The 57,671-nt window shown below is 36.9% G+C and carries 50 protein-coding genes and 1 pseudogene (2 of these 51 only partly in view); 45 read left to right on the forward strand and 6 right to left on the reverse strand.

Annotated features, from left to right (window positions below; translation table 11 throughout):
• From ACYQ0N_RS12705 to ACYQ0N_RS12720, 4 genes are all read left to right on the forward strand, one after another.
• Window positions 1-3,441: the 3' portion of a Tle-like phospholipase domain-containing protein gene (locus ACYQ0N_RS12705; RefSeq protein ID WP_460162892.1), read on the forward strand. The gene continues 312 nt to the left of window position 1, outside the view; the window shows 3,441 of its 3,753 coding nt (coding positions 313-3,753); the start codon falls outside the window, past its left edge; it ends in the stop codon at window positions 3,439-3,441.
• A gap of 71 nt (window positions 3,442-3,512) precedes the next feature.
• On the forward strand, window positions 3,513-5,642 hold the full coding sequence (locus ACYQ0N_RS12710; RefSeq protein WP_460161987.1) for a type I secretion system permease/ATPase: 2,130 nt from the start codon (window positions 3,513-3,515) through the stop codon (window positions 5,640-5,642).
• Window positions 5,635-6,876, forward strand: a complete 1,242-nt coding sequence (locus ACYQ0N_RS12715) for an HlyD family efflux transporter periplasmic adaptor subunit (protein ID WP_460162893.1) — start codon at window positions 5,635-5,637, stop codon at window positions 6,874-6,876. Before ACYQ0N_RS12710 ends, ACYQ0N_RS12715 begins: the two co-directional genes overlap by 8 nt.
• An 833-nt stretch (window positions 6,877-7,709) precedes the next feature.
• Window positions 7,710-7,847 carry a hypothetical protein gene (locus ACYQ0N_RS12720; RefSeq protein ID WP_177531628.1) on the forward strand — a complete coding sequence of 46 codons (138 nt, stop codon included), beginning with the start codon at window positions 7,710-7,712 and terminating at the stop codon, window positions 7,845-7,847.
• Window positions 7,848-7,938: 91 nt separating this feature from the next.
• Here the strand turns inward: ACYQ0N_RS12720 and ACYQ0N_RS12725 are convergent, their stop codons facing one another.
• Window positions 7,939-9,138, reverse strand: a complete 1,200-nt coding sequence (locus ACYQ0N_RS12725) for an IS110 family RNA-guided transposase (RefSeq protein WP_460162679.1) — start codon at window positions 9,136-9,138, stop codon at window positions 7,939-7,941.
• Window positions 9,139-9,422: 284 nt separating this feature from the next.
• On the opposite strand from ACYQ0N_RS12725, the gene ACYQ0N_RS12730 reads away from it, so the two are divergent.
• The 20 genes and pseudogenes from ACYQ0N_RS12730 to ACYQ0N_RS12825 all read left to right on the forward strand — a co-directional run bounded on the left by ACYQ0N_RS12730 (window position 9,423) and on the right by ACYQ0N_RS12825 (window position 26,296).
• Window positions 9,423-9,770 carry a type II toxin-antitoxin system PemK/MazF family toxin gene (locus ACYQ0N_RS12730; RefSeq protein WP_124100731.1) on the forward strand — a complete coding sequence of 116 codons (348 nt, stop codon included), beginning with the start codon at window positions 9,423-9,425 and terminating at the stop codon, window positions 9,768-9,770.
• The gene (locus ACYQ0N_RS12735; protein ID WP_460162894.1) at window positions 9,763-9,924 is read left to right on the forward strand and encodes a hypothetical protein; all 162 of its coding nucleotides are present in this window, start codon (window positions 9,763-9,765) and stop codon (window positions 9,922-9,924) included. The genes ACYQ0N_RS12730 and ACYQ0N_RS12735 overlap by 8 nt, the downstream gene beginning before the upstream one ends.
• Window positions 9,925-10,002: 78 nt before the next feature.
• Window positions 10,003-10,227, forward strand: a complete 225-nt coding sequence (locus ACYQ0N_RS12740) for a hypothetical protein (protein ID WP_460162895.1) — start codon at window positions 10,003-10,005, stop codon at window positions 10,225-10,227.
• A 449-nt stretch (window positions 10,228-10,676) separates the two neighbouring features.
• Window positions 10,677-11,762, forward strand: a complete 1,086-nt coding sequence (locus tag ACYQ0N_RS12745; protein WP_460162896.1) for a tyrosine-type recombinase/integrase — start codon at window positions 10,677-10,679, stop codon at window positions 11,760-11,762.
• 173 nt (window positions 11,763-11,935) lie between these two features.
• The gene (locus ACYQ0N_RS12750; RefSeq protein ID WP_460162897.1) at window positions 11,936-14,533 is read left to right on the forward strand and encodes an ATP-binding protein; all 2,598 of its coding nucleotides are present in this window, start codon (window positions 11,936-11,938) and stop codon (window positions 14,531-14,533) included.
• Entirely contained in the window at window positions 14,520-15,005 is a 486-nt protein-coding gene (locus tag ACYQ0N_RS12755; protein WP_460162898.1) for a hypothetical protein, read from the forward strand. The genes ACYQ0N_RS12750 and ACYQ0N_RS12755 overlap by 14 nt, the downstream gene beginning before the upstream one ends.
• A gap of 75 nt (window positions 15,006-15,080) precedes the next feature.
• Window positions 15,081-15,623, forward strand: a complete 543-nt coding sequence (locus tag ACYQ0N_RS12760) for a toxin glutamine deamidase domain-containing protein (RefSeq protein ID WP_460162899.1) — start codon at window positions 15,081-15,083, stop codon at window positions 15,621-15,623.
• On the forward strand, window positions 15,607-15,864 hold the full coding sequence (locus tag ACYQ0N_RS12765) for a hypothetical protein (protein WP_460162900.1): 258 nt from the start codon (window positions 15,607-15,609) through the stop codon (window positions 15,862-15,864). The genes ACYQ0N_RS12760 and ACYQ0N_RS12765 overlap by 17 nt, the downstream gene beginning before the upstream one ends.
• Before the next feature lie 145 nt (window positions 15,865-16,009).
• Complete coding sequence (locus ACYQ0N_RS12770) at window positions 16,010-16,306, forward strand: hypothetical protein (RefSeq protein ID WP_460162901.1); 297 nt, start codon at window positions 16,010-16,012, stop codon at window positions 16,304-16,306.
• A gap of 15 nt (window positions 16,307-16,321) precedes the next feature.
• Window positions 16,322-17,755, forward strand: coding sequence for a hypothetical protein (locus ACYQ0N_RS12775; protein WP_460162902.1), 1,434 nt, complete (start codon window positions 16,322-16,324; stop codon window positions 17,753-17,755).
• 55 nt (window positions 17,756-17,810) lie between these two features.
• Window positions 17,811-18,032, forward strand: coding sequence for an SEL1-like repeat protein (locus tag ACYQ0N_RS12780; protein ID WP_460162903.1), 222 nt, complete (start codon window positions 17,811-17,813; stop codon window positions 18,030-18,032).
• Between the two features lie 116 nt (window positions 18,033-18,148).
• Window positions 18,149-18,412 carry a hypothetical protein gene (locus ACYQ0N_RS12785; RefSeq protein WP_460162904.1) on the forward strand — a complete coding sequence of 88 codons (264 nt, stop codon included), beginning with the start codon at window positions 18,149-18,151 and terminating at the stop codon, window positions 18,410-18,412.
• A 980-nt stretch (window positions 18,413-19,392) separates the two neighbouring features.
• The gene (locus ACYQ0N_RS12790) at window positions 19,393-20,988 is read left to right on the forward strand and encodes a recombinase family protein (RefSeq protein ID WP_460162905.1); all 1,596 of its coding nucleotides are present in this window, start codon (window positions 19,393-19,395) and stop codon (window positions 20,986-20,988) included.
• 37 nt (window positions 20,989-21,025) lie between these two features.
• Window positions 21,026-21,325, forward strand: a pseudogene (locus tag ACYQ0N_RS12795) (recombinase family protein); the annotation flags it as partial.
• Window positions 21,326-21,346: 21 nt separating this feature from the next.
• Window positions 21,347-22,375 (forward strand): recombinase family protein, encoded by a 1,029-nt coding sequence (locus ACYQ0N_RS12800; protein ID WP_460162940.1) that lies wholly within the window; start codon window positions 21,347-21,349, stop codon window positions 22,373-22,375.
• A 55-nt stretch (window positions 22,376-22,430) separates the two neighbouring features.
• Window positions 22,431-22,706 carry a type II toxin-antitoxin system Phd/YefM family antitoxin gene (locus ACYQ0N_RS12805; protein WP_460162203.1) on the forward strand — a complete coding sequence of 92 codons (276 nt, stop codon included), beginning with the start codon at window positions 22,431-22,433 and terminating at the stop codon, window positions 22,704-22,706.
• The gene (locus ACYQ0N_RS12810; protein WP_460162202.1) at window positions 22,706-23,014 is read left to right on the forward strand and encodes a type II toxin-antitoxin system RelE/ParE family toxin; all 309 of its coding nucleotides are present in this window, start codon (window positions 22,706-22,708) and stop codon (window positions 23,012-23,014) included. Before ACYQ0N_RS12805 ends, ACYQ0N_RS12810 begins: the two co-directional genes overlap by 1 nt.
• Before the next feature lie 104 nt (window positions 23,015-23,118).
• Window positions 23,119-25,611: a recombinase family protein gene (locus tag ACYQ0N_RS12815; protein WP_460162906.1), complete on the forward strand. Its 2,493-nt coding sequence runs from the start codon at window positions 23,119-23,121 to the stop codon at window positions 25,609-25,611.
• A 65-nt stretch (window positions 25,612-25,676) separates the two neighbouring features.
• Complete coding sequence (locus ACYQ0N_RS12820) at window positions 25,677-25,919, forward strand: type II toxin-antitoxin system Phd/YefM family antitoxin (RefSeq protein ID WP_124100736.1); 243 nt, start codon at window positions 25,677-25,679, stop codon at window positions 25,917-25,919.
• Window positions 25,916-26,296 (forward strand): type II toxin-antitoxin system death-on-curing family toxin, encoded by a 381-nt coding sequence (locus tag ACYQ0N_RS12825; RefSeq protein ID WP_177531636.1) that lies wholly within the window; start codon window positions 25,916-25,918, stop codon window positions 26,294-26,296. Before ACYQ0N_RS12820 ends, ACYQ0N_RS12825 begins: the two co-directional genes overlap by 4 nt.
• A 172-nt stretch (window positions 26,297-26,468) precedes the next feature.
• On the opposite strand, the gene ACYQ0N_RS12830 is transcribed toward ACYQ0N_RS12825, so the two are convergent.
• Entirely contained in the window at window positions 26,469-27,383 is a 915-nt protein-coding gene (locus ACYQ0N_RS12830) for a tyrosine-type recombinase/integrase (RefSeq protein WP_460162907.1), read from the reverse strand.
• A gap of 399 nt (window positions 27,384-27,782) precedes the next feature.
• On the opposite strand from ACYQ0N_RS12830, the gene ACYQ0N_RS12835 reads away from it, so the two are divergent.
• The 4 genes from ACYQ0N_RS12835 (at window position 27,783) to ACYQ0N_RS12850 (ending at window position 32,043) form a co-directional block, all read left to right on the forward strand.
• On the forward strand, window positions 27,783-28,556 hold the full coding sequence (locus ACYQ0N_RS12835; protein WP_460162908.1) for a glycoside hydrolase family 5 protein: 774 nt from the start codon (window positions 27,783-27,785) through the stop codon (window positions 28,554-28,556).
• A 240-nt stretch (window positions 28,557-28,796) separates the two neighbouring features.
• Window positions 28,797-29,423: a leucine-rich repeat protein gene (locus ACYQ0N_RS12840; protein WP_460162909.1), complete on the forward strand. Its 627-nt coding sequence runs from the start codon at window positions 28,797-28,799 to the stop codon at window positions 29,421-29,423.
• A 159-nt stretch (window positions 29,424-29,582) separates the two neighbouring features.
• The gene (locus tag ACYQ0N_RS12845; protein ID WP_460162910.1) at window positions 29,583-31,013 is read left to right on the forward strand and encodes a hypothetical protein; all 1,431 of its coding nucleotides are present in this window, start codon (window positions 29,583-29,585) and stop codon (window positions 31,011-31,013) included.
• A gap of 220 nt (window positions 31,014-31,233) precedes the next feature.
• Entirely contained in the window at window positions 31,234-32,043 is an 810-nt protein-coding gene (locus ACYQ0N_RS12850; RefSeq protein WP_460162911.1) for an Rpn family recombination-promoting nuclease/putative transposase, read from the forward strand.
• 306 nt (window positions 32,044-32,349) lie between these two features.
• On the opposite strand, the gene ACYQ0N_RS12855 is transcribed toward ACYQ0N_RS12850, so the two are convergent.
• Both ACYQ0N_RS12855 and ACYQ0N_RS12860 read right to left on the reverse strand, forming a co-directional pair.
• Window positions 32,350-32,847 (reverse strand): tyrosine-type recombinase/integrase, encoded by a 498-nt coding sequence (locus ACYQ0N_RS12855; protein ID WP_460162194.1) that lies wholly within the window; start codon window positions 32,845-32,847, stop codon window positions 32,350-32,352.
• Window positions 32,778-33,266: a site-specific integrase gene (locus tag ACYQ0N_RS12860; protein ID WP_460162193.1), complete on the reverse strand. Its 489-nt coding sequence runs from the start codon at window positions 33,264-33,266 to the stop codon at window positions 32,778-32,780. The genes ACYQ0N_RS12855 and ACYQ0N_RS12860 overlap by 70 nt, the downstream gene beginning before the upstream one ends.
• Window positions 33,267-33,450: 184 nt before the next feature.
• Here ACYQ0N_RS12860 and ACYQ0N_RS12865 point away from each other — a divergent pair, with 184 nt between their 5' ends.
• Complete coding sequence (locus tag ACYQ0N_RS12865) at window positions 33,451-34,443, forward strand: D-alanine--D-alanine ligase family protein (RefSeq protein ID WP_177858767.1); 993 nt, start codon at window positions 33,451-33,453, stop codon at window positions 34,441-34,443.
• Here ACYQ0N_RS12865 and ACYQ0N_RS12870 read toward each other — a convergent pair.
• On the reverse strand, window positions 34,357-36,681 hold the full coding sequence (locus ACYQ0N_RS12870) for a hypothetical protein (protein WP_177858765.1): 2,325 nt from the start codon (window positions 36,679-36,681) through the stop codon (window positions 34,357-34,359). The genes ACYQ0N_RS12865 and ACYQ0N_RS12870 overlap by 87 nt on opposite strands.
• 300 nt (window positions 36,682-36,981) lie before the next feature.
• Between ACYQ0N_RS12870 and ACYQ0N_RS12875 the strand changes: the two genes are divergently transcribed.
• The 5 genes from ACYQ0N_RS12875 (at window position 36,982) to ACYQ0N_RS12895 (ending at window position 41,178) form a co-directional block, all read left to right on the forward strand.
• Window positions 36,982-37,473 carry a TIR domain-containing protein gene (locus tag ACYQ0N_RS12875; protein ID WP_460162912.1) on the forward strand — a complete coding sequence of 164 codons (492 nt, stop codon included), beginning with the start codon at window positions 36,982-36,984 and terminating at the stop codon, window positions 37,471-37,473.
• A 131-nt stretch (window positions 37,474-37,604) separates the two neighbouring features.
• Window positions 37,605-39,449: a TIR domain-containing protein gene (locus ACYQ0N_RS12880; RefSeq protein ID WP_460162913.1), complete on the forward strand. Its 1,845-nt coding sequence runs from the start codon at window positions 37,605-37,607 to the stop codon at window positions 39,447-39,449.
• A 1-nt stretch (window position 39,450) separates the two neighbouring features.
• The gene (locus ACYQ0N_RS12885) at window positions 39,451-39,981 is read left to right on the forward strand and encodes a TIR domain-containing protein (RefSeq protein ID WP_460162914.1); all 531 of its coding nucleotides are present in this window, start codon (window positions 39,451-39,453) and stop codon (window positions 39,979-39,981) included.
• 74 nt (window positions 39,982-40,055) lie between these two features.
• Window positions 40,056-40,463 carry a hypothetical protein gene (locus ACYQ0N_RS12890; RefSeq protein WP_460162915.1) on the forward strand — a complete coding sequence of 136 codons (408 nt, stop codon included), beginning with the start codon at window positions 40,056-40,058 and terminating at the stop codon, window positions 40,461-40,463.
• A gap of 13 nt (window positions 40,464-40,476) precedes the next feature.
• Window positions 40,477-41,178: a TIR domain-containing protein gene (locus tag ACYQ0N_RS12895; protein WP_460162916.1), complete on the forward strand. Its 702-nt coding sequence runs from the start codon at window positions 40,477-40,479 to the stop codon at window positions 41,176-41,178.
• Window positions 41,179-41,787: 609 nt separating this feature from the next.
• On the opposite strand, the gene ACYQ0N_RS12900 is transcribed toward ACYQ0N_RS12895, so the two are convergent.
• Entirely contained in the window at window positions 41,788-41,997 is a 210-nt protein-coding gene (locus ACYQ0N_RS12900; RefSeq protein ID WP_460162941.1) for an ISAs1 family transposase, read from the reverse strand.
• A 554-nt stretch (window positions 41,998-42,551) separates the two neighbouring features.
• Here ACYQ0N_RS12900 and ACYQ0N_RS12905 point away from each other — a divergent pair.
• The 11 genes from ACYQ0N_RS12905 to ACYQ0N_RS12955 form a co-directional block, all read left to right on the forward strand.
• Window positions 42,552-42,779, forward strand: coding sequence for a phosphopantetheine-binding protein (locus ACYQ0N_RS12905; RefSeq protein WP_177531922.1), 228 nt, complete (start codon window positions 42,552-42,554; stop codon window positions 42,777-42,779).
• 56 nt (window positions 42,780-42,835) lie between these two features.
• Window positions 42,836-43,924 carry a saccharopine dehydrogenase NADP-binding domain-containing protein gene (locus ACYQ0N_RS12910; protein WP_460162917.1) on the forward strand — a complete coding sequence of 363 codons (1,089 nt, stop codon included), beginning with the start codon at window positions 42,836-42,838 and terminating at the stop codon, window positions 43,922-43,924.
• 381 nt (window positions 43,925-44,305) lie between these two features.
• Window positions 44,306-45,046, forward strand: coding sequence for a thioesterase II family protein (locus tag ACYQ0N_RS12915; RefSeq protein WP_460162918.1), 741 nt, complete (start codon window positions 44,306-44,308; stop codon window positions 45,044-45,046).
• Entirely contained in the window at window positions 45,043-45,792 is a 750-nt protein-coding gene (locus ACYQ0N_RS12920) for a thioesterase II family protein (protein WP_460162919.1), read from the forward strand. Before ACYQ0N_RS12915 ends, ACYQ0N_RS12920 begins: the two co-directional genes overlap by 4 nt.
• Before the next feature lie 26 nt (window positions 45,793-45,818).
• Window positions 45,819-48,986, forward strand: a complete 3,168-nt coding sequence (locus ACYQ0N_RS12925; protein ID WP_460162920.1) for an amino acid adenylation domain-containing protein — start codon at window positions 45,819-45,821, stop codon at window positions 48,984-48,986.
• Between the two features lie 2 nt (window positions 48,987-48,988).
• Window positions 48,989-52,333: a non-ribosomal peptide synthetase gene (locus ACYQ0N_RS12930; protein ID WP_460162921.1), complete on the forward strand. Its 3,345-nt coding sequence runs from the start codon at window positions 48,989-48,991 to the stop codon at window positions 52,331-52,333.
• A 35-nt stretch (window positions 52,334-52,368) separates the two neighbouring features.
• Entirely contained in the window at window positions 52,369-53,058 is a 690-nt protein-coding gene (locus ACYQ0N_RS12935; RefSeq protein WP_460162922.1) for a thioesterase II family protein, read from the forward strand.
• Between the two features lie 8 nt (window positions 53,059-53,066).
• Window positions 53,067-53,813, forward strand: coding sequence for a thioesterase II family protein (locus ACYQ0N_RS12940; RefSeq protein ID WP_177531929.1), 747 nt, complete (start codon window positions 53,067-53,069; stop codon window positions 53,811-53,813).
• A 99-nt stretch (window positions 53,814-53,912) separates the two neighbouring features.
• Window positions 53,913-54,611 carry an ABC transporter ATP-binding protein gene (locus ACYQ0N_RS12945; RefSeq protein ID WP_460162923.1) on the forward strand — a complete coding sequence of 233 codons (699 nt, stop codon included), beginning with the start codon at window positions 53,913-53,915 and terminating at the stop codon, window positions 54,609-54,611.
• Window position 54,612: 1 nt separating this feature from the next.
• The gene (locus ACYQ0N_RS12950; protein ID WP_460162924.1) at window positions 54,613-56,841 is read left to right on the forward strand and encodes an FtsX-like permease family protein; all 2,229 of its coding nucleotides are present in this window, start codon (window positions 54,613-54,615) and stop codon (window positions 56,839-56,841) included.
• A gap of 15 nt (window positions 56,842-56,856) precedes the next feature.
• Window positions 56,857-57,671, forward strand: the 5' portion of a protein-coding gene (locus ACYQ0N_RS12955; RefSeq protein WP_460162925.1) for a phosphopantetheine-binding protein. 613 nt of this gene lie beyond the right edge of the window; the window shows 815 of its 1,428 coding nt (coding positions 1-815); the start codon lies at window positions 56,857-56,859; its stop codon lies beyond the right edge, outside the window.

The following is a 57,671-nucleotide window of genomic DNA, read 5'->3' on the forward strand; positions in this document are numbered from 1 at the left end:
CTTTGCTTTACAGACGGTACGCCTGATACGAGAGAAGCGATAATCGCATTTAAGGGAACAACCGGAGGAGACGAATGGAGCGATAACGTTGAAGGAGCTATACTTCGCGATACGCCCGACCAGATTGAAGCTCTTGAATTTGTACAAGGCTTACCATATGCCGATATAACATTAACGGGTCATTCAAAAGGCGGGAATAAAGCTAATTATATAACAATATTGTGCGATAAGGTAACACGCTGTGTTGGCTTTGATCCTCAGGGATTTTCACAGCTCTTTTTAAATGATCCGAAATACAGTAAACGAATTGAGGAAAGAGCGAGCCTTATAAAGAATTATTCCTTGTCTACTGATTTTGTACATATATTGCTTTATGAATTGCCCGGAGCAAAGCAGATATTTTGTAAAGGCTTTGGTGTAGATAGTACAGGACAGCATCATAGTCCCAATTCATTCTTTTATACAGATTACTATGGAAATCTTGTTTTGGATGGAATATTTGAATTCCCTATGTTTGTTGAAAGTGTTGAATCTGAATCAGTAGCGCTGCTTCGGGGATATGTTCGCTATTTGCTTGAAACAGGAAGTGAAAAAGAAGTAAAAGAAATGGTTGATTATATATCCGGAATAATGTATAGGAAAGATAAAGGCAGTTCAGAAATGATTGACTTTGCTTTTAGCGATTACGATAGATTGTCAACGATTGTCGGCGGCTTATTAAGCTATGTTGATAAAAACGATATAAGCGACAGAGATATTGAAAATCTTGTGATTACATTATTTGGCAGCGATGTTGTTGGAAAAATTGTAAGTCTTGCTGTTAATCAGGGAATAGACGATGATGACAGCGACCCTATTTTTACAAACTTAGCTTGGTTTTTAGCGGATAAATTATTATCATTAAAAGATATAGATTTAAGCGATATAATAAACCGTTCTGATTTTAATAAATTATGGGGCTTAATTAATGTGAAATTCAAGGATTTCAATAAACGTAATGACATGGAGCCTCCTAAGATAATACAAATTTTGAATGATGTAGAAATGTATATATACAAAGAATTATTATCCGGAGAATATGATTTAATTGACGGTACTCCCGGTAATGATCATTTGCGAAGCGGTTCTGGAAATGCCATGATTTTTGGTTTTTCAGGTGATGATACCTTAGAAGGCTCTTTTGGTGATGATATAATTTTAGGCGGCTTAGATAATGACCGTTTGTATGGTGGGAGCGGCAGCGATTTAATTTATGATATGTATGGAAATAATCTGATGTGGGGAGAGGATGGAAATGATATAATATACGCTGGTGATGGAATAGATCATTTATATGGTGGTATAGGAGACGATTATCTTTTCGGCGGCGATGGAGACGATATACTTAATGGAGAAGAAGATAACGACAACCTCTATGGAGAAGAAGGAAACGATGAGCTTCATGGAGGAGGAGGAGATGATGATTTATTCGGCGGAGATGGCGATGACATTCTTTTCGGCGATGACGGAAATGATTATTTAGAAGGCGGCAACGGTAATAATACCATGTATGGAGGCATAGGAAACGATACCTTTGTAGGCGGAGAAGATATTGATAAGATGTACGGCGGTTTGAATAACGATACATTCTACGGAGGAAACGGCCCTAACTATATGTACGGCGGTGAAGGCGACGATAACTTTACCGGCGGCGAAGGCTACGACTTCATAGAGGGCGGTAACGGCAGCGATACTATGAACGGCGGAAATGGATTCAATGAAATGTTCGGTCAGGACGGGATTGATTACATTTACGGCGGTAATGATAACGACTATATCGACGGCGGCGAATGCGACGATCATCTCTATGGCGGAAACGGAGAAAATGAAATATACGGAGGAGCCGGAAACGACACTATCTATGACGGAAACGACGGAAGCCATATTTACGGCGGTAAAGATAATGATAAAATATTTGCCGGCGGCGGAAATGATGTGATTGATCCCGGAGAGGGCGACGATTACATTCAGGACGATCACGGCGACGATACGATTATTTTCAAGGCAGGTTATGGTACAGATACTATTTCCGACGCTGCGGGAAATAATACAATACAACTTTCGGGGCTTTCAATGTCAGACGCGGTTATGTCAAGAATAAACGGAAGCGACCTTATGATTTCATTCGGCGCAGATAATATCATTATAAAGCAGTACTTTGACGGAGCAGGCTTCCAGAATTTCAATATCAACGGTACGATGATAAATGACTTGATAACAACACTGCACGGCTCTGACAGTAACGACTGGATGTCCGCTTGGAGCGATAATGGAGTTACAATAAAGGGTGAAGGCGGTAATGATACTATTAACGGAGGAAACGGCGATGATACCCTCGACGGAGGAACAGGAAACGACTGGCTGTACGGAGGAAACGGAAACGATACATATATCTTCGGCAAAGGCTACGGAAACGACACAATCGAGGATTGGGGCGGAAGCAGCCTTGTAAAGTTTACAGATATTAATATTGATGAAGTTTCTATTTCCAAATTGAACGATTCGACGCTGGTTCTTACAATTGACAGCACAGGCGATACATTGGCTGTAAATGGATACAAGTGGAATCAAGGCGGTTATATATTTGAATTTGCCGACGGAACAACAGACAGCATAAATAAGGATACATGGAAATGGGAAAGTGGTTTCGGCAGCACGGCAGGAGAAGCTACTCAGCCTGAACAAAATATCATTAACGGTACTGCCGGCAGCGACAATCTTTATGGTACTGACAGTAATGACATCCTCGACGGCGGTGAAGGCAACGATACTCTTTGCGGTGGAAATGGTGAAGATACATATATTTTTGCTAAGGGATACGGCAATGATACCGTTAATGAATGGAGCAGCGATCATAGTGTTATTCAGCTCAAAGGTATTAATTCAGATGAAGTGACAATAACTGACCAATGGGGTTCAAATTTAATTCTTTCTATTAACGGAACAGAAGATACGCTAACAATTAATAACTTCAAATGGGGTCAGTCAAGCTATACCTTTGAATTTGCAGACGGAGCAGTAGGAACAGTAAATAAGGATACATGGGAGCTTGAGCTTAGTCAGCCTGCGAGCAATGATGCAATTGTTCAGGAAACCTCTGAGGAAGAAATTATACAGGCGAGTGCAGATTTGCTCAGCGATATGTACGCTGACGACAACGTTACTTCTGAATTACTCACAGAAACAAGCGGCGCCGTTCTGATTGATTCATCAAGCGCTGTTTCAGAGGCAAAGGAAACAGAGGAAACCGCAGATCAGACGGATATACAGGTAATGATACTGACCGAAAATATGTCCGCTTTCGGTACGGAGAACAACGTTTCTGACTGCATGAGCATTAGCGATCCGATGCAGGATACGTCAGCTTTGAATCAACTGCTTGTCGGTACGCAGGCAGAGTAATATAAATTCTGATTAAAAGTGCGGCAGTAAAAAAAGCTGCCGCATAATTTATGTAAAAAGGAAGTCGAAGCATGGAGAAAAAACAAGACAGCGGACTTAGCTGCTTTATGATAGTTATGAAGTTTCACGGTATACCTATCACAAAAGAGCAGGCTGAAACGCTATCAGTTCTTGATCCCGAACAGAAAACCGGAGAAATAGAAATAATAGAATCCGCAAAGAAATTGAAAATGCGGGCAAAGCTTTGTAAGCTGAATTTAAAAAAGCTGAAGGACGTAAAGGCGCCGATTATTGCAAAGAATAAAAATGACGAATTTTTCATCATAGCTAAGTCCAAAGAAGATAAATATATGATTCTCTTTGCGGATAAAACACAACCTGAAATCAAAAGCCGTGAAGAACTTGAAGAAATTTGGGATGGCACAGCGATCCTTATTACCAAAAAAGGAATAATGGACAGAGAAGCGGTATTCAGCTTCAAGTGGTTTATACCCACGATACTGAAATTCAAAAAGGAATTTATACAGGTACTGATAGCCGTATTTACAGTACAGATTTTAGGAATCCTTACTCCCGTTATGACTCAGGTCGTTGTGGATAAGGTTTTAGTCCATAGAAGTATGTCGACGCTTAACGTGCTTGCAATCGGCATCGCAATTGTATACATATACGAGCTGATTCTGTCCCTTGCCAAAAACTATGTGTTTACCCATACGACAAACAGAATAGACGTAATGCTCAGCTTCAAGCTGTTTCGGCATTTGTTCGCACTTCCCTTGAAATACTTTGAATCAAGACGAGTCGGCGAAACGGTGGCGAGAGTAAGAGAGCTTGACAGTATCAGAAATTTTCTGACAGGCACTCCGCTTTCCTCAATGATAGATTTTATTTTCATAATCGTATACATAGTAGTATTGTTTTTCTACAGCAAAATGCTGACAGTTATCGTCCTCTGCTCTATACCCGTTTACGCAGTACTTTCGGCTATAGTTACTCCCCTTTTCAAAAAAAGACTGGACGAAAAGTTTGAAACGGGAGCGAACACTCAGTCCTTTTTGGTTGAATCCATAACGGGAGTGCAGACCGTAAAATCCTATGCCTTAGAGCCAAAGTTCGAGAAAAAATGGGGCGATTTGCAATCCGATTACGTAAAGGCAAGCTACAAAACCTCTATGGTTTCCGCAACCGCCGGAACGACCGGACAGTTTATTCAGAAGGTATTCGACCTGTTGATTCTGTTTTTCGGCGCAAAAGCGGTAATGGACGGTAATTTTACAGTGGGGCAGCTTGTGGCGTTTCGAATGCTTTCCGGCAGAGTAAGCGGTCCTGTTTTAAGACTGGTACAGCTTTGGCAGGAATATCAGCAGGCGTCGCTTTCAGTAAAAAGAATCGGCGATATTTTTAATACAGCCCCTGAACCGATTCTAAACGCAAATCAGACTGCTATGCCCGGCGTTCAGGGTAAAATTATATTCGATCAGGTGCATTTCAGATACAATCCGCAGGGCGGAGAGGTTATCAAGGGAATGAGCTTTGAAATAGAGCCTGACACCATTGTAGGAGTTGTAGGCAGAAGCGGTTCGGGAAAGAGCACCATTTCAAAGCTGATTCAAAGACTTTATTTGCCGGAGGGCGGTAAAATATCCATAGACGGTATGGATATTTCACTTGTGAATCCCGCAATGCTCAGAAAGCAGATCGGAGTAGTATTGCAGGAAAACTTTATGTTCAACGGAACCGTCGCGGAAAATATTTCAATTCACTGTCCAACAGCAAGTATGGAGCAGATCATTCATTCTGCAAAAATAGCGGGCGCGCATGATTTTATCCTTGAACTTCCTAACGGCTATGAAACGATTATCGGCGAGAAAGGCATGGGACTTTCCGGAGGTCAGAAGCAAAGAGTCGCTATTGCGAGAGCAATACTTAACAATCCCAGAATACTTATATTTGACGAGGCTACGTCTGCTCTTGACTATGAATCCGAGAGTATAATTCAGAATAACCTTAAAGAAATATGCAAAGGAAGAACAGTGCTTATTATTGCTCACAGGCTTTCAACGTTAAAGGACGCGCAGAAAATCATGGTGATTGATAAGGGCAATCTTGTGGAATACGATACTCATGAGAATCTGATGAAACGGGAAGGGCTGTATCATTATTTGTATAACCAGCAGAAAAGGGGCGATATTGATGGATAATAAGCTGACGGAATACGTATTGAAGCACAGCAAAAGCAAGGATAAGGAGCTGAAGTATGATTTTATGCCGTCCTTGCTTGAAATTATTGAACGCCCTGCCCATAAAGCGGGAACGGTAATAATACTCGGAGTTTTTACGCTTATGATCGCGGCAGTCATTTGGGCTTGCCTTTCGAAAATAGACGTGGTAGTTACTGCCGGCGGAAGCGTTCAGCCGTCAGGAAATGTAAACGTGGTGCAGGCCTATTCAGGCGGAACAGTAAAGTCAATAAACGCTGCCGAAGGAGAATATGTGAAAAAGGGAGACGTTCTGATAGAGCTTGATACGGAATCCCTTGATATTGATACAAACCAGCTTAACAGTCAGAAAGAAATTCTTGAAGCACAGCGGAAAATATATACAAAGATTAAAAACGGCGACGATATTTCAAAGATTAAAATTGAAGATTACGAAGCTGAGCTTAAACCGTATATTCAGTCAATTCTGGACGCAGACGCAAGCTATAATAACACTCTTGACAGTCTTAAGAAGGATAAGGAAAACGCCGATTTAAATCATCAGATTTCACAGCTGCAGCTTGAAGAATACGAAGAAAGCGGAACAATCCGTCAGGCTGAAATGCAGGAGCTTATAGTAAAGCAGAACGAGCTTGCGCTGAAACAGTCGGAAACAAAAATAAAGGATACAAAAACCCAGTACAGCGCACAGATCAATTCAAAGCTTTCGGAGATAAGCGGTCAGCTTGACGAAATAGAAACCAACCTTGAAAAATACGCCTTGTCTAAGGATTATCAGTATATAACGGCGCCTGTAAGCGGATATATAAACAACGTAAATGTGAACACCGTCGGAGCGGCGGTAACGAACGCGCAGGAGCTTGTAACGATAGTACCTGATAATATGCCCGTTGAAATGGTGTGCTATGTAAAGAATATGGATATTGCCGACATAGAAATCGGAATGGAAGCGGAAATCAAGCTGGAGGCGTACCCGTATAACAAGTACGGAACGGTGAAGGGAAAGGTGAAATATATCAGTCCCAGCGCGTTTGTCAGCGAGCAGACGGGCAGCGTTTATCTTGTGAAGCTTGAAATTACAGATAAAAATGATGAGATAGATGTGATTTCAGGATTGTCCGGAAGCGTGGAAATAAAGACGGATAAGAGAACTGTTATGGATTACTTCCTAGAGCCTATTAAAAAAGGCTTCGGGGAAGCTCTGAGGGAGAAATAGTTTTGAAATTGACACCTCCCCCCTATCACAGTGACGCGGGAAAGCTAATAAGATAAAGGAATATATATAAATACAAAGAGAAGTGTATAGATTAATATTCAAAACGGAACGTGTAAAAGCGTTCCGCTTTTTTTGTCTGCGAATTTATTAATTGTTTTACTATGCTTAATAACAATAAATAAGAGTTAATATCCAAACTGCGCGGAAACGTATTTCTAAAAGGCTATATTAATGTCAGATGAATTATTTATACCATTTAAGCACATATTTCGGCATTAATATAAAAATATAGACAACTTAGTGGTATAATTAAATATTAGCAAAAGCAACCAATAAAACCAAAGAGTAAACAAGCTTTTAAGGCGTGTTTAGCTCAAACTCTGTTGTGCTTTAAAGGCAGAACGGAGTTTTTTTATGCTCATTTTTAAGTGGCAGTGCTTTGTCGCCAGATATCCTTATACTTTCGTTTTTAAAATAGGGGTCTTAAAACGCCCCTCCCACTCCCTTATAAGTAGAGGTGGAAAAAAGCCTCCTGGATGATAATGAACTTCTATTTAGCAAAATATGCCAGCGGCATATTTCGGGCCCCCTTGACCGGAGAATCAGGCAATGAGGGCGGCTCTATGAGAACCACAGAGGGATGAGATTTCCATGAGATCGATAAGCTGTCGATCGTTTCCGGTATTGGATAAATTTCGTGATAAATCGTCTGATGCAACGAATCAGACGAAGGCAAAACGATAAAAGCTTGTCCGCGCCATAATCATGTTTATTCCATAAAGGAAATCGGATATAAACGACAGAAAGAGCTGATTAAATGAATAATGTTTCTAATGAATAATGTTTCTAAGGATAAAAGACGCAGGGAGGAATACGGCTGGCAGCCTGTGGCCGGCGACGGATCAGGTATTTCGCTGAACGTTCCCTGCGTCAGATTACCGGATAATCATAAATGCAAGGGCTGCGTATAGTACAGCAGGGATACCGACGTTCTGTACTGTCCGTTTGCCAAATGCATAAGGAAAGACCAGCTATAAAAAGTCAATACCCAAAATGAAAAAATCAAGATAAATTTTTAGGATTTTTCGTAGGGGTTGGCAAATAAGGTCTGTTCTCTTTGAGAATAACAAAAATAATATTACAAAGCTTGCGAGCAACACCTCCGACAGCAGTGAGATGGTGCTTGCCTCTGGCTCTGAGAGATTGATAATATTCAGATAAAACGGGGTCGCAGAAAGCGGCACGCTGTGCGGCAAGCCAGATAGCTCTGCGCAGATAAGGTGAACCACGCTTGGAGATTTTGTTTTTAGTTCCTGAAAACTCTCCCGATTGTTTAACGGTAACGTCAAGTCCTGCAAAGGCAACAAGCTGATTAGGACGTTCAAAGCGGTTGATATCGCCGATCTCACTGACGATGATTGCACCAAGAACATCACCGATACCGGTGATAGTGGTTATGTATTGATTGGTTTCGTGAAGAAGATTTGAAATCTGTTCTTCAAGCTCAGAAAGCTGATTTTCAAGGAAAACAACCTGCTGCATAAGCTGCTTGATCTGAAAAGAAAAAGCGTCTTTTGCAAAGGCGATACCAAAGGTGTTTTTAGCAGCAGCTTTGAGTTCTTCAGCCTTCTCTTTGCCAAATTTACCGTGACTTGCTTTGTTCAAAATGTTGGTAAGCTTTCTTGTGGAAATTGCAAGCATATCTTCAGGTGTTGGGCAGTTCAGAAGCAACTCGGTTGATGAGCTTCCGAATGTATCTGAAAACAGCTTGTCATACTCGGGGAATACTTGGTCAAGCAATGCAATTACACGTCTTTTGCAGTCGCCGCAGGCGTCCACAAGTGCAAGACGATAGCGTGAAAGCTGTCTTAATGCAATGATATTTTCCTCAGAAAGCGAGGTTGCGGAATATTCTCCGAAACGCATAATCTGAGCGATGATATATGAATCCTTAGAGTCGTTCTTGGTCTGACGAATATACATTTTTCTGAAAGCTTCGGACTGAATAGGGTTGATAACCTTGACAGTATATCCAAGCTCAAGGAAAAAAGCATATACGGAAAGCCAGTAGTGACCAGTTGCTTCCATTCCGATGATAACATCGTCAGGAGCAATTTCAAATTTTTCAAAAACAGCAAGGATTTTTCCACAGCCTTGCTTGTCGTTGGAGAAGGGGATGCTGTCAAGCAGAGTTTTGCCGTTTATGTCGATGACGGAAGCCTCGTGCTTGTATTTAGCGATGTCAATTCCGCAATAAAACATTGTGATACACCTCGTAAAATTTTGTTACAGCAAAGGTTATCCTCTGTATTTTACGGAAATACAACCTCGTTAGATATTCAGCACTTAAATGCTATCCAGCTCATTCGCATCTGTCCGTAAAGCAGAGGCGCTACTCTTTCAAAGGAAGCCTTGCTTCAAGGAAGCGAACAGCGCCCTCTGACTGTACAGATTTATTATCTCACATTTCTGTGTGATAAACAAGAGGTTTCATAGGGGTTCTCTTTAAATTACCCTTAAATTTATTATACGAGGAAGCGATAAAAATGCTGATTAAGCGGGGAGATATATTTTATGCGGATCTGAGTCCGATAATAGGTTCAGAGCAGGACGGAATACGTCCCGTTCTGGTTATTCAGAACGATACAGGAAATAAATACAGTCCTACCGTTATAACGGTACCCATATCCTCCAAAAAGAAAAACAGCCTTCCGGTCCATGTTCCTCTTTCGGGAACGGAAGTACTGCCGAAGGAATCAATGATCCTGACGGAGCAGATAAGAACGTTAGACCGCAGACGGCTGAAAAAATACTTGGGTTCTCTGGATAATGAGATAATGGATAAGGTCAATGAAGCGTTGAAAATAAGTATGGGGGTTGAAGATAATGAATAAATACGGTCAGGCGGAGTACGCCGCGGAAATTTTAAAACAGATATCGGAAAAAATGCTCTCGGCAGGTATTATTACAGACGAGCAGAAAAAACGTCTCGATAAGCTTAATACTGAAGATTGCTATAGTCGTTTCTGCACAGTATTGGCGGCTTGAATTTGTCAGGTTTGATGATACCATTCAATAAAAAAATGTGGTATTCTTGTTGGTAAAAAGAATAAAGGAGTGAGGAAAATGCCTGCGGTTACAGTGATACAGCCGACAATAACAGAAGAAAAAACAGCAAAAATACGCTGTGCCGCCTATTGCAGAGTAAGTTCTGACAGCGAGGATCAGCTTAATTCCTTTATGGCGCAGACAAGGTACTACAGTCAGCTTTTTGAGGATTCAGAATCGGAAGAGCTTATCGACATATATGCCGATGTAACCTCATACCAAAGGAACGAGAAGAAACAATAAAAAAACAAGGTAACAAAAGCCAACAGGCAAATATGATTTTCGAAGCATAATATTCCTTAAATTTGCTAACCGAAAAAGAATTCATAAAAAAATACTGTCAAGGGCGCGAAAGCGTGAAATTTACCCTTGACAGTATTTTTTATGAATTACAATAAGAAAGCAAAATTAAGGAATTATTGTCATATATAAACCATGAATGAATAAGATATATTAAGTAAAAACGACAAAAAAACTCTCAAAGTTTATTACTTTGAGAGTGTCGAATAAGACTGTTTTTATAGATTAATTATACTGTTTTTTGTAATTAATGTCAATAAATATATAAGTTAAAATTGCAATATCTACAAAGTTTACAATTTTTCAACAATATTTTTGTACAATTTACAATATGAAATAATAGAAAAAATTCTATTTATGGTCAAAATTATGGTACGACGGAGGTTTGATATATGGCAAGACGAGGTGAAAATATAAGAAAAAGAACAGACGGACGTTGGGAGGGACGATATATTGAAAAATACAATAGTAATGGTAAAGCCTGTTACCGTTCTGTTTACGGTACATCTTATTCAGATGTAAAGACCAAATTAAAAGAACGCAAGAAGGTTAGGGTAAACGGCAGTATTATTAATATCGAAAATTTTTGTAAAGAATGGCTTGAAAACAAGGAATCAAAAGTAAAACAGTCCACATATACAAATTACTACAGCATAATTAACAATCATATTATTCCATATTTTAAAAACAGAAAAGCAAGATATCTGACAAATGAAACCATCGAATTATTTATAAATGAAAAAGCAGTGAAGTTGTCCGAAAAGACAGTACACGACATTATTGTATTATTAAAGCAGATAATAAAGTTTGCGGTATCAAGGAAATATATTGAATACTTTGATTTTAATGTAAGTCAGCCAAAAGTCAAAAACAAAGAACTGGCTATACTTAGTAAATACGAACACAGTAAGCTTATAAATTACATTCAGTTAACATTTGATATAAATAAAATAGGGGTATTGTTGTCATTGTTTATGGGCGTTCGTATAGGAGAAGTATGCGCGTTAAAATGGGAAGACGTCAATTTTCAAACTGAAACTTTAAGGATAAATAAAACCATGCAGAGAATAAAAAATCTTGATGAAAAAGCCATAAATAAAACCAAAATAGTAATAGATACCCCAAAAAGTCAAAAGTCAATACGTGAAATACCAATACCGTCATTTATTGTGAATTTAATGAAAAAATATAAGACGGATAAAGAAAAATATTTATTAACAGGAACAGCAGAATTTATAGAGCCAAGGGTATATCAGGATATGTTTAAAACGTATTTAAAGGAATCAGGAATAGAAGATATAAATTATCATGCGTTAAGACATACGTTTGCAACAAGAGCAATAGAGCAAGATTTTGATATAAAAAGTCTCAGCGAAATACTGGGACATTCAAGCGTAAAATTTACTCTTGAAAGATATGTACACCCGTCAGAGGAGCATAAAAGAAAGAACATGGAAAAAATGTCGGTATTCTATTAGTGGTCAAAAATATGGTCAAAAAAAGTAAGAAACTCCGTATTTGCGTGATTTAAAGGTAAAAACTCTCAAAGTAATAAACTTTGAGAGTAAAGACAAAATAATTATACATGATTAGTATGTCCTGAAAAATAGGAATTATGCAAATTATTATAAATATGGAAGGAGTGTTGAAAATGTTAATATATGAAATTAATAGTATACCAGATTTGACATTAAGCAAATATCAAGTGTTTGCTGATTCTGGAATTGAAGGTATGCTAGAAGCACAATTACAGTTCATCAAACAATTATACCGAGTAGCATTATTGGGTGGAATTCATATTCATTTTATCTATGATTATAATCCAAAAAGAAAAGCTGGAATGAAACTGTGTATCTATGTTGCATTCTCAGGAAATGAAGAAAACAAAGCTTATTATTTGAAATTACGAAAAATTATAGATGCATCTAATATTTCAGAATACTTTCAATTTCATGAGATACAAAAAATATTTGAAGTAGAAACAAAATATTCATGTATGACAATACTTCGTAAAAAAGAAAGAATTCTTCAAACTATTATTGATAATGAAGAAAAATACTTTTATCTTGTACCTAATTGGAAAATAAACGAGAATGCACGATTATATAACATGATTCAATTGATGGAATCTTTTAATGAAAGATGCTGTTATCGTGTGGATTTATATATTGAAGAAGATATAGAAGAGCAAATTCATAAAAATTTTGAACGACCTCTAACATTTTTAAGAAATATATCTAATAAAAATTTAGGCATAAGTGAATATTCAAGAATACAGAAAAGTCAACATGACCCAAATGCAGATGAAGTACTTAATCAGTATGAAGATTGGATAAAATCAATTGATAGTTCTCCTATATTTCGTTGTAGAATTTGTGCATTTTCAAGCGATAAGCAGTATTGCCAATTAATATTGAATAGTACTATATCGGAATCCATCCAAAGTGGCAACGCTACTACACATGTAAAACAGGGAATATTTACAGCTTACGAATTATTAGATGAGATTCCTATTGGATATCATATCAAAGATGCTCCAAAGTCTATGCAAAATTGGGCTACTACTTTTACAGCGGAAGAAATCTCTACCTTTGTAAGATTACCTATATTATATGATGGCGAAAATATTGAGTTGCCAAAAGAAACAGCAGCAATTCAAGAAAGTGATGGAATCATTCTTGGCAAAGATAAAAACAATTATGATGTATTGATTCCGCAAAAATTATTTCCAAAGCATATGTTTGTATGCGGTGTTCCTGGTTCTGGTAAGACAAATACTATGCTTCATTTAGCCAATAGTCTTTGGAATTATGAAGTAGAAGAAAATGGTAGTAAACAAAAGCTGAATATTCCGTTTCTTGTATTAGAACCAGCGAAAAAAGAATATCGTGAATTAGCGTTATTTGATATTCCAGAATTACTAATTTTCTCACCGTCTGCTTGTACGAATTTTCCAATTAGAATTAACCCATTTGAATTTCCAAGGGGATTAACTTTATCAGAGCATATTAGTAAATTGTGTCAAGTTTTTGAAGGAGCATTTCCAATTGCATCGCCTGCGCCATTTATATTAGACCATGCCATTCAAGCCATTTATGAAAAACATGGGTGGAATGTAAAGGATATTAACATGGGCACAAAATCTTATCCATTAATATCTGAACTATATGATCAATTCGAAAAAGAACTACTGACTACTAATTATGATAGTGAAATTCAAGGAAATATTCGCTCTGTTCTAGAAATGAGAATTGGAAGCTTACTTCGCAGAGAGATGAAGGAAATTTTTGACGTTCCGAAATCCACACTTTCACCGGAAGAATGGCTGACGAAACCAGTTATTATTGAGTTGGAATCACTTGGTGAAGGACTGGCTAATTTTGTGACATTACTGCTTTGCACTTTAATAAGAGAAACATTAAAAGCAAATCCATTAGTGGATAAAGACAAACCTGTTCGTCATGTGATTTTTATTGAAGAAGCACATAACTTAATTGCACCAGAATCACAAGTAAAAAATGGACAAGATTCGAATCCGAAAATTGCGGCAACTGCATTTATTGTAAAAATGCTTGCAGAAGTAAGGGCATTGCGTGAAGGTATTATTATCGCTGACCAGTTGCCGACAGCAATGGCACCGGAGGTTATTAAGAACACAAATATTAAGTTGGTGCATCGTTTAACATCAGCAGATGACCGTGAACTTGTTGGAAGTACAATGTCTGCAAGTCCGCTCCAAATAGAAAATATGGCAACCTATACAAGCGGTCAAGCATTATTTACATATGAAAAATTAATTCGTCCATTTGAAATGCAAGTGAATCTTATAGACATACATGGTGAACACACTCCAAATGACAATGATTTGTATGAAATAATGTTACAAAAGCCAGCATTTTACGCATTATACAAAAGAGAAACGCAAGAACAATGGAATCATATTAAGGAGCAATGTAAAAAACTTCTTAATATTGAGCGAACATTAATTCATAACCTAATTAGTTTTGATTTTATTAAAATGCAATACAAAGAATTTGAAATAAACATAGAATCATTTGCTAAAATATTAGATTTATTAAATGTAAAGAAAAGGGTTTACAAATTTGAATGTATATCTATTTCAGAGAAATTTATTGAAAAGAAAAGGAAAGATGAAATGTTAGAAATAATTTCAAATATAGGATTAAAGTATGAAAAAAGTATCTCTAAAATAGTAAATTTATGGAGGAAAGAACATGGCAACTCATAGTATTGATAAGGTGAAAGATAAACAAGGTGACGTTAAACGGAATCTTGATACCAAAAAAGAAGAACTAAATCAGCTTGAAGAACGTAAGCAAGCACTTATGGATTCAGGAAGTGCCGTTCAGATTTCCGATATGGATGAGCGTACAAAAAAGCTTATTATGGAGCAGATAAACCAAGCTCTTGAAGAAAATTCGGAAAAGGGAGAAAAACTTTCAATTGAAATGACAGATGATTTAATGTCATTGCAAGATATGAAACAGGAAGTTTTAGAAATGACGGAAAGTACTAAACAGGAACGTCAGAAATTAGAACAAAAAAAACCTGTTTTAGATAGATTTGGATTGGGAAAAAATATTGATATCGCAATATCTGAAATGGATACAGATATGTCACAATTAGAATCTGTTCAAGGCGAATTAATAGAAATCGAACATGAAATAAGCGATGTTGCGCATAAATTAAATAGTTTGTGAATCGAACTTTCATTCCAAATTGAATTAAATTCACAAGCCTTTGCCCCTGTACCTTTAGAACGTAAAGCTACTGAAATGGAAAGTTATATTGTACATAACTGGGCAAGAATTTTAGAAAGTCATGATATTAACTCAGACTTGCACAAAAGCAATCCTAATTATAAAGAAGGATTTGAGTGGCAAATTAATTGTCAACGATGTGTACCAACATATGAAATGAGAAGACGAGGATATAATGTAACAGCTTTACCAGCAAATAAATATAGTTCAGATTATCTTTCTTATTACCCATTTAATGTATGGAAAAATGCTAAAGTTAAAACTTGTTTAGGAACAGGATGCGAACAAATAAAAGATACAATGCAAGAATGGGGAGATGGTTCAAGGGCACAGATAGTGGTTACTTGGAATAATACCAATTCTGGTCATACATTCATTGCAGAACAAGTATATGGAAAAACACAATTTATAGATCCTCAAACGGGAGAAAGTGATGTTTCATATTACTTTGATTCTGTTGCAGATGGAAAAACAAAATTTTGTAGAATAGACAATATAGAAGTATCCAGTAAAATTATTGATTGTTGTAAGGAGGTTAACAATGTTAAGTTTTTATGATGCTTGTAAAATAGCAGTTAATTATTTTTTTGAAAAATACGGTGAAACAGAACTAGCAAAAGCACTTGAAACAAAAGACGCTTGGATTTTTTATTCTGGAAAAGAGAATCAAGATAAGATAGGACACATGGGAATACTAGTGTTTAAAGAAGATGGTGAAATAGAAGACTTTATTCTACCATCTAAAACAAACTTCAAGTTATTAAAAGAAGCTATACCTATTGAAATGAACAGAGAATAATCAAAAACAATATAAAAAATACTTGGATATATACATGTATAGACGATTTTTTATGTAGAACAAAATATATATTATTGTGCTGCTAAAAGTTACCCAAAAACAATAGAAGATAACAAAATATTAAAAAAACTTAAGGAGTAATGTAATGGGATTTATAGTTTTTATAGGTATAATCATTGGGGTATGCGTTGTTGGGAAAAAAAGATACGAATACCAGAGATATAAAAATGAAATAGCTGATGCAGAGTGGAGATTAAGAATGCGGCAGCAAAGTGAAGAAAATGCGCAACGTCGGCTAATACAAGAAAAAAATAAATTATTAAGAGATGAATGGAATGAAGCTGTTACATTAGTTAATAAATATAAAAATGAAGCTGAGCTAGTTATATTTGAACAAAAATGTCTTGACTCAGCAAGCGTTATAACGTTAGACAGTGAATGATTTTGCGGATTTGAAGTGGAGGGAATTAATGGAATTGAATTTTATGAAAAGAAGTGGAATGAATATGATTTTTTGATTGAAAATATAAAAAACCAAGAATATCTTAAAGTTCATGCTGAAATTAAAGAGGTTGCTGTAGATAAAATTAAAGAATTTATTATTTCAAGTCTAAAAGAAACAAAATTCGGAAAAGAAATGATTGGAAAAGGCTTAGATGTAAATATAATATATTGCAAATTGTGTGCAATAATCAGTGCAACACATACTAATAAATATGATGAATTATTGAACAACCTTAAGGAATATTTAGATGTTGTTTTTTCAAAAGGTCTTATATTTATCAAACAATTAGAATATGGAAAATTTGAATTACCCTTAAATGACCCGAACGAAATAACCTTTATTCAACAACATGAAACAGAAATCAAAAAAGAGATTAGAGAAAATCTTTCACATGTTACAGATAATGAAGATGATAATTTTATTGGTATGATTCGTGTATTTAATTTAGACTTTTTGAAAAAAATAGCTATACTTATGTGGTATTATGCAATGAGAAAGCCGTTTAGTACTGAAGATTTTTATGAATTATGTGGTTTTTTTGATGAATTTACAGCAACAAAAAACCCTATTTCGGAGAGAATTATTGCTGAAATTTATGCAAAAAATCAAATAGGCGGTTTAGAATTAGTACGTCAAGATATTGACAAATATAATCATGCTATTCTTGAAGGAAAAACATCATATCAAAAATACATAGTTTCAGCGTTAGCATGGATGGAACTATACGATTTGGAACTTAATGTTTTAAAAAACATTGTAAACTCAAAAGGTGAGATAACTGAATCTATGCAAGAACGTCTGTCGTTTTTATCTAATGGAGGAATGACAAATGTTAAAATTTTTGAAATTGCTCCTGAGACTGATTTTTTTTATTATGATAGCTCATCTTGTGAGTGGACATCAAAGGAATTTGACGTTTTTTTCAAAAAATTATCTATGAAAAATATATTGTTAAATTATTCGTTGTCTATAAATATATGGAGGAAAACACTTCCATTAATGGCCGGACAAAAAATTAACAACAGTAATATTTATAAAGAATTTGAAAAAATGATTCAAGACTTTGATGGTGAAATAAAATGTAGCAAAGTTAACGCCAAAGCATTGGATTTGGAGAATATTACTTATAACGAAACTGTATTATTTGAATTTTGTAGTGAACGTAATCGTTGCACATCTATGTTATTTTCCTGTGAAAAATTTGGAAGAAACTTAAATTTACTTATAATTACATTGTTCACACCAGAAGATAAACTCACTATTGAAGATATGAAAAAATATGCATCAGCAATTAAAAAAAATATATATGTTGAGAGTTTTAGAGAATCGATTTTACAATCGATTGATGAAGTTTTAAAAGAAAAGAAACCAATGTATGAAGATTAATCGAAAACTTACACAAAAAGTATAAATAATAATAATTAAAAAGTGAGGATGAAAAATGGCTATTACTGAAGAAGATTTTAACTACTATAGAGAAGAAATGATTAATGGAGATGCAAAAGGAGCATATAATATGGCTTATTGTTATCTAAATGGTGAAGGTGTAGAACAAAATTATAACTTGGGATTAAAATATTTAAAAGTAAGTGCAGGACTGGGATACGTAACTGCAATATATAAGATGTTCTGTTTATATAATGGAATGGAAATAATGGTTTAATTATTGATAAAGATTATTCTAAAAAAATTGAATATGCAAAAGTTCTATCTTCAGCAAATTTGCTTTTTAATGTTGAACCTGAAGAACAAAAATACATATATATAGGAAAAATAGAATTGGCAGTAAATTATGCTAACTCTGATCGACCACAAATAGAACAAAAAAAAGGATTTATTTTTTTGAAAGAACTTGCAGATATGGGATTCCCAGATGCACAGTATTATACAGCTCTATGCTATATTAATGCTATTGGAACAAACTCGGACTATAATGCCGCCAAACAATACGTTAATAAATGTATGTATAATGAAAAAAATGATGTGTTTGGAAATCAAAATAGTTTTAAAAATGAAGCAAGTAAATTATACTATAACCTATAAATTAAATCTATTAAAATAAATGATATTTTATAATTTATTCACTCCATGAAAAATTAATACGCAAAAAATTTCTGTATGTTCTTTCAAAACATACAGAATTTTTTTGCACTTTTGCAGTTAAGGAGTTAAGAATAATTATACTCGCCTTGCTCGTCTAAGCTTTCAAGATATTCAATCCGCTTTATTAAAAAACTATATGTCTACTTCCGCACACTCTCCATCTCTCAACTTCTCTTAAAATTAACTTATCTCGTTCTACTACTTTCACCTGTTCCACCACCCTAACAAATATAATAATATAATAAAAATAAATAAAAAAACAAAAATAAAATAACTCTATAATTTCAATATAATTTATTATATGTATTCCACGATGTAATAGAGGGGTCTCGTATGAAATAGGAGACCCCTCTATTACATCGGGAATGAAATTATAGCGTATTTACAAGGCTTTCGCCTTTTTATTTATTTTTATGCGCTGTCTTATGTGGTTAGAACACTTTTGTCATGGGTTGGTGGAACAGGTAATTTTTCAAAATCGGACGTGCTGTTAATGATAATATAAGAATGTACAAAAAATGGAATTTAATCATGTACAAAAATGTACATAACTAAATTCAAAATTTTGTACATTTTCTTATTGACATTAACACGTGCATAGACAATTTTCTTCTCACATAAAAATTGATATGGGAGGTTTTGTCTATGGAAAAGGATACATCACTGACAGAAAAAGAAAATGACAAAGAAGAAAATACATATACCGTGACATATAATCAGTAAATTCATAGGAATAAATACTTCGAGTAAAATCCTATACGATTTGGCAGTTAAACGAATCCTATATGATGATTCTATATGAATTCTTATTTTGAAAAAGTAACAAAATCAACTGGAATTTACTGCTTTTTTGTGCTATAATCAGTACAGAAAATGATATTTGTCCGGTTGGTTTTTGTTGTATTCAAAGGAGGTCAGAAATGGGAATACAACAAACTTATTCCGTCGCTATTTACTGCCGTTTATCGGTTGACGATGGAACTAACTTGGAAAGCATGAGCATTGCAAGTCAAAAAACAATGCTGACAGAATACGTGAAAAAGCAAGGCTGGAAACTGACTGATATATATGTTGACGATGGTTACAGCGGTGTGAATTTTGAACGTCCCAATTTTCAAAGAATGATACACGATATTGAACAAGGCAGAATTAATCTTGTCATTGTTAAGGATTTATCGAGACTGGGCAGAAATTACATCATGTGCGGACAGTACACAGAAATCTATTTCCCAGAAAAGAATGTGCGATTTATTGCACTGAATGACGGGATTGATACCCTTTATTCCAACAACGACATTGCGCCGTTCAAAAATATCCTAAACGATATATACGCAAAGGATATTTCGGTAAAAATACGTTCTTCTCTGCATGCAAAGGCAAGAAAAGGCGAATTTCTTGCGCCTTATGCACCATATGGATTTTTGAAAAGTCCAGAAGATAAGCATATTTTGATAATCAATGAGGAAATCGCACCGCATATCAGAAGAATGTTTGAATTAAGTTCTTCCGGAGTTTCAACAAAGAAAATTGCTAAAATTATGGAAGAAGATGGAGTTTTAACACCTTTGGACTATCGAAATTCTAAAAAGAATTCGGTCAATGGTACATTTCAAAAGAAATATACTTGGGACGGCGCTGTTGTTAGGTGGATTTTAAGAAATCCGGTATATGCCGGACACAATGTGCAATGCAGAAAACGTGTACAGTCTTACCGTACAAAAAAAATTGTACCGAATAAGCGTGAAGACTGGATTATTGTGGAGAATACCCATCAAGCAATCGTCAGTCAAGAATTATTTGACACTGTACAAAAGTCGCTTGACGGAAGATTACGTTTTGTTAAAAGAACAGGCAAACCGCAGATATTTTCCAAACTGTTCTACTGTGCGGAATGCGGTTACAGTATGCTCCATCACGACAGAACAAATTATCCGAAATACTATTCTTGCGGAAAATATCGCACAGACGGTACAAAAGCCTGTACTTCTCATCATATTACATATGAAAACCTTTACAAGATTGTCTTGGAAGACATACAAAGGCATGTAAAGTTGATTGAAGAAGACGAGGGAAAAGCCATTCAGGAAATTCTTTCTGTGAAATGCTCTGCGGAAGAAAAACAGCTTGCCAAAGCCAAAAAGGAATTAAAACAAGCAAAGAAACGTCTGGAAGAAATGGACGCTCGAATTAAACGAGTGTATGAAGATAATCTCAGCGGAAAAATACCGGATGATTTGTTTTCGGTGTTTATCACAGATTATCAGAATGAAAAGCAAACATTGACAGAAACAGTTCATACACTGGAAGACGAGGTTAGTACGATTCAAGAAAACAGGACGGACGTTTCAAGATTTATTGCACTGTTAAAAGAGTACGCAAACATTACAGTACTTGACAGACAAACTTTAACTGCATTGATTGATAAAATTACAATCAGCGAGGATAAAAATCAGCAAGGTAAAAAGAACAAGGAACAGACGATTACGATTTATTACAAATTTGTTGGAGCGGTTTAATGCTCCTTCGTTCCGTTGGTGAGGGTATGGTGACGAAGGGATAACGGGAACACGCGAGGACAAGCGCGGCGAGTTTCAGAGGATGATGAAGGACTGCCGCAGAGGTAAGATAGACAGGATCTATACGAAATCTATCAGCAGATTTGCCCGTAATACAAAAGACTGTCTGAAAAATGTAAGAGAACTGAAATCCCTTGGAATAACGATATTTTTTGAAAAAGAAAATATCGATACCGCAAAGATGACCGATGAAATGATGATAACCATTATGGGCGGTCTTGCGCAGGAGGAATCGACTTCGATCTCGCAGAACTTACGTTGGGGAATAAAAAAGCGAATGGAAAACGGCACAATAAAAATGTGTACTCCGCTTTTCGGGTACGACCTTGTAAACGGAGAGTTAGCTTTAAATTCCCAAGAAGCCGAAATAGTCCGGCAGGTATTTGATTGCTATCTGAACGGCAGCGGCACTGCAAAAATAGCTAAAACGCTAAACAGTTTAAACGTCCAAAGGAAAGGCAAACCATGTCATTGGACTGCGGGTACAGTTAAACTAATGCTGACTAATGAAAAATATATCGGAGATCAGCTATTTCAGAAGAAGTATACAACGGATACGCTTCCGTTCAGACAAATGCTGAACAAAGGCGAACGTGAGCAATACTATTATTCACAAAGACATGAACCTATAATTTCAAGAGAAGATTTTGATAAGGTTCAGAAAATTTTAAACGAGCATAAAAAATCATTTAAAGGAATAAAAGACAGCCGGATATTTTCAAAAAAGCTTTACTGCGGAGAATGCGGTTCAACATTCAAGTTTAAATGCGGCAATAATAAAAATTATTGGGTGTGCAGGCTGCATGATACAGAGTCCGACAGATGTTCAAATAAGCAGATTTCAGAGGTAAACGTAATATCAGCATTTATACGTCTATACAACAAGCTGTATTTCAATTATAAAGAGATACTTCTCCCCTCACATACCGCTCTTCAGAATCTTAAGCTCAGAAAGTTCAGCGGTCAGGCTCAGGTAATGGAAGTCCGCAAGGAGATCGCAAAGCTTCGGGAGCAGTCTCATGTTCTCGCGCGGCTGAAAACAAAGGGATTTCTGGACGAGGCAAAATACATTGAGCAGACTGCGGAGCTTACAGCTAAAATCAATAAACTGCAAACGGAGCTGAAAAAGCTTACATGTTCCGACGATGAGGATGAAACGCTTGATCAGATTGAAATGCTGATCGACTTTTTTGAAAAGCAAGATGATCCTATAACTAAGTTTGAAGAATCGGAATTTGAAAGCATTGTTGATAAGATTGTTGTCATAAATCAGCATGAGCTGGAATTTCACTTGATCGGTGGATTGAAGTTTAAAGAAAAAATATAGACCGCATTGACAATTTAGCGTAATTGTGATAAAATATATTCAGGAGGCGATGATTATGGATATGAATATGATCAGACCTGTTTCGGATTTAAGAAACAATTTTGCCGATATTTCAAAGACCGTTCACGAAACCGCACAGCCTGTTTTCCTTACAAAAAACGGTTACGGCGATATGGTAGTTATGAGTATGGAAGCGTTTGAGAAAATGCATTTTGAAAGCGACGTATATTTCAAGCTTACCGAAGCTGAGCGTGAAGCTGCGGAAACCGGCGAACGCTTTTCGTCAAAAGATGTTTTAAGTGCAATGAAAGCGGCGGCGAGAGATGAATAATGTATACAATTGAATATTTGCCGATAGCCAAAAGTGATATGGTTGACATTGCAAAATATATCGGCGTAAAGCTTGAAAATCCCGAAGCCGCTGAAAGACTGGCTGAGAAAATGATTGAAGCTGCTGAAAAGCTGACGGATATGCCGTATAAGTGTCCGGTGTATATTCCTGTAAAACCGCTGAGGCATGAATACCGCAAGCTCATAGTTCAGAATTATATCATGTTTTATTGGGTCGACGAGGATAAAAAACGCATAACAATAGCAAGGGTTGTTTACTCCGGAAGAGATTATGAAAACCTATTATAGCGAAATGCCTTATGATAAAAAATCGTAAGGCATTTTTGTTGATATTGGTACTGGATATATTAAAAGCCTTGTGGTATTCTTATTGGTTGAAAGGAGTGAAATCAATGCCCAAAAACAGAGTTATCCCGTTTGGTTACTGTATGAGAAACGGAGAAATAACCGCCGAACCGAAAGAAGTCTATGCCGTATCAACGATTTTCAGCGAATATCTGAAAGGCGGCAGCTTGCTTCAAATAGCAAAGCTGATGGAAACTGAAAAAATCAGATATACCGCCGATTCTGATAAATGGAACAAAAACATGGTCAAGCGGATAATTGAAAACGAGAAGTATTTAGGCAACGATAAATATCCGCGGATAATTGACGAAAATATTTTTAAGCAGGCAAATGAAAAACGAACACAAAAGGCAACCTCGCTATGCGTTATTTCAGAGGATTTACAGGAAATCAGAAGGATTGCATACTGCGCCGAATGCGGAGGAAAGCTTTTCAGAAAAACTAACGGCAAGGGACGTGAATACTGGAACTGCTCAAACCAAGGCTGCTTCAAATTTGAATATCGGCTGACGGATCAGATGATAATCGGAGCTGTATTAACTGCTCTGAACTCTGCTATTGCAAATCCAAGCTTAATAGAATGCGAGAGCGAAATCAGCGCCTACTCCCCCACTTCCGATATTCTACGTCAGCAGAATGAGATCAGCCGGATGACAGATTCCCCACAGGTGGATTTTGAAAAAGTCAAGGCGGAGATATTCAGACTGGCTGAAATGAAATACGAGCGCTGTACATACAGCGACAAACCGCAGAAAACAGCGGAACTCGTAACCTTATTTATAAATCAGAATCAACTGAATACATTGGATATCGGCTTATTCAAGTCTTGTATAAACAAGATTTTGATAAGCCGTTTCTGTACTATAGAGGTCGAGTTTATCAATGGGATAAAAATAAAAAATACCATTAGGAGGGAAAATGATGAACACAGCGCCGAATGTAAAGATAAACCTGCGAAAACGCAGACAGCGGAAAACCGTAACAGGTACCGTCAACTGAGGGTTGCCGCATACTGCCGTGTCAGCACAGAACAGGAGGAACAGCAGAACAGCTATCAGGTGCAGATCGCATACTACACCGATTTGATCAACAGGAAAAAAGAATGGACTCTGGCCGGAATTTTTGCCGACGAAGGTATCAGCGGTACTCAGACAAAGAAAAGAACGGAGTTCAACCGCATGATCCGTATGTGCAGAAATAAAAAAATTGATCTGGTGATCACCAAATCAATATCAAGATTCGCCCGAAATACAGTTGACTGCCTTCAATATGTCAGACAGCTGAAAGACCTTGGAATCGGAGTAATATTTGAAAAGGAAAACATAAATACTCTGACCATGACTTCGGAATTTATGATAGCTCTGTACGGCAGCTTCGCTCAGGCGGAATCGGAATCAATAAGTAAAAACGTTTCTTGGGGTAAGGAAAAAGCGTACCGTAACGGTAAAGTTCCGTTTCAGTACAAGCATCTGCTGGGGTATAAAAAAGGAGCTGACGGAAAGCCGGAGATAGTTCCCGATGAAGCTGAAACGGTGAGAGCTATATACGATCTCTTCCTTGACGGCTTCAGCATGACCGATATTGCCAATAAGCTGACGCTTTCGGGAAGAAAAACAGCTCACGGAAATACGGAATGGCACAGGGAGATAGTAAGGTCGATACTCAGAAATGAAAAATATGCGGGCGACGCTTTAATGCAAAAAACCTTTACCGTTGACTGTATCACTCACAAGGTAATGAAAAATAACGGAGAGAGGCCCATGTACCTTGTGACCGACCACCACTCCCCAATCGTAGACAGAGATACCTTTAACCGTGTTCAGCAGGAGCTTGCAAGACGTAATTCCAAACGGAAGATTTCGGATAAAACAATCACGGAACAAGGCAAGTATTCAAGCAAATATGCGCTTTCCGAGCTTCTCATCTGCGGAAGCTGCGGAACTCCGTACAGACGGCAGATATGGAACTCAAACGGTAACAGATACGCTGTATGGCGGTGCATAAGCCGACTTGAACACGGAAAAAGATACTGTACTAACTCGCCTACTTTAAAGGAAACAGTTCTGGAAAAAGCTATTCTGAATGCGGTAAACGAGTATTTCGGCTGCCGGGATGAGATAGCAGAAATACTTAAAGCCAATATCGGCAGCGTCTTGGAATATCAGGGGCAGGATGAGATAATATCGATAGAAAACCGCTTAAAGGAAATCGATCGGTCGAGAAACAATCTGATTGGGCTTATAGCTTCCGGCGGCTGCGACGAGGATAAGCTGGACGGCGAATTCGAAAAGCTTTATATGGAAGAACAAAGCCTTAAGGAACAGAAAGAGGACTTAAAAGAAAAAATGCGTTTATCAGCCGATACCCAGGATAAAATCAATTCGGCTATGGATATGATAAAGGATGAAAGTCTGAGGCTTGAATTTTTTGATAACGTCATAATCCGAAAGCTTGTAGAATGCATTAAGGTTAAAAGCAAGATGGAGCTGCTCATAATTTTCAAGGGCGGGATCGAGGTTAAGACAAATATAGAAAATTAATTTTCAAAATAGGTTGAATTTATCCTAACTTTAGTATATAATATATATGGAAGGAGGGATTTAATATGACTATCAATACTAAATCTTTAGTCAGTATATCGGAGGCAAATCAAAACTTTTCAAAGGTTGCAAGACTTGTAGATGAAAATGGGACGGCTATAATTCTCAAAAACAATGTGCCGAGATATATTATTATGGAGTTTTCAGAAGCTGAGAAAATTCAGGAAGCTGACGATGAGGATATAACCAAACTGTCGCATAGAATAATAGAACAGAACAAGGAAGCATACAAGGAGCTTGCAAAATGATAAGGCTTACGGAAAGACAGATTGTAAAAATACATTCTGATCTTATTGCAAAAACCGGAGGCATAGAAGGTATTAGGGATAAAGGAATTCTTGACTCCGCTGTAAATTCACCGTTTATGACCTTTGACGGAGAGGATCTATATCCAACAATTCAGCATAAGGCTGCACAGCTTGCATTTTCCATTATATCCAATCACCCTTTTATAGACGGCAACAAAAGGATCGGACTTCATGTAATGCTGATATTCTTAGAGCTTAACGGCGTTACTCTTAAATATACGCAAAATGAATTAATAAAGATCGGTTTAATGCTGGCAGATGGGAATATGACTGTAAAAGATCTTCTGCTGTGGCTTATAGATCATAATGAACAATAAAAGCTTGCTGGTAACGGCAGGCTTTTTCTGTCGGAATAATTTTCCTATTGCAAAGCCTAATTAACATAGTTAAAACTAATTCAATAAAAAACGGATATCCGAAAAGATACCCGTCGAAAGATGTCGTAAAATAAATCGTTTTACGAAATTCACAAACAGGCATAGAACAGCGCTAACACGCCAGCCGATTGACGTATTTGCGTTTTAATTTTTCCGAGGAATGGACATAAGTATTGAGTGTAATTTTGACGTCGCTGTGACCGAGCAGCTCGCTCAGAGTTTTAATATCAAACTGCTTTTCCACGCACATTGTAGCGTAGGTATGGCGCAGAGCATGGAATGATATATCGGATATTTTACATACCGCAAGAATTTTCTTAAATTTATGCTGTAATGTTCTTGGCTCGGTCGGTTTTTCCCTGCCGGAAAGAATAAAAATATCAGGCTTCTGCCTGAACTTTTTCAGCATTTCAATAATAAATAACGGGATGTAAACTACCCTGACAGAGCTGTCCGTTTTAGGCGTATCAATGGAGATAACGGTTTTTCCGTTGCCAAGCGATATTCTCTGAACGGTTTTGCTGACTGTAAGACAGCCCCGTCTGAAATCTATGTCCTTCCATTGCAGACCGCATAATTCACCGATTCTTAAACCCGTATACAAACACAGCAATATGCTGACGTTGCATAAGCATATATTATCAATAAGGTACTTTTCAAGCCTTTTACGTTCCCTGTCCGAAAGCGTTTTTGCTTCGGGCTTCTTTATTTTCGGAACGGTTATTCCGTCGCAGATATTTTTAAGACCGTATTCAAGCTGAGCGTATTTTGCGATAGCTCTTAACGCTTTGATAATATCTCTTGTCATGCTTACCGACAGACCGCCTTTTCCGTCCTTTCTGCCGCTGTTCATTAAGGACGAAATATATTCATTGATATGCTGCTTGTCAAGAGCAGTATATTTTTTGTCCCCGATATCAGCAAAAATATGGTCGTTCAAAAGCCTTTTATAGTTATAATATGTAGACAGTTTAACGGTCATTTTTTTATTTTCAAGCCATTGTTCCCCAAGGAATCTTATTGTCATATTTTTCTTTCCTGAAAACCTGAACATAGTTACTTATTTTCCTTTTCCCCTTTGTCGAATTGCAGATTTTTACACCATATACAAAAACCGACATTTAATTAGTGCATTTTGCACGAGAATTTCGTGCCTATTTTTGGTATATTGGAAATCAAAAATATTAAATTAATATATTAAAACAAAATCAATAAAACCATAAAACGATTTAGTGTATGGTATTTCTTATTGTATCAAATAATTATTTGATAAGAGAAAATAGTATGTTAATTTTATTTAGCTGTTTGAAGCTTGACAATAGAATATTGTAAAAAGGGCGCTAAAGAAAAATTTTAAAGATAAAAGATAATAAATTTCCGGAAATTATTAATATTCGTATACGCAGTTCTAGCGAAAGGAGTAATTATGCTCAGGAAAAAAATATTATCAATAGTGTCTGCTGCGGACGGCGGTAACGGCGTTGAGGGTATGTGGCTTGACATTACAAAAACAGGAACAGAATTTGAAGCAATTCAGAGTAAGTTCTCAGGAGTTTGGTCATCAATAGCAAATACATTCGCAGATTACGATCATAAGCTGATATTTGAAGGATTTAACGAGCTTAACAATGGTACTCAAAACGAGCCGTCTGCTTCAAATTTAAGCAATGTAAACGAATTAAATCGGGCATTTGTGACCGCAGTCAGAAACTCCGGTGGAAAGAATAGCGATCGAGTTCTTGTTGTAGCTGGTTACAATACTAATATTGATTATACAGTTATGACAGGCGGTTTCGCAAAGCCGAATGATACAGCTAATGATAGATTAATGCTTTCTGTTCATTACTATGATCCATATGATTTTGCATTGGAAGAAACAGATGATGTAATAGATTGGGGAGTTATATCCGATAGAATGTATATGCAGAATCAATTAAAAATGATAAGTGATTTTGCATATACAGATGATATAAAAATGCCTGTAATTATAGGTGAATATGGTGCGGTTGACAAGGATAATACTATAGAACGAGCTACATATTTAGAGAATTTAAATATGTATGCTGCACAGTATGATATTGTAACGGCTTATTGGGATAATGGCGTTAATGGTAATTATGGTTTTGGTTTATTCAATAGAGATACCAATGCAGTAACAACAACAGGTAATACGTTAATTGAAGCAATTATGGGGATTTAAAAGAATAGAATCACTAAATTGAACAGTGTCTGTTAAATGCAGACACTGTTTTTTATTAGGAGGGTTAAAATGAAAAAAGTTTAAAATTTAAAACGTGTTTTAGGCGTTTTACTGACAGGACTTATAGGAATTAATGCAGCGGGTTTTTCAGCTATTGCCGATAATAACTTAGAATTAACTTCTACTACAGACATATTTACATGGATAGTATATGAAAATATAGCTTATCCTGAATCATTAGTGGAAGATTATCAGACCATTCTCAATAACAATACAGAAATAAAAATGCCTGAAACTTATACTGAGAACGAAGTGACCTACCCTGTTAATAAATACGGAGAACAACGGCTGTTTCAAAGCAACGATTATTTTACAAAAATAGTATTTCCGCAGACTTATACACAAGCTGCAAGTTCATTATTTAGAAATTGTTCATCAATTCAAGAAATAATTTACGAATATAATGGATCATCTTTTAAAATAGCTTCAAGAGCGTTTAATAATTGCACTTCGCTAAAAGGATTGTATATTTATACTGATTCCATTGTAATAGATAGCTCTAATGCTTTTACAGGAGTTAATTCCGATGCAATCGCATATGTTAAAAATGAAAATTGTAAAAGCACATTGGAATCGTATAACTGGCCCGGTAGTATAGTGATTGATACTGAAATGGGAAATGAAACTTCAAAAGCAAATAAAATTTCTTTATCATTTAAAATAAATGACGTGGAAAGTTTCCTGTCAGAGCTTGACAAAACCAAATATACAAATATCGAAGCGTTGGATACAGAGCTTGCAAATGAAAAGACTGTGTATAATAATGCGTCTGCAACACAGGAAGAAGTAAATAATGCCACTAATTAATTAGCTGCTGCTTTCGATAACGTTGAAGAAATCGTTGATAAAACAGTACTATCACAAAGAATAGATGAAATACAGGCATTTACCGATAATTTAGGTTATGACAAAGGTCTGTATACAGGCATTAACGCTTTAAGCAATGCTCTTTCAGCAGCGATAAGGGTGAATGTTTGGGATAATTATACTCAAGCAGAAGTAAATAAGGCTCTTGAAGATATGAATACAGCATATAATAATATAAAGTTAAAAACAACTAATGTAATTGAACTTAAAAATGCGTTGGTTGAGGAAAATAACTTTATACAAGGGAAAAAGGATATAGATTATAATTTAAACGATTTAAGAGCTGCGGCAAATTCCGCAAGTACAGTATATTATGATGAAGGCGCTTCTCAGGAAGAAATAGATAAAGCTTGCGCAGATTTAAAGGTGGCACAGGCGGCAGTAACGAAGAAAAGCGCTGAAGCTCAGATAACTGAAATGAATGGAATAATCGATCAGTTAGAGGCTCTGAATAAAAAGTATTATACCAAAGACAGCTGGTCGACAGTAGAAACGGCGATTACAAACGCAAAGTCAATTACTGACGGTTTAGTTTCACAATATATTGCCGCCATTGAGGATTTAAAAGCGGCAATGAGTACCTTGGAACTGAAACCTCAGAATGTTGAAGAACCCGGAGAGCCGATAGCTGTAATTCAGAAAAACGCCGTTGAAACCACCCTCGGAGAATTTACGGCAGACGAAGCTGTTGCAGGAGCGACAAAAATCAAGATAACGTTCAACTGCGCTGACGATGTTTCGTTTAACCAGTACGCAAGCATAGAAGCAAAGGCTGCAATCGCAGGCGTGGAAAGCTACATGAAGTTTGCCGGAACAGACAGTTCCCAGACAGCCGGAGCAAAGGGATTTACGATTGAATTGCCGTTGACTTCTGAAATAAAATCCGGCGATGATGTGAAGCTTGTAGCCTACACATGGGCGTGGGCAAACGCAAACGACTATGTTTATGCAGTAACAAAGGTGGAATATATCAATGCTGTCGGACAGGTAGTCAAGGCGGTTACGGACAGAACTATCGCGCTTGACGAACTGAAATCGGCAATAGCAGAAGCTGAATTAATAAGCGGAGAAGCCTACACCGAGAACAGCTATGCGGCGCTTACCGAAGCTTTGACAGCGGCCAAGGAACTGCCGGAGGATTCTGAAAAGGCAGATATCGAAGCCGCTAAAACAACGCTTGAAACGGCTGTTACGGGTCTGGTTGAAAAGACGGACGATTCCTCGTCAGAGCCTTCATCAGAATCAACTCCTGATTCAGAATCAACGCCAGATTCCGAAAGCTCGTCCGATACAGACGCCGATTCGTCATCAAAAACAGACGATTCGTCAAGCAAAACCGACGATTCGTCAAACGACAGCACATCAAAGACGGATTCCGCAGACTCCGACAGTAAGGCGGGGACAACGGGAATTGCCAATAACTCAGGAGCCGGCGGAACGTCTAACCCCAACACCGGAGCAGCTTCGGCTGCGGCAGCGGGAATAATTCTGTTGTCAGCAATCGGCGTTATCGCCTCAAGAAAGAAGTAACCTCCTTTACATCTTCATGGTTTATTTCACTGCTTCCGACTTGACTTTAGCGCTGAAAGCAAAAACAAGGGTACAGTTATCTGTGCCCTTGTTTCATTAACTTCGGCTCCACTGGGACCGAAGTAAAATTTACTTTTATAAAGCTTGCAATGATTGGCATAGTATGATATAATGAAGTTAGAAAAAGGACGGAAAACAGATGTAACGGAGGCTGATACCAATGGGCAGAAACATAGTGAAAGCAAAGCTGGATATAATATTCAAAACGATGTTTTCAAAATCGGAAAACAAGGATATACTGCATAGCTTTTTATCGACTATGCTTGAACTGCCATATGATTCTATAAAAGAGATAGTGATTCAGAACTCCGAAATACTACCGGAAACGATAACTGGGAAATTCAGCAGGCTTGATCTGAAAATGCAGGTGGACGATAAATTGGTCAATGTTGAAATGCAGATAAAGAACGAGCCTGACTTCAACGACCGCGTATTGTATTACTGGTCTAAGCTGTACAGCGGAGATCTGAAAAGCGGCGACGAATACGGCGATCTGAAGCAGAGCATATCGATCAATATAATAAACTTCAATATGTTTGAATGTCCTGAATTTCATTCATGCTTTAAGGTACTGGAAGTAAACAGGCACGAGCTGCTGACGGATAAGTGCGCGATACACTTTTTTGAACTTAAAAAGATAAACAAGAAGATAAATAAGAATAACCGCATGGAGCTTTGGCTTCAACTGATAAACGCGGAGAGCGAGGAGGAATTGGAAATGCTGAGACAGACAAATGTGCCGGAGATACAGAAAGCGGTAATGGTGATACACCAGATGAGCGAGGATGAAAAGATACAGGAGCTTGCGAGATTAAGAGAAAAGGCTCTGCACGATGAAGCCAGCGCGTTAGGTCATGCAAGACGTGAGGGCGAGCAGATCGGCATGGAAAAAAAGGAACAGGAAATAGCAAAAAGATTAAAAGAACTTGGCTTGTCAGACGATATGATAAAAGCCGCTCTTAATAAATAACAGAAACAAAAGGATACAGCTAAAATAAACGCTGTATCCTTAATTTTATCCAAATTACCTTTTCCCCTCAACAAACCATCTCGGCTCATCATAATACAAATAAGACTGCTGTTATGAAATATGGTAATATCATAATTAGCATTATCTTTTATAAAATAGTTTTAATCTATAGTCATTATTTACAAAAATATTATAGTAAATTATACAATTTTATAGAAAACGTAAGGGAAATGCTCTGTATTTGGCAAAATGTATTGCATTTAACATAAGCGTGGTGTATAATGGGTATTAACAAGTATAATTGTATTATTTTGCATTTACAATTATCTTGTTGCGAGGATGTTTAACCGATAAAATTTCTTTCTGTTTTGCCATTGCAACGTGAGTGTATATTTGTGTGGTCGTAATGGAACTGTGTCCAAGCAGCTTTTGTATGTAACGAATATCAACATCTTCATCCAGAAGCAGAGTAGCAAAAGAATGACGGAACATATGAGGTGTGATATGTATATCATACCCTGTCATAGCGGTGTATTTACAGATGATTTCACGAACAGACTGTTCAGACAAGCGATGATGCAGTTTATTTATAAAAAAGAAACCGCATTCTTTTATATCTGGTTGAAATAGTTCATAGTAGTTGTTCAGCGCCCGCAGAACATCAGTGTTTTCAATTTGTATCATCCTTTCTTTAGAACCCTTGCCAAAGATTTTTACAGTATGATTGGTTAAATCTACAGAGGACAACTTAAGATTGCAGATTTCAGATACCCTTGCACCTGTTGCAAAAAGTATTTCAAGCACGGCAATATCACGGGTGGTAATTTTTTTTGATATTCAGTTTTAGTTTGTGACTGCAAATTGTAGGCACAGATAAGAATGCTGTTAATTATGTTCAAAGGAATTGTTTTTGGAAGAATAACAGGTTCTTTGAAAGAAACTTCGATTTTGTCAAAGGGATTTATATCAATAACATCTTCAATTAAAAGATAGTGGGTAAAAGCTTTTACAGTTGCAATTTTCCTTTTTACCGTTTTGGGCTTAAACTGTTCATGCAGCATATCAATGTAAAGGTAGATTGATTCTTTAGTGAACGTATTGTCCGTAAATTCAGTGAATTGTCTAAGATCGGTTCTGTAGGCTTTTATGGTTTTATCGTTAAGAGTTTTTCTGCTTTTACAGCAGTTTAGGAAAAGTTCAGTTTGTAAAGTAAGATTTAACATTTGCGGTTGACTCCTTTATTTTTTTAGATATTTATATTATATACTATAAAACTATGAATGTCGAATTGTGTAAATGGTTTCTCGGTGAAATCTTGAAAATATGATGACATAGGTAGAATTATGGTGTGTAATTTTATAAAAAGGACAACCCAAGATAACTACTAATTATCGGAGGTGGTATTTTATGATTAATAAAAAAATACTTTACATTGCTAAATATGCTGATGTAGATAAACAAATCATGGACAACAATATTATAGAAGATGTGGTGTACGCAGAATATCATAAAGATTTTTATAATATTTTGAAAAACAACTTTGAAAATGTAATTACTGCTACAACCCCAGATATTATTTTTAAAGATCATACAGAATATGATTATGTTGCTTCACTATTAAACAGAATGCCATTCAGTAATAGTGAAATATTTATATCTTCTTTACTGGAATATTATTCAAAGCCGTATTTAGGTGCAGGACCAAATATAAGGGCTACTGCAGAAGATAAACAGCTTGCAAAACTCGTAGCCTATCATGCTGGGATTAAAACTGCAGATTGGATTACATATAATATTAGTCTCCCAATACAGAAACCACCATTTGAACCGCCCTACTTTGTAAAACCAAGGTTTGGAGCATCATCTTTAGGAGTTGATGAAACTTCAGTTTGTTTTTCATGGGATGAAGCAAAAATCCAAATTAATAGTATGTTTAAATTAACAAACCAAGTTATTGTAGAACAATATATTCAAGGGCAAGCTTATACGTGTCCAATTCTATCAAACTTTGGTGATACATTATATCTTCCTCCTATTAGAGAATGTTCATCACTAATGGGAAATGTGATAACATATAAACAAAAAAGAAAAATTATTGGTGGATTAACTCGAGAAATTGTAACGGATGAAAGAATTATAAAACAATTAAACGATGCATGTTCATCAATATTCAAATTTATACAACCAATTGATTATACAAGAATGGATTTTATTATTGACAAAAATGGAACTCCATATTTTATAGAATTTAATGTGTGTTGTAATCTTGGAAAACAAGCTGCTATTAATCTCTCAGCACAATCAATAGGCATTTCATATGAGAATTTGATTTGTAATATTATTACTTCCAGTATGAGGAGACAAAATGTTATTTACGATGCTACTCGATACAAGTTTTAGTGGTTCCGTATACCAGTATTCCAAGTAGCAAGGTATAAAAAGTTTGAAGAAATCTTCTTTTAAATACATTCGATTATTTGATTTTGCATCTTCGTAAAACTTACAAAGATCGTCTGTCATATTAGGCTTTATTCTATCTTTGAAAATCTTTGCTTTTCCAAGAACTTCATCATAATTTTTATTATTAGCATATAAAATATGACAATAATTTATAAAGAATCTTTGTCTAACTCTGTCAACTGGGTATTCTAACGCCAAATTCTTTATGCTTTCTATCACTTCAAGTGCCTTTGATGCATTTCCGTCCATTAGAAGTAATAAACTATAGTTAATTTTTATAAAAATATCAGGCATGTCTGATTTAGAAAAGTAAAGCGCACTTTTAATATAATATTTAGACTCATCAATATTTTTCAAATAAATATGACATACCGCAATATTATTTAACAATATATGCATATCACTATTTCGATAACTCGAAGCATCACTCAATATAAACATCATTTTATCTAATGCTTTTTGGTGTTCACCTTGTTCACATAAAAATCTATATTGATTGCATTTTGCAGTAAATTCACCAAATAAATCGTGATTCCTATTAAATAGTTTTGCTGCTTCTTTTGAAAATTGTACTGCCATTTGTGGTATACAAACTGTTGCGATATTTCTCAAAACATATGCAAATTCTACGGATTTTCTAAGCGGTTTTGATATAGAATTAAATAATTGTTTAGCCTTTTGTGTGTCATTGTTATGTACACAGTTGCTAATTAGATATGCATATAGAATCATAATGTTATCTGCATTTTCTTCATCTTTAATAGCTGTTTCAAGCTCCTTTTCTGCTTTTTCATGTTGACGACAACGATTTAACAAAACAGCATACAATGGTTTGATACCTTTTGTTATATTGCCCTTATTAATAATATCTAAGGCTTCTGTATACCTTCGGCATTGAGTAAGGTAAAGTACTAAAACTAAACTATCTTCCTCATTTAAGATATTATTTTTACAAATAGTTAGAATGTCTTCACCAATTGATATTCCTGTGGCAACAGCGTTTTTTAACAGTACTTTTGAAAACTCCAGGTATCTATTATCATGAAAATACAAAGCGATTCTATAAGACTCATTTAGATAACAATCATTTAATTCATATGCTTTTGCTTCATAAAATGTTTCTAAAATTGCAGATTTAACACTGTCGGTAAACAGCCAATCATTCAAAACTTCATTTACTTTAGGATGTTTTTTTGAAATCAGATGTACTAAGTCGCCGTTTTTTTCAATTATTCTTAAATCAACTAAACGTTCTATATCATCTTCAATTAATTCTTCATTGAGCAATACAACATTATCAAAATACTTCACTATGCTAAACAAAAGATGAATTGAGATCCTATAATTAACTTCATTAAGTATATTGATAATAATTTTTTGTGTCAAATTAAATTTTGCGTTTTTATTTTCGTTATAGCTTAAAAGGTAATTAATAATTGAATGTATATTATCATGTGAGATATTTGCAATCTCTTCTGCTTGTTCTGGACTACAACTTATTTGATATGATTCTGATAAAAGTTGAATCATTTTCGTATCAGGGTGACAAAATGTATATTTAACTGGTTTCACTATCAACGGATCAATAAAATTTTTTAGTCCATTTTCAAATTTTTTTGTTTCCAAATATTTATTTTCTAAAGCAAAAATAAAATAAACATTAAAATTATTAGTTAATTTGCAACATAGATTTCTAGATGATTCCGATAAATAAAGTGCATTATCAATTATAAAAATCACTTGTTTTGTCTTACGCATTTCATTAATCGTAGGAAAAATTATTTCTTCATATATAGATGGAAAAGCTCCTATATATATATGAGATGCAGATGGTTTCTCGGTAATATGCGATAGAATTTCACCGCCGTATGGTGAAGATTTTAACAACGATGAAATAAAATTTTGTGATTTTTCACCAAATTTTAGGTCTGCAAAGTTCTGCATAATATTTCTTATACTTGAGTTTTTGCAAGCCTCACTACAAAATGCTGTTGCGAAATCTGATTGCTCTGCAGCATCTAAAAGAAAAACATATTTATCGGCAAGTACATTTAAACATTTTCGAAGAAAAGCTGATATTCCACTAGCTGGTTCACATATAAAATAAACAATCTGATGTTTTTCTTCAATTGATTTGAGTAAAAAATCAAGTTCTTTATCTCTATTTACAAAATTCATAATACCACCTCCGATAATTAGTAGTTATCTTGGGTTGATCTTATATGTAAATAGCATTTATTCTATATGTAAAGGTGAAAGATGTAAATTAATTATATACAGAGAGGTTTAAAACAATAATAGTGAGCGAAGAGGTATTTTATATAAAGAAAAATTATTCATATTAGAAACGTATGATATAAAATTATTTGAGGAGGTTAAATTACATATAATAAAATACGATTACTTAAAGGCGTTGCGTTCATCTTGAAGCTGCAAATTATTTAAGAAAATAAAATATATAAAGGACGGGTGATTGTTATGAGACAGGTGTTTTTTAGCTTTGAATATAATAAGGATGCTTGGAGAGCATCGCAAATAAGAAATATGAATGTTGTAAGTAAAAGTTCCACATTTTCTGATAATGACTGGGAAACTGTTAAATCCAAAAGTGATGCTTCAATAAAAAAATGGATTAATGAACAGGTGGCTATGCGTTCATGCATTGTGGTTCTAATTGGCAAAACCACTTCAACAAGAAAATGGGTGAAATATGAAATAGAGAAGGCATATGAATTGAAAAAAGGTATCGTTGGAATATACATTCATGGTTTGAAAAACGAAAACGGCGATCAAACTGAAAAAGGAAGCAATCCATTTTATAATGTATTTATTAATAATGGTGAAAGACTTTCCAAATATGTAACTTGTTATGATCCACCATATAAATTAAGTAAATTTGTATATGATGATATATCAAATAATATTTATAATCTTATTGAAAATGCAATAGAAAACAAACCACCACAGTAAAAGAATATTTGTTAAATAATTATTTTCTGCGTATTTAGAACTTTTTCTCATAGCGAAAATAAAATAACAGTTTATTGGTGCATCACATCGATTTGCAAAGGGTAATTATAATATAATTAGGAGTCAAATACATGAGTATTTACATTATAAATCCATTATTTACAATTAAAAATCACAGTCAAGCAGATTGCTTTGTTCAAGTGCTTAAAGAACAGTTCGATAAGTATGATATGCATTATTGTATGGTGGCTAATGCAACTAAGTATTTTTCTGAAATTGAAAAGGAGAGCATTGTAATAATTTTTAACGGTGAATTATTTTCGGAAAATGAAAATGTAAAAAAACTGTTATGTATTGCTAAAAATAAAAATGCAGTTATATATCCGATTGCTATGGATAAGAAAACAAGAAAACCATTAGACGTTATTGCTGATAAGCAAAGCTATGATGTTTGGGAACAACTAAGATGTAGAGATTTAAGTGACGATTATCTTCCATTGGTAGCTCGTTGCTTTGCACGAAAAGTTATTGCGAACATAATGCCGACTATGTATAGTGAAAGTGGTCTTATTTTTATAAGCCATAGACGTTTGGATGGAGAAGAAATTACAGCACAGCTCTGTGATAGACTTAGTGTTCAGTTCGAGGCGTGTGAAACATTTCGTGATGTTACTTCTGTAAAAGTTGGTGAAGAAGCACAAAGTGAAATAGATAAAGCAATGACAGAAAGTGATGCATTTATCTTTATTCATACACCTGAGTCTGCTGTTTCTAAGTGGATACAGAAAGAATTGCAATTTGCTATTCTGAGAAACATTCCTGTGTTATGGGTACAGATAGAAAATGCTGATATTCACAAATTAAAATTTGTTCCTTCAGAAAAGCCACATTTGAGTTATGCTTTAGATGAATTTAAAGATATCAAAAGATTAACTGAAATTACTGACGAAATTATGGAAAGAACATTTGACTTGATTATGACTAAATCAAATATAGTGTTTGATTGTCATAATACGTTAGAAGAACTATTTGAAGATAAAATAAAGTGTATTGATAATGAAAAAATGATCTTTAATATTGATGTAAAACGAAAAGGATATAGATATCCACAACGAGATATAAATCAATATATTCAGTTATTTGGCAGAACTCCTACTTTATCTGACGTAAATTGCTTTAATAATAAGTTAAAGATTTTGAATGATCAATACGATTCATCAGTGATTTTGACAGATAAAATTTTTAAAAGTGAAGAAAATGATCATGTAATAATTGAGTCGTACGAAGATTTTATGTTTCACTGGGATAAGTATTTTCAAAATCCTATTGTCATTAAAAATAAAGAGATAATTATTTCAGGAGCCTTTCCAGATGGGGAAGAAATTTATAAGCAAACCCTTACAGATGCACTTGTAATTTTTGCTAAGTCAATTTTAAAGTCGGGATATACTTTAACATTTGGCTCTCACCCTACATTTCAGGAGTTGTTTTTTGAAATATCAAGGTTGATTTGTCCTGAAAATTATAAAAAATGTTTGAAAATGTATATATCAAAGTGGTTTGAAGATAAGTATACACATTCAAAAGATTATTATAAAGCAAACTCTGAATTTAATGAGATTGAAAAGGTCAGTACCTTAAGCGAAAGTTTGACAAATATGAGAAAGGAAATGATACAACGTAAAGAGGTTTCAGCTCTAATTTGCTTGGGAGGTAAAAATAAGAAAAATAAATCTGAAGAAGGAATTCGTGAAGAAATAGCGTTAGCTGTTGAATACAGAATTCCTGTATTCATAGTAGGTTCTGTTGGGGGTTGTTCATCTAAAGTTGCTTTGGAATATAAAGCTGATAGTTGGACAGGACTTAATGATGCATCAAAAAAGTTAAACGTTGAGTTAATGGAAAGTATTGATTATTTTTCTTTATCTCAAAACGTGCTAAATTACTTGAATAATAAATTACAGGAGGACAATTAAAATGAATCATTTTCTTACCTTTGAGCAACTAGAATCGAAATACAATAATTATGAGCAGAGTGAAATTTATAATGAATCAGTCAATTATAGACGTAATGATACAATTACTGTATTTTTATCTCATAGGCATAGTGAAGATATTAGACTAATAAATCAAGTTAGAGGTTTCTTTGTATCTCAAGGTGCAAATTTATATATAGACTGGTTGGATAAAGATATGCCAAAAGTCACGAGTTCAGAAACTGCTGAGAAGTTGAAAATTAAAATTGAGAAGTCAAGCAAATTTGTGATTTTAGCAACACCTAAAAGTATTGAGTCAATATGGATGCCATGGGAAATAGGTTTAGCCGATCAGATGAAAGGACTAAGCAATATTGCTATACTTCCAATAGTTCATGAAAATAAAACTTGGGAGAAAAGAGAATATTATCAATTATACAACAGAATTGAAAATGTTGATAACAGATGGTTAGTTTTAAAACCAGAATACTCAAATTTAGGAGAAGAATTAGAGAGATGGCTAAAACAATAGTATAATTATACTTGTTAATTTGTATATAAGTGATTAAAATTAAAACATAAATATAGAAAATGAGGTATAACAATATGAATGATAAATTTGAACATTTAAAATTGATACAAGGCATCATTTCAAGAATGAATACAAACTCATTTCAAATAAAGGGATGGACGATAACATTGGTATCAGCACTATTAGCACTTTATGCTAACAGTAGAAAAATTACATACATTTTTATAGCTCTTATTCCTGTATTAATTTTTTGGTTTTTAGACTCATATTATTTACAGCAGGAACGTAAATTCAGAGCGTTATATAATGATATTGTTTATGCAGCCAATTATGGTGCTGATATAAAGAAATTTGAAATGTCAATTGATAAATATAAAACTTGTAAATATTGTGTTATTAAGGCGATGATTTCTATAACAATTTTACCACTTTATTTGCTGTTAGCATTGGGATTAATTGTTGGTGGATTTATTCTAAAATAGAAAGGGCACAAAGATGGGAAGAAAAATCTTTATATCATATAAATATGCAGATAATAACGTTGAAAATATTACTGGCAATCCGGGGTTATGGTATAATTGTACAGTAAGAGATTACGTTGATGTAATTGAAGATACCCTTAAAGATAAAACAGATCATATTTACAAAGGTGAATCAGATGGAGAAGATTTATCTCAGCTTGAGGATTCAACCATTTGGGAAAAATTGAAAAATAGAATATATGATAGTACGTTAACAATTATAGTGATATCAAAGGGAATGAGGGAAAAATATAAAGCAGAAAAACATCAGTGGATTCCTCAGGAAATATCATATTCATTGAAAGAAGTTTCAAGGAAAGATAAAAATGGTAATCCAGTTATAAGTAAAACAAATGCAATTCTTGCCGTTATTTTACCTGATAAAAGTGGTTCATATAGTTACTTTACATATACTCAAAACTGTTGTAGTATCGGTTGTACAACTTTTCAGAGTAATTCCAACTTAATTTTTAGTATAATGAGTGGTAATATGTTCAATCAAAAAAATCCTGATGCGAATAGTTGTGATGTCGGTCAAACAATATATCATGGAGATTGCAGTTATATGTATTGTGTGAAGTGGTCAGATTTTGTTAGTGATATGGAATCATATATTGATAAAGCGTATGAAATACAAGAAAATCAAGATGATTATAATATTCAAAAAGAAGTTTAATATTTTTACTTTAAGTTGGAATTGCTAATATTAACTTATAATTTTCAAGAAATGGATATTTAGTACATATATCTATTTTATAGTCACAACACATATTGATAACCATAAAGTCCAAACTGCGTTGATTTTATGTTGTAAATACAGTAAATAGTCTTTTCTGCATTTTGTATTATTTGTATTATTAGGCTGGATTCACATTATAAAATAAAAAAGCTAAATTTCAGAAAGAAAAAGAACAAATCTAAAATCCGAACCCTTTGATCCACTTTTAGCATTCATCTATTTTGTCAGTGCTTGACATATCTGCACCTAACGAATGATACAATCGTTGGGTGCATTTTTATTTAAAAAAGCCGAGAAACAGGTGTTTTTTGGCAATCATCAAACGATAACAGCCACAGTGAGGTTAAAATCACTTTGGCTGTTTGTCATTTTCGGGGTAAAATAAAACGATATCAAGTTGTCGTTTTATTTTAGGGATTAACGTTTTTTAATGCTATCGTTTTCTGATTAAATCGTTTAATTTGTCTCATTATGTAATTGCTCAGATAATTAAGCCCATATAATTGCATAATCTGCTTTCTTTTCCACAATTGTCTTCACGATTTCTTATTGACAGCTCATCGCATCTTCCGTAATAATTTTTTCAGTGATATCTAAAGCCGCAAGCAATTCCGGCACTGCTGTGATTTCATTTGATTTTTCGTCTGTTGACAGTTGTCCTACAACCATCTGATTTGCCCACGCACTTACCATATGGATCAGATTTTTGCCTGTATCCTTGCTTCTTCTCACAATTTTTCCATCAATACTGACAATTTCTCCGTTTGTTCATCGGCAGCCAGCGGATACCCACTGGATAAAACATTTTTCAAATTCTTCCGAATTAATCATAGACCACACTCTTTGCATGGCGCCGTGTAAAAGTCAGACAAACTGGGCAGGACTTGCTGCGATCGAAATGGAATATTCAGCGCATATGACGATTTACTGGTTTCCTATATAATTCAGGGTTGACAAACTGATATAGGCACGGTATAATATTAAACAGGAACATTTTGTATCACTGCTTAAAAGTTAGCTATAGCTAACTTTTAAGCAGTGATACATTGGCAAGAGAAAAAGTTTTTTGGCGATCAAATAATCATTTGTGTAAATGTCCGCAAGGGTACTGTTAACGTTGTTGCGGATGATCTATTCGTAAATAGCAGAATATTTCGGTCTATAGATAGGACTTATTTTTTTGGAGTTTTAGTTAGCCATAGCAAACTAAATGGTTTACATTTTAACTTATAGTCTGTATTCCTACAGATTATGTATTGTAAGATAAGTTGCACAAATATTTGCATCGTATAAAAAAGGAGTAATGATAAATGACTGAAACTGAAGAAAGAATATTGGAAGTGTGGAAGCAGGTATTCGGTAGAGAGGATTTTGGTATAGACGATGATTTTTTTGAATTGGGTGGCAATTCTCTTATGGCTATGCGTATATATATGAAACTGTCGGAAGAAGTAGATGGATTGGAAATATATGACTTTTTTGAATGTCTTTCTGTTCGTGCAATAGCAAAGAAAGTAGATAAAAAAAGGTTGAGTTGAGTTTGTATGTACTATAACAATTGCAAAAATATCATCCTGAAAACAAGGAGAATTTTATGAAAAAGATTGGAGTAATTGGCTGTGGCGGAACGATAGGTCCTATTATTTGCAGTTACCTTTCGAGTGCAAATGTCGAAATCATTGGCGGTCAGCGGAGTGAACCTGATTTTTACAAATATCCTGAAAACTTCAGGTGGAAACATCTCGATATAAATGACGGTGAAGAACTTTCAGATTTTTGCGGCGAATGTGATGTTGTACTCAATTGTGCAGGCCCTGCATACGTTTTATTTGAAAAAGTGGCTCTTGCTTCAGCGAGGGCAGGCGCGGTGTATGTCGATGTTACTGATGCACTGATGTTTAACGATGAGGTTATGTCAAGAGTGGACGGCAAAGGAAAGTTTTATATAGCTGCAGGGTATTATCCCGGAATAACCGGTGTGATGCTAAAAAAGGTGATAGAACAATTTGACAGGATAGACAGTCTGACAGGATACTCAGGAGGCTCGGAAATATATTCCGTTATGAGTTATCTTGATATAATAATGAGCGGCTCAAGTCCCCGCTGTATTAACGGATACTATAAAAACGGTAAACCTGTTAAATGCGGTAACGGTTTTGAAAGTTGCGATAACGAACTTTTTGATAAAAAAATAATGATGAAACAGTTTCTTGGCAATGAGCTGTATTCAGCGCTGAAAACATATCCCGATGATATGATAGAGGAATGCCGCTGGTATAATATTACAAGCGATAATGTGGTGGGCCTTATGGCTATGAAATATTATCAACTTTGCAATGAAATGGATTTTCATCAGCTTTACTCGGAACTGTCGAAATACTTGGAAAAAATTGAAACAAAGACACAGAATGATGAGTGGTCTTTGCTGTATATCATCGCTAAAGGAATAAAGGACGACGAAATAAAAAATGTCAAGCTCCGTATTGACTTAAAAAATACTATGGATATAACGGCGTATTCGGCGGCATCTGTGATACTTGCAGTACTTGAAAGAAACGACGATATAGGCATATACTGGGCAAATGATATACTTTCGGATAATATAATGGATGATTACAGAAAAAAATGTAAAGAAAAAGGCATATACTGCGGTTGGCAGTTTGATGAAGAATATGAGATATGATAAGAGAAAGATGAAAAACGAGCTTGTTTGTATTCTGTAAGATTGTTGGCATCAGTGATACCGATACAGGTATAAATCCGTGTTTTATGCACATCGGATTCATAACAATTCTGACGGAAGATTTTAAATGTCATATATCAACTTCGACTTGAAAGAGATAAGTTTAAGGACTGCTTGTTTGCGCCATTTCAATTTATGCCTAAATAGAGAATCGAACCATATAATTATGCGGGGTTGCCGCTATACAGCCCTGCCGCTCGCCTCCACGGTTTCTGTAGTTGACCGTTTCACTCAACTACATTATATCGCATAAACAATTTTAGCGAAAGCGCTTTTTTCATAACCATATTGGTGTCTTTCGCAGAAAGGCGGATTATAATTATGAAGATATTTTGCTTTCCTTACGCAGGAGGTTCATCGTCAGTTTTTGCCAAATGGAGATCTTATATGCCCCGTGATATTGAAATAGTAGCGCCGGAACTTGCAGGCAGAGGCGCAAGGTTCAAAGATGAGCCCTATACGTCCATACAGTCAGCAGCTAATGATATTTACAACACCCTGTCCAAGAACTACGACGGGGATAAATTTGCGATATTCGGGCACAGCATGGGTTGTTTTATAGTCTATGAACTGTACAGAAGGATAAGCGAGGACTCTGAAATGAAGAAAAATCTTGTACATATATTTATGTCCGGAAATTATGCTCCTCATCTCAACAACGACAGCGCACATCTTACCGAATTCCACAAAATGGACAATGAGGGCATGAAGCGTGAATTGATAAGACTTGGAGGGATATCCGAGGAAGTGATCGAAGAACCGCTGTTTGTGAAGTATTTTCTCCCTATAATACGTTCCGATTACCAAATGACCGAAACTTACTGTTTGGAAATGACCGAAAAATTCTGCTGCGGCTGTACTGTTTTCAACGGTCTGGAGGACGAACTTACCGAATCCGATCTAATATCATGGAAGAAGTATTCTCCCCGTGGTTTTTCCATAAAGAATTTTCCGGGAAATCATTTCTTTATCAATGAACACTGTGACCTTGTTACAGCACAGATAAGCAAAACATTGAGAAAATACATCAGAAATGTGAGAGGGGATCATGTAAAACTATGAACAAGTGGATATTCAATGAAAGAGTGAATGAAAACGGAAAGGTGAGCCTGTTTATTTTTCCATGTTCGGGAGGAACAGCCTCCTCCTATCACAAATGGCATGAGTATCTGAATGAGGATATAGACATATATCCCGTTCAATATCCCATGAGGGAAAAACGTGCTAAAGATCCCATGCCAGATTCCATAACAGAACTCGCACAGCAGTTTTGTGATGAGTGCATTGAGCTTATAAGGGAAAAGGAATTTGCTTTTTTAGGTCATTGCGCAGGCAGTCTGGTGGGATATGAAGCGGCGCTGTATCTGAAAGAAAAATACGGTCTTATACTGTCGACACTTTTTTCGGTAAGCATTCCCGCACCTAACAAGTTCAACCCGACATACTTTGAAGGCAAGCCTATAAGTCGGCTTGACATGGATGGATTTATCAGGTTCTTAAAGGAGTTCATGCCCCTTGACGATTCTTTTTTTAATAATAAATTCGTCATGGAATATTACAGAAAGCTGACGGTGAAGGATTTCAGCCTTGCAGAGGGGTACAGCTACGACAGAAGCGCTCCCTTGGAGGGGGATATAGTTTCATTCATAGGTCGGGAAGACGCCTATATGTCCGAAGAAGACAGTTTGCTCTGGAAGGATTTTACACTGGGAAAATTTGAAAGTGTCATGCTAAGCGGCGGACATGATGTGTGCGAAACTTGCAGCAGGGACATTTGCGGTCAGGTAGAAAAGAAATTGATACGGTAAAAAACAAATAAATTTTGGGAGGAATAATGAACAATAAATATTTACCATTGTCTGATGTGCAGCGTTCCTACTTTTACGGACGCAGCAAGGGTACTTTTTTAGGAGGGATCTCTACTCATTTTTACATTGAATGCATGACAAGCCTTGACAAAGACAAGTTGGAAAAGGCGCTTAACAGCGTAATAAAAGAACAGCCGTCATTAAGGTCTTATATCACCTCTGACGGTATGCAGTGCTGCATGGACGAAGCCCCCGAATATTACAGAATAAAGGAAACGGATATTTCCCGCCTTTCCTATGAAGAGCAGGAGAAAAAGCTACTGGAGATAAGAAAGCGCTGCTCAAACCGTATTTTCGATCTTGACAGCTGGCCTATGTTTGAATTTAATATATGCATTACGGGCAGGGATAAAAATGTGATGATAATTGATTCAGATATGATGATAATGGACGGACTAAGTACGGAAATACTTATCGAATCACTGTATAAATACTATGAAAAGGACGAGCCTGTACGGGAAATATCCATAGAAGCCTTTGAAGATCATATTGCTTTAAAGGAACAGAAAAAAGCTAAAAATTATGACAATGACAAGGCGTTTTGGAAAGAGATAATAGAGGAACTTCCTTCGGGTCCCCATTTTGAGAGAACAGGCGGCAATGAGGAATGCACCTTTGATACCCGTGAAATAAGTGTTCCTGCGGATAAGTGGGGAGCAAAAAGTCGTGAACTGAAAAGCGAAAGGATACTCCCGTCGGTATATCTTACTGCCGCCTATGCAAAGCTGCTATCAAGGTGGTGCGGTCAGAGCAGGATAACGCTTAACATGACCATGTCCAACAGAAAGGGAAATGCCAAAGCTCTTTTAAATGCCATAGGCGATTTTACCGAGGTCATGCTTGTGGATTTCGATTTCAGCATGAAAAAAAGCCTTAAAGAAGCGGCAAAGGAAACACAGAAAAAAATAAGCCTCCGAAAAAAACACGGAAGCGTCGCAAGCTCGGAACTGATAAAGGATTATATGTCCCTAAACGGCGGCGGAAACGGTTTCCCGTTCCCTGCTGTATGTACCTGTATGCTGTTTGATCTTGCAGGCAGTAAATGGGACTGGCTGGGCGAAAGGCGGTATCAGATAAGTCAAACGCCGCAAGTGATACTTGATAATCAGATTTCCCTTAAAGAGGGACGGCTTTGCATCCACTGGGATTTTTTGGGAGAGTATTTCCCGGAAGGCAGAATAGAGAGTATGCAAGAGGAATATTGCAGTATCATCACCGATAATACAGAAAAGCTTCAGCAGCAATACGATTCCTTTGCTTTTAAATACAACGACACATTCAAGGAAAAGGAAAAAAACACTCTTGTAAGACTTTTTGCAGATCAGGTGAAAAAATTTCCCAACAAAACAGCGGTTGCCGACATGAAGCAAAGCTACACCTACAGTGAAATTGACCGTTTTTCCGATATTGTCGCAGATCACATAATCAAAAACCACAAGGCGAGATCGGCTATTATCATGCGAATGACAAGGAGCAGAAATGCTGTTGTTGCGGCATTAGGCGTCATAAAAGCAGGCGGGTACTATATCCCCGTTGCACATAATTGTCCTCAAAAAAGACTTGAATTTATAAAGGAACAGTCGGAAAGCGAATTGATACTCACCGATGAGAATGTAAAGGAAATACTTGCCGACGGTGAATGGGGACAGCGCTACGATCTCTCCGAGCCTGAAAGCATAGCTTATGTTATATACACATCTGGAAGTACAGGTACGCCAAAGGGCGTGGTGATAACCCATGATGCCGTCTGCAATACGATAACGGATATAAACGTCAGATTCTCTATAAACAGTGATGATAAAATTATCGGTATCTCCTCTTTCAGTTTTGATCTTTCGGTCTTCGATATTTTCGGTGCACTTTCCTCGGGGGCACAGCTAAAACTTGCTCCATCGGCATATGATATGCACTTGATAAAAGATATTATGACCAAAGAGGGCGTCACTATATGGAACACAGTCCCCTCCATAATGGAACTTTTAATAAACAATCTTGATGAGGGACAAAAATACAATTCGCTGCATACAGTGTTGCTAAGCGGTGACTGGATACCTTTGAACCTTCTCCAAAAGATAAAAAATACCTTCCCGAATGCACAGGTCATCAGCTTGGGCGGTGCAACGGAAGGGGCCATTTGGTCGATATATTATCCTGTGGAAGAAGTGGAAAAGGACTGGAACTCCGTACCCTACGGCTATCCCCTTGATAATCAGACCATCTGGATAATGGACGATGATGACAACATTTGTCCCCCCGGAGTTCGTGGAGAGATATGCATAGGCGGCAGAGGAGTTGCCCATGGCTACCTCAATGATGAGGAGCGTACCAAAAAACAGTTTTTTAACCATGAAAAGCTGGGCCGCATATACAGAACAGGCGATCTTGGACTTCTGTCACCAAAGGGCTATGTGATATTTTTGGGACGCAAGGACTTTCAAGTTAAACTGTACGGCTACCGTATCGAACTGGGAGAGATAGAAAGCTGTCTGTGTCGGTGCGAAAACGTGTCCGAAGCAGTGGCAACGGTCAAGGAGGTAAACGGCGTTCAAAAGCTGTTCGCATATGTAACGCCCATGTCTGTGCCGGGGACAGGGGCAGTAAGTGACGTTCAAAGCACAGGCGGTACAGATACGCCTATAAGGGTGTTCACCGCCGAAGGTAATGAAAAATTTATCCTGCCTCGGGAAGATACGAACCATGCATATCCGAATATGACCGAAATGTATACGGCGCTTAATAGCAGGGTAATGGATTATATGATACCCGATGATATAATCATTATGGAAAGCCTGCCTTATACTGCCAATAAAAAGGTGAACAGAAAGAATCTGCCTGTAGTAAATATGGTACAGGCGGAGGACGAAGTATATGAAGCGCCCGAGACGGAAACGGAAACGATGCTTGCAGCGCTTATCGGCGAGATGATTGGCAATGAAAATGTAAGTGTCGGGGCAAATCTTATAAATTCGGGTATCGACTCCCTTAAAGGTATTACTCTCAATACAAAGCTGCACGACAGGGGTATAAACATAGGATTATCTGAGATATATGCAAATCCTACAATTCGTCAGCTTGGAAAGCTGATAGATGAGAGCGGTAACGGCAATGAAGATATGGAATTTGGAGAGATATAGAAATGAATGAAAATAGTGAAGAAATGAAAACCGACGATCTTATCGCTTCTTTGGAAGATAAGGGCATAAAACTTTGGACGGACAACGGGAAGCTGCGTTATTCCGCACCACAAGGCGTTATGAACAGTAACATAGTACAGCTTTTGAAGAATAACAAAGATAGCTTAATGGAAAATCTGAGCCGTGCAAAGGACGATCTTAAAATAATCCATGACGAAGAAAAAAGATATGAAAGGTTTTCTCTTTCGGGTATTCAGGGCGCATACCTTATGGGAAGGTCAAAGAACATGGAGTACGGCGGTCTTGCCTGCCATATCTACATGGAGTTTGAATATGACAAGTTGGAAAGAGAAAAGACACAAAATATCTGGAACAGAATCATATCTGAAAACGATATGCTCCATGCGGTCATAGACCGTGAAGGCTGGCAAAGAGTTCTTCCCAAATGGAACAGATTTGAGCTAAATGAGAACGATCTTACAGAACTTTCGGAATCACAGCAGTCTGAAGCGATGGAGAAGATAAAGCGCCGACTTGGGAACAGAGTATTCAACACGACAGAACTACCGCTCTTTGAGGTAGAACTTTCACAGCTTGGAAACTGTACTGTCATGCACTTTTCCATTGATATGCTCATAGTGGACTGGACAAGCGTTTGGCTGATGCTAAACAAATTTGAAGAGTATTACTACAACGGCGATGATATAGAAAAGCATAAACTTACCATTACCTTCCGTGACTACATGGAAGCATACAAAAATATCCCCGACACCCAAATGTACAAAAAAGCTGAAAAATACTGGAAAGAACGCATAAACGATCTTCCCTCGGCGCCGCAGCTGCCTGTAGTTGGTAGAGGCGGACAGGAATTTAAGCGTTTTGAACTGCGACTTCCCGAAAAGGATTGGTTGTTTTTCAAGTCACAGGCACAGAAGATAGGTGTTACTCCCGTTGCGGCGCTTGTTACGGCATATAGTTCAGCGCTTGAAAGATTCAGTACAAATAAAAGGTTCATTTTAAATCTCACCACCCTTAACAGAATGCCCCTTGACGAACAGGTAAAAAGCCTTATCGGCGATTTTACTTCTCTAAGCCTTATCACTATTGACAACAGAGGTGACAGGACTTTCTCACAAAGAGCCGAAGATACCAATAAGACCTTGTTTGAAGTATTGGATAACCACCTGTATACGGGTATGGAAGTGGCAAGGGAGAAAACAAGGCTCGGAACAGGTGATAAATTCCTTATGCCCTATGTGTTCACAAGTTCGGTGGGACTTATTAACAATGAGCAGTCCGGAGCTATGAAGGGAAGATACCGGGGCGGTATCAGTCAGACGCCTCAGGTGTTCATAGACTGTCAGGTAATGGACGGGAAATGGGGGCTTATCATAAACTGGGACGTCCGTGATGACATATTCCCTCAAGGACTGCCAGAAAGAATGTTTGAACTGTTTTCGGACAGGATAAGGGAACTCGCCCGATCCGCCGGTAAGTGGAACGAGAGCAGTCTTATCGAATTGGAAGAGACTGAAAAATACTCCGACGAAAACAACTACCAAAGGCTGCCAGAACATCTTATCCATGAAAATATACTGAAAAGCGCCGAGATGTACCCTAACAAAACAGCGGTGGCTGACAGCGAAAACGAATGGAGTTACAGCGAACTTGTAAAAAGAGCGTCTGCGGTCGCACTGGAACTTAGAAAAAGAGATGTCAAACGAGGTTCATATATAGCCGTAGTCATGCCCAAATCGGTATGGCAGACAGCAGCGGTAATTGGAATATTATCGGAGGGCTGCGGGTATGTCCCCATTGATGCGGAACAGGCTAAAAACAGGCGCAGGCTGGTACTGGATAATGCAGACATTAAGGCGGTTCTTACGGTAAGTGGCTATGATGAAGGCTTTGAAGGGTATGATGTTATAAAGGCAGATACTCTACCCATAGCGGGCAAAAGCGTACTCAAAGCCGAAGGCAATCCTGAAGATGTGGCTTACATAATACATACATCCGGTTCAACAGGCGTCCCCAAGGGAGTGGTGATAACCCACAAGGCTGCTGTAAACACCATAGAGGACATAAACAACAGATTCGGAGTATGCTCAGATGATGCTATACTCGGACTGTCACAGCTTAATTTCGATCTCTCCGTGTATGATATATTCGGTGTACTGTCTGTGGGAGGTACTCTTGTTTATCCCTCAAAGGAAAAGTACACTAATCCCTCCCACTGGGCAGAACTTATAAGCAAGTATGATATTACCTTATGGAACAGCGTTCCTGCATTTGCACAGATACTTTGTTCGTATCTTGACACAGAAAAGAATTTGACTTATAACAACTTCAAGACAGTAATGCTTTCAGGCGACTGGATACCCCTTGAACTTCCCGACGCTCTGAAAAGGTATATGCCAAACGTGCGTATAGCTTGTATGGGCGGCGCAACAGAAGCATCTATATGGTCTAATATCCATGAATATAGTTCCCTCAGACCTGAATGGAAAAGCATTCCCTACGGCAGGGCGCTTTTGAATCAGGAAATGTATGTAATGGACGAAAACCTGAACATATGCCCTATGGGTGTAAAGGGAGAGATATGTATAGGTGGCGTCGGACTTGCAAAGGGTTATCTGAATGACAAGGAAAAAACCGATATATCCTTTGTTACAGCGCCAAACGGCAAGCGTATATACAAAACAGGAGATATGGGAAGATACGACGCAAATGACGAGATAGAGTTCCTTGGCAGAATGGACACACAGGTAAAGATAAGAGGGCACAGAATAGAACTGGGAGAAATAGAAAGCTGTTTCAATTCCTGCGACGGGGTGAGCAATTCCGTATCGGTACTGATAAAAAAGGACAGGGTAATGAAACTGGTTCTTTTTGTAACAGCTGAGGGCGGTACAAATGAGGAAGCGCTGAGAAAGTATGCTAAAGATAATATCCCCGAATACATGATCCCCGACAGGTTTGTGTTTCTCCGCGAAATGCCTTTGACACCAAACGGAAAGGTAAACAACCATAAACTTAAAGAACTTGCGGAAAAGCTCATCTCCGAAAGCAAAAGCGATATCAATGAAACGGACGCGCTGATGACACCTACGGAAATAAAAGCCGCGGAGATAGTAAAAAGGACTCTTGGTATCGACAGTGTAGATCCGAATGCGAACCTTTATGACTACGGTGCAAACTCATTGGTAATGGCACAGCTTGCAGGGGAACTTGCGCCAATGATCAAGGACGCATCAGCCTTCGACAGTATACTGATGAATCTGTTTGAAAAGCCTACGGTACATTCGGCGGCTGAGGCGATAGATGAGATAAACAGCGACAATTATTAGGCTATACCTTATATTAATTATCGGAGGTTAATCTATTGATAAAAATAAAACTATTCTGTTATCCTTGGTCGGGAGGAAACGGCGCTTTATTCTTTAAGTATTCAAAACTCCTTGGGGAAAATTTTGATATAATACCGTCGGACATGGATATTGACGAAAGCAAGTCATTCAAGGAAAATATAACTGCCGCCGCCGATAAGGTGACTAAGAAGTTGGAGAAGGATGAAATGTTTATCCTTTTCGGTCACAGTATGGGAGCCGTAGTCGCCTTTGAAATTGCTAAGCTATTAGTCCGAAAGATAGACTGTGACCGGATGGGACTGATAATATCGGGTATGCTCCCTCCCACAAGGGAACTGTTGGGACAGCTTGACAGCGATCTTACCCGTGAAAGCGCCAAAAGCTATTCCTCGGAGCTGGGCATGAATAATCTTGATATGCTACCCGATGCTTTTCTCGATGGGGTAATTTCAAAGATGAATAAGGACAACAGATTCCTTAAAGGCTACGAAAGCTGCGAAAACGGTAAAATACCCTCTCCAACAGCGGTGATATATTCGGAGCAGGAACTTGAAATGGGAAAGCCCAAAGCATGGGCGGAACTGCTCAGCGGTGATGTGGAATATATAACTGTTAACGGCAAGCATTTTTACTTGACGGAGGATATAGCGCCCGTTAGTTTCGCCATAAAAAGCATCGGCGAAAAACTACAAAAAGGCAGGTGATAAAACATATGGCAGAAAATTGGTTCAAGTATGAGGACGGCGCAGCAGACTCCCGAGGAAATGTATTCTTGTTCCCGCATGCGGGAAGCTCCGCTTCTTTCTTTGCACCTTGGAAACGTAATGTCCCACATGAATGCGGTTTTTATCCCGTACAATATCCGGGACGGGAAAACCGCCGTAGGGATGCGGTTTCCGTAACAATAAGGGAACTGGCAGAGAGATTCGTAAAGGACGAAGGAGAGCTTTTAGTTCAAAAGCCCTTTGTGCTTTTCGGTCATTGTATGGGAGCATTGATATGCTGGGAGATAGCGCTGGAACTTCAAAGAAACAGCATGAAAATGCCCTGTGCCGTAGTTGTATCTTCCTCCGCTTCTCCTGCCGAAAGAGCAATAAAGAATGCAGATGATATGAGCCGTGACGATATAGTGGACTATCTATGTGAAATGGGCTTTATCGACAGGTCTATAACCAGGGAAAAGGAATTTTTTGAATACTATATGTACCTTATGAAAATAGACATGACGCTGCTAAGAAATTATGACTATGAGGGACAGAGGGAACAGAAAGTAAATTGTCCTATATATTCCTTTAACGGCAGAGACGATGACAAAAAGCTGTTGGAGCAGTCTTTGGAATGGGAGAAATTCACAAAAAACGGCTTTGAACAAAAACTGTTTGAGGGCGGACATTTTTATTTAAGCGATGATCCTCAAGGCGTCGTGGCGAGTCTTGAGGAGATGATCTTCAGAGGGTAACAAACTATAAATGAGCATTATCAGCCAAATGCCAAAAATGCAGCATCAACGTTATGGAGTATTGGATAACAAGTAGTAAACAGGAGGAAAGATCGGTCTATGTTTATTAAAGTAAATGATCTAAAAAAAAGTTATGGAAACGGCAGGATGAGCGCCGAAATTTTAAAGGGCGTCAGTTTTGAAGTGAAGGTAGGCGAGATACTGACTGTTCTCGGACCTTCGGGTTCGGGTAAGTCTACCCTGCTGAATCTGATAGGGGGACTTGATACCGCCGATTCGGGAAGTATACAAATAGACGGGACGGATATTGTGGGACTTTCCGAAAAGAAGTTGTCCGCATTCAGAAGAAACACTTTCGGATTTATATATCAGTTTTACAATCTGGTGTCGGATCTGAATGTTTATGAAAACGTTGAGGTATGCCACTGGCTTGGAGACAAATCTTTAGAAATAGAGGATATGCTGAGCAGAGTGGGAATGATGGAGCATAAAAACAAATTCCCCGACGAACTTTCAGGGGGAATGCAGCAAAGGGTCAGCATTGCAAGAGCCTTGTCTAAAAATCCAAAGATACTTTTTTGCGACGAACCCACAGGTGCTCTTGATTACAGATCGGCACACGATGTTTTGGAAGTTATAGAGGATATACACAAAAAATCAAATACGACCATAATCATAGTGACGCATAACACCGCCATTGCAGATATGTCAGACCATGTTATCGAGATTAAGGACGGTATAGTAGCTTTGGATAAATACAATGACAATATCCTTTCAGCAGCGGAGGTGGAATGGTAAAATGCCTATTAACAAAAGACTGAAACGAGAACTAAAAAAAAATTTTGCAAAATACTTTTTTATAGGTCTTGTTTTATTTATGGGGATAACTATAATATCCGCCTTCTTTGCAGCTACCGACGGTATAATGGGTACTATAGAGAGCGAACAGTATAATTGTAATGTGGAGGACGCAAACGTAACGCTCATCGAACAGCTTAGCGACGAAAACATTTCAAAGCTGCATAAAATGGGAATAAAGGATATAGAAGACACAAGCTATTGCGACATTAACGCATTAGGTGAGAGCGACTATATACTGCGCGTTTTCAAGATGAGAGAAACAGTTGACAAGCTGTCACTTATCGATGGTAAAATGCCAGAAAATGACGAGCAGATTGTACTTGAAAGTAAAACAGCGTCCACTAAAAAGCTGTCGACAGGAGATAAACTCAATGTGGACGGCAGGAATTACACATTGTCGGGAACAGTGGCAGCGGTAGACTACAATAATGTACTTCAAACGGTCTCATCGGGCGTATCAAACCTAAAAGCATTCGGACTTGGTTTTGTTTCAAAGCAGGCATTTGAAGGACTTGACAGCGCCAAAATGACGATACAATACAGCTTTACCGCAGAAGATGAGCAGAGCATAGATGATGCTTATGACTACCTTATAGATGAAGAGATTGCTGTAAGCATACTCAAACAGAGCGATAATCCAAGGATCAAGTCCATAAGCGATAAGACAAAGACGCTCAAGGCGGAAATAACGCTCATAAGTATTGTTTTTGTTTTGCTGGTGGCATTCATTTTTTACGCAATGTCCTCTGCTTCTGTGGAAAAAGACGGCGCTCTTATAGGAACATTTTTCTCAATGGGTTATACACGCTGGGAAATAGTCAGGCACTATATACGGCTTCCCCTGATAATAACCCTGATAGGTTCTGTTCTGGGCATGATCACAGGTTCGTTGCTGTTTGCAGAAATAATAGGAAAGACCACCTACAGCACATATTCCCTCCCCTCCTTCAGCGGTAAGGTGAATCTGTATCTTGTTATCATATGCTGTATCATTCCGTTTATAATACAGCTTGTCATTAACTGTCTGCTGCTTGCAAGAAAGCTGAAGATAACTCCTGCTCTGCTTATGAGAGGAAAAGGCAAGTCGGGCAAAGACTTCAGAAAGATAGACCTTTCAAAATTCAGCTTTCCCGTTAAGATGTATATAAGGATCATGCTTCGTGGCATAAAAAATCAGCTTATACTGTTTTTCGGAATAGTTATCGCAACGTTTTTCCTTGTTATGGGATTCGGCATGAAGGACACACTTGCGGAATATGTTGACGACGTAGAAAATGAGGCGCTGTATGAATACTGCTACATATTAGGCGCGCATGTTCAGACAGATGATACAGAGGACTGCGACAAAGCTACAGTGGAGGGTTTCCGTGTGGAATATGCAGGTATAAACATGAAACTGACAGTCTACGGCTTTAAGAACACAAAGCGTGTTGATGGCATAACATCCAATAAAAATGAGATCGTCATATCTGACAGCGTCGCTTCAAAGCTGTCCCTTGACGAGGGGGATACCATGACCGTATATTCCGAAAAACTGAAAAAAGACGTGGAGTTTAAAGTAACAAGGGTTATACACGATCCTGTTGGACTTAGTGCGTACATGGACAGAACTGCATTAAATGAAATACTGGAATATGATGATGCAAATGAATACTACAATGCCATTTTGTCTGACAAGGAATTGGAACTGCCCGAAGGAAGCGTCGCGGAAACCATTACACATGAAAATCAGGAGAAGGCGGCAAAGGAAATGAACTCCATGATGCAGCCTATGATAATAATGCTCATTGTTGTATCTTTGATTATATTTATCGCGGTAATGTATATGCTTTTGAAAATGATAATCGAAAAAAGTACACATTCCATATCACTTATGAAAATATTCGGTTATACCGATAAAGAAAATAACCGTTTCTACTTAAACAGCTTTTTCATTACGATTATTATCTCATTGATACTTTCTGTGATAATAGACAAACTGCTGTTTACTTCGGTATGGCCTGCACTCAATGCAAATCTTGTGGGGTTTGTACCTGTAAAAATACATTTTTATACATATGCTGTGATACTTGTATTCGGTTTGATATGCTATCTTATCGTCACCATGTTTTTAAAGGCAAGACTTAAAAAGATACCAATGAATACGGTATTGAAGCAAAGGGATTAAATAGTGGAGGTATAAATGGAAGATAAAAAAGTTATAGTAACTAAAATATGGTCAGATATATTCGGAGAGGAAAATTCCGATTACGATGATAACTTCTTTGAACTGGGCGGAGATTCCATAATGGCGCTGAAAATGTCGGAACAGTTAAAACAAAAGGGTTATACCATAAGCCTTATGGAGGTTTTTGACGATCCCACGCTGGGAGGAGTTTTAGATTCAGTCAGGCCTTTGAGCAATGCCGCAGGAACATCGTCTCTCACAGAGAAACAGAAACGCTCATATCCTGCAACGATACAGCAAAAATGGTTTTTCCGTAGGATCACACGGGAACGAGATCTATGGTGTGAATATGCGGTTATATCTCCAAAGAATGCAGAGGGCATGTCTCCCGAAAAGGTACTGGAGTTTTTGTTTGAAAAAAAGCTTCTTCGCAATTTCAACATAATAAGAGGTGATAACGGACTGTTCTTTGAAATGTCAGAAGATACGCCCATACTTGTGAAGACAGAAGCGCCTTTATCCCACCAAGCAGGCGAAAATGCGGCGAGGGAAAACATATCCCTTGAAAACGGAAAAACTTGCTGTATGGTATATGATAATATCGGAAATATGATGATTATAATACATCATTTGTTCTCTGACGCTGTAACCTTGAAAAATATCCTTTCCGCAATAGACAAGCAGGATGCTGACGGCGATTTTGACAACGCTTTGTATTGCGAATACGCATGGGAGCAGTACGGTAAGTCGGAAAATATTAAAGACGACCTATCTTATATGGAGGAGAGCGTCAAGTCCTACAATTCTGACGAAACAGTTATGACTTCCGG

The organism is Ruminococcus sporogenes, from assembly GCF_054655175.1.

Excerpts from the sequence above, each read along its gene's own strand:
- ACYQ0N_RS12710 (WP_460161987.1), top strand. The coding sequence starts at position 3,513 with ATGGAGAAAAAACAAGACAGCGGACTTAGCTGCTTTATGATAGTTATG.
- ACYQ0N_RS12715 (WP_460162893.1), top strand. The coding sequence starts at position 5,635 with ATGGATAATAAGCTGACGGAATACGTATTGAAGCACAGCAAAAGCAAG.
- ACYQ0N_RS12720 (WP_177531628.1), top strand. The coding sequence starts at position 7,710 with ATGAATAATGTTTCTAAGGATAAAAGACGCAGGGAGGAATACGGCTGG.
- ACYQ0N_RS12725 (WP_460162679.1), bottom strand. The coding sequence starts at position 9,138 with ATGTTTTATTGCGGAATTGACATCGCTAAATACAAGCACGAGGCTTCC.
- ACYQ0N_RS12730 (WP_124100731.1), top strand. The coding sequence starts at position 9,423 with ATGCTGATTAAGCGGGGAGATATATTTTATGCGGATCTGAGTCCGATA.
- ACYQ0N_RS12735 (WP_460162894.1), top strand. The coding sequence starts at position 9,763 with ATGAATAAATACGGTCAGGCGGAGTACGCCGCGGAAATTTTAAAACAG.
- ACYQ0N_RS12740 (WP_460162895.1), top strand. The coding sequence starts at position 10,003 with ATGCCTGCGGTTACAGTGATACAGCCGACAATAACAGAAGAAAAAACA.
- ACYQ0N_RS12745 (WP_460162896.1), top strand. The coding sequence starts at position 10,677 with ATGGCAAGACGAGGTGAAAATATAAGAAAAAGAACAGACGGACGTTGG.
- ACYQ0N_RS12750 (WP_460162897.1), top strand. The coding sequence starts at position 11,936 with ATGTTAATATATGAAATTAATAGTATACCAGATTTGACATTAAGCAAA.
- ACYQ0N_RS12755 (WP_460162898.1), top strand. The coding sequence starts at position 14,520 with ATGGCAACTCATAGTATTGATAAGGTGAAAGATAAACAAGGTGACGTT.
- ACYQ0N_RS12760 (WP_460162899.1), top strand. The coding sequence starts at position 15,081 with ATGGAAAGTTATATTGTACATAACTGGGCAAGAATTTTAGAAAGTCAT.
- ACYQ0N_RS12765 (WP_460162900.1), top strand. The coding sequence starts at position 15,607 with ATGTTAAGTTTTTATGATGCTTGTAAAATAGCAGTTAATTATTTTTTT.
- ACYQ0N_RS12770 (WP_460162901.1), top strand. The coding sequence starts at position 16,010 with ATGGGATTTATAGTTTTTATAGGTATAATCATTGGGGTATGCGTTGTT.
- ACYQ0N_RS12780 (WP_460162903.1), top strand. The coding sequence starts at position 17,811 with ATGGCTATTACTGAAGAAGATTTTAACTACTATAGAGAAGAAATGATT.
- ACYQ0N_RS12790 (WP_460162905.1), top strand. The coding sequence starts at position 19,393 with ATGGGAATACAACAAACTTATTCCGTCGCTATTTACTGCCGTTTATCG.
- ACYQ0N_RS12800 (WP_460162940.1), top strand. The coding sequence starts at position 21,347 with ATGTGTACTCCGCTTTTCGGGTACGACCTTGTAAACGGAGAGTTAGCT.
- ACYQ0N_RS12805 (WP_460162203.1), top strand. The coding sequence starts at position 22,431 with ATGGATATGAATATGATCAGACCTGTTTCGGATTTAAGAAACAATTTT.
- ACYQ0N_RS12810 (WP_460162202.1), top strand. The coding sequence starts at position 22,706 with ATGTATACAATTGAATATTTGCCGATAGCCAAAAGTGATATGGTTGAC.
- ACYQ0N_RS12815 (WP_460162906.1), top strand. The coding sequence starts at position 23,119 with ATGCCCAAAAACAGAGTTATCCCGTTTGGTTACTGTATGAGAAACGGA.
- ACYQ0N_RS12820 (WP_124100736.1), top strand. The coding sequence starts at position 25,677 with ATGACTATCAATACTAAATCTTTAGTCAGTATATCGGAGGCAAATCAA.
- ACYQ0N_RS12825 (WP_177531636.1), top strand. The coding sequence starts at position 25,916 with ATGATAAGGCTTACGGAAAGACAGATTGTAAAAATACATTCTGATCTT.
- ACYQ0N_RS12830 (WP_460162907.1), bottom strand. The coding sequence starts at position 27,383 with ATGACAATAAGATTCCTTGGGGAACAATGGCTTGAAAATAAAAAAATG.
- ACYQ0N_RS12835 (WP_460162908.1), top strand. The coding sequence starts at position 27,783 with ATGCTCAGGAAAAAAATATTATCAATAGTGTCTGCTGCGGACGGCGGT.
- ACYQ0N_RS12850 (WP_460162911.1), top strand. The coding sequence starts at position 31,234 with ATGGGCAGAAACATAGTGAAAGCAAAGCTGGATATAATATTCAAAACG.
- ACYQ0N_RS12860 (WP_460162193.1), bottom strand. The coding sequence starts at position 33,266 with ATGTTAAATCTTACTTTACAAACTGAACTTTTCCTAAACTGCTGTAAA.
- ACYQ0N_RS12865 (WP_177858767.1), top strand. The coding sequence starts at position 33,451 with ATGATTAATAAAAAAATACTTTACATTGCTAAATATGCTGATGTAGAT.
- ACYQ0N_RS12870 (WP_177858765.1), bottom strand. The coding sequence starts at position 36,681 with ATGAATTTTGTAAATAGAGATAAAGAACTTGATTTTTTACTCAAATCA.
- ACYQ0N_RS12875 (WP_460162912.1), top strand. The coding sequence starts at position 36,982 with ATGAGACAGGTGTTTTTTAGCTTTGAATATAATAAGGATGCTTGGAGA.
- ACYQ0N_RS12880 (WP_460162913.1), top strand. The coding sequence starts at position 37,605 with ATGAGTATTTACATTATAAATCCATTATTTACAATTAAAAATCACAGT.
- ACYQ0N_RS12885 (WP_460162914.1), top strand. The coding sequence starts at position 39,451 with ATGAATCATTTTCTTACCTTTGAGCAACTAGAATCGAAATACAATAAT.
- ACYQ0N_RS12890 (WP_460162915.1), top strand. The coding sequence starts at position 40,056 with ATGAATGATAAATTTGAACATTTAAAATTGATACAAGGCATCATTTCA.
- ACYQ0N_RS12895 (WP_460162916.1), top strand. The coding sequence starts at position 40,477 with ATGGGAAGAAAAATCTTTATATCATATAAATATGCAGATAATAACGTT.
- ACYQ0N_RS12905 (WP_177531922.1), top strand. The coding sequence starts at position 42,552 with ATGACTGAAACTGAAGAAAGAATATTGGAAGTGTGGAAGCAGGTATTC.
- ACYQ0N_RS12910 (WP_460162917.1), top strand. The coding sequence starts at position 42,836 with ATGAAAAAGATTGGAGTAATTGGCTGTGGCGGAACGATAGGTCCTATT.
- ACYQ0N_RS12915 (WP_460162918.1), top strand. The coding sequence starts at position 44,306 with ATGAAGATATTTTGCTTTCCTTACGCAGGAGGTTCATCGTCAGTTTTT.
- ACYQ0N_RS12920 (WP_460162919.1), top strand. The coding sequence starts at position 45,043 with ATGAACAAGTGGATATTCAATGAAAGAGTGAATGAAAACGGAAAGGTG.
- ACYQ0N_RS12925 (WP_460162920.1), top strand. The coding sequence starts at position 45,819 with ATGAACAATAAATATTTACCATTGTCTGATGTGCAGCGTTCCTACTTT.
- ACYQ0N_RS12930 (WP_460162921.1), top strand. The coding sequence starts at position 48,989 with ATGAATGAAAATAGTGAAGAAATGAAAACCGACGATCTTATCGCTTCT.
- ACYQ0N_RS12940 (WP_177531929.1), top strand. The coding sequence starts at position 53,067 with ATGGCAGAAAATTGGTTCAAGTATGAGGACGGCGCAGCAGACTCCCGA.
- ACYQ0N_RS12945 (WP_460162923.1), top strand. The coding sequence starts at position 53,913 with ATGTTTATTAAAGTAAATGATCTAAAAAAAAGTTATGGAAACGGCAGG.
- ACYQ0N_RS12950 (WP_460162924.1), top strand. The coding sequence starts at position 54,613 with ATGCCTATTAACAAAAGACTGAAACGAGAACTAAAAAAAAATTTTGCA.